The following is a 57,409-nucleotide window of genomic DNA, read 5'->3' on the forward strand; positions in this document are numbered from 1 at the left end:
GGTCGCCTTCGAGGATCTGCCGTGAGTCGTCGTCCCTCCCCGCCACCCGAGCTGCCCGGTTTCACGTATGTGGAGCCGTTGGGCACGGGTGGCTTCGCCGATGTCTTCCTCTATGAGCAGGAGATGCCGCGTCGTCGCGTCGCGGTGAAGGTGCTGCTCGCAGACCGCATCTCCAGTGGAGCTGCGCAGGAGTTCACCGACGAGGCGAACGTGATGGCGATGCTGTCGACGCACCCCGCCATCGTCACGATCTATCAGGCGGGAGTGGCCGGCGACGGCCGACCGTACCTGGTGATGGAGTACTGCCCGCGGCCGAACCTCCAGCTGCGCGCTCGCAAGGAGCCGTTCTCGGTGGCCGAGGCGTTGCGGGTCGGCGTGCAGGTCGCCGGAGCCGTGGAGACCGCGCATCGCGCTGGAGTCCTGCACCGCGACATCAAGCCGGCCAACATCCTCGTCACGGAATACAACCGGCCGGCGCTCACCGACTTCGGCATCGCCTCGACGACCGGTGCGACGGGCGAGGCATCCGGCATGTCGATCCCGTGGTCGCCGCCGGAGTCGTTCGCCGAGCCTCCGCAGAGCGGCCCTCGCACCGACGTGTGGGCGCTGGGAGCGACGCTGTACACGCTGCTGGCCGGACGCTCTCCGTTCGAGCGGCCGGGGGAGCGCAACTCGAGTGCCGACCTGATCGAGCGCATCGAGCGGGCGGCGCTGCAGTCCCTCAACCGTCCGGATTCTCCCGAGAGCCTGCAGCGCGTGCTCGATCGCGCCATGGCCAAGAACCCGAACGACCGGTTCCCGAGCGCCGTCGCGTTCGCCCGTGCCCTGCAGAAGGTGCAGATCGAGCTGTCGCACTCGGTGACGCCGATCGACATCGTCGACGAGCACCCCTCGCAGGACGAGATCGAGGATGACGGCGACGGCCTGACCCGCGTGCGGGAGATCGTGAGCATCGATCCCGATGCCTCCTCGTTCACGCGTCCGTCCGCGGCCACGCAGCCGCGCGGCCCGCAATGGGCGCCCACCGACATCCCTCGCTTCGACGCACCGGCGTCCCCGGCGGCGGAGCCCGAGGTCGAGGCGACGCAGATCCGTCCGCCACGCACGGCGCCTCCGGCTCCCGATGTCGATGAGCGCACGATCCTGCGCGCCCCGATGGTGGTCGCTCCTGACGTGGCGGCGTCCCCCCAGGCCGCGCCCCCCGTGCCGGGAGCAGCGACCACTCCGCCGCCCGCGAGCGCGAGTGCGAGTGCGCCCCCGGCGGCGCCGCGTAGCCGCAAGGGGCTGTGGATCACGCTGATCGCCGCCGGAGTCGTGCTGATCGTCGGCGGGATCTTCGGGCTCAACGCTCTTGTGGCCGGCATCGCGCCGGAGCCGAACCCGCAGGCCTCGGAAGAGACGGTCGATCCGCAGGATCCGGTCTCCGAAGCGGTGCCCAAGGTCGCCGACGTCGTGGCCACCCGCACCGGAGATCAGGTCACGTTCACCTGGACCAACCCGAATCCGCTCGAAGGTGACAGCTACCTCTGGACCAACCTGGATCCCGCGGGTGACGGCGCCGTGAACCAGGTGGCGGACGAGATGGCAACGGTCACCGGAGCCGGACAGGTGTGCATCGAGGTGATGCTGCGTCGTGAGAATGGCACGGCCTCCGACGTGGTGAAGGCCTGCGGATGAGCGCTGGGGCGGGTGTCACTGTCGAATTCGCGGGCGAGTACTTCCCCGTGAGCGTCGGAGGGCGATTCATCGTGGGGCGCGAGGGCGACCTCGAACTCGACGACAATCTGTTCCTGCATCGGCACTTCCTCGAGATCACCGACGCGGACGGCCTGTGGTGGCTGTCCAACATCGGCACCCGGTTGACGGCGACAGTGACCGATTCGGCCGGAGGGGTGCAGGCCTGGCTGGCGCCGGGCGCTCGATTGCCCCTGGTGTTCGAGAAGACGACGGTGGTCTTCAGTGCGGGACCCACCACCTACGAGCTGACGCTGCACGCGGCAGAGCCGACATTCCGCGCCACCCAACGCGAGCACGACGACGGCGGGGCGTCCACGATCGGCGACATGCCGCTCACGCTCAGCCAGCGCCTGCTGATCCTGGCCCTCGCCGAGCCTCAACTGCGCCGCGACGGGACCGGGATGAGTGAGATCCCGACCTCTGCGAAGGCGGCCGAACGTCTGGGCTGGACGGTCACGCGCTTCAACCGCAAGCTCGACAACGTCTGCGACAAGTTCGATCGCATCGGCGTTCCGGGCATGCGCGGCGGCCAGCGCAGCTTCGCCACGAACCGGCGGGCACGGCTCGTCGAACATGTGATCGCCTCACGCCTGGTGTCTCGGGCGGATCTTCCGCTACTGGACGCCTCCCACGACGACGCAGAAGGAGAGCAGGAGTGATCTGGGAGATCGACGATCACGCTCCTGAGATCGAGGGACTCGACAAGAACGGACGGCCCGATCCGGCCTACGCCGAATCCCTCGGCCTGATCCCCGCAGGACGCGGTGCGCGCATCGGGGCGGCGCTGATGGAATGGGCCGTGGCCGTGGTCATCGCGGTGCCCGCGATCATCGCGCTCACTCCGATCCTGGCGGAGGCCGTCGCGGGAGGCTTCGAGCCGGAGGCGTTCTTCGCGCGTCCCGACCTGGTGTGGATCATCGTCGCCGTCGCCGTGTCGCAGGGCCTCATGATCGCCTACGTCATCGTGCAGCTCGTCCTGCACGGACGCAAGGGCGTCACACTCGGAAAGGCGGTGTGCGGCATCCGCTCGGTCAACGTCCGCACGCTCGAGCGTCCGGGCTTCTGGCGCGGGGCGGTGGTGCGCTACCTCCTCGCGGGCGCGTCGTTCCTGATCCCGCTGATCGGGCCCGTTCTGGTGATCGCGCTCTCGCCGCTGTTCGACATCGAACGCCGCGGTCGCGGGTGGCTCGATCTCGCGGCCGCCACCTGGTTCGTCGATGCGCGCCACGGTCTCAACCCCTACGACCAGAAGCGGATGCGCATCGCGCGCAAGCGCGTCAAGACCCCGGAGCATGAGGAGAAGGCGCCGCTGCCCTCACTCGCGACCCCGGTCGACCGCGACGCTCCCGCCGCGTACGTGCCCAGCGCGCGACTCTCCGGCGGCGTCATCGGCGCCCACCGCGGCGGTACGGCGACTCCGCCTGCCCCGCAGCCGGAGTCCGCAGCGGGCGCGGTCGTCTCGGCTGTTCCGCCCTCTCTCGCGACCGGGGCTCCCGCTCCGGCATTCGCTCCGCCTGTGGCCCCAGCCCCGGCCGCCCCTGCTCCCGCAGCTCCGGCCGTGCTGCGGCCTGCTGCGGCACCCGCTCCGGCCCCGACATCCACTCCAGCTCCCGCACCGGCACCCGCTCCGGCCCCGGCATCCACTCCCGCACCGGCTCCCGCCTCGACGCCGGCGCAGAGCGCAGCTCCCGCCGCGTCGGCCGGCACACGTGCAGTGCTGATCCTCGACAGCGGGGAGCGCGTCGAGGTACGCGGCACGACGTTGTTCGGACGCTCGCCCGGTGCCGCCGCTGGCGAGGGCGAGGCGCAGCTGGTGCGCGTGGCCGACGACACCCGATCCGTGTCGAAGACGCACCTGGCCGTGATGCCGGCCAGACGCGGTGTCTTCGCGGTGGACCGTGCGTCGACCAACGGCAGCGCGATCATCAGGAACGGGTCGGAGACCGCCCTGGTCGCCGGGCACCCGGCCGAGCTGCAGATCGGCGACACCGTGCGCTTCGGCGACCGGACCCTGACGGTGGAATGGGTATGACCGCACACGACGAGACGCGCCTCCGGCGCGGTGAGGATGGACGATGAGAGTCAAGCTGACCCTGCGTCGCCCCGCAGCTCCCCTGACCGATGTGGTGGTGATGGCGGACTCGACGGCGACGATCGCCGATGTCGCACGCCAGATCGCGACGACCGATCCACTGCGCAGCATCGCGGCAGCCCCCGCCGACGTGCTCACGCTGTCGGTGGCGCCGCCGACGAGCGACCAGACGACCATGCTCAACCCCGACCTGCTCGTGGGCGATGCGCCGATCGGCTCCGGCTTCCTCGCCGAGGTCGTCAACGTCGGCCCCCACCGCGCTTCCGTCGGCACCATCGGCGCCCGCCCCGCCGCACTGCTCAGCGTCGTGTCCGGCCCCGCATCCGGGCAGGAGTTCCCCCTGCCCATCGGTCACTTCCTGATCGGGCGCGATGCGGCGAACGACGTCACCGTGGCTGATCCGCTGGTGTCGAAGCGGCACGCCCGCATCGAGGTCGCATCGACCTTCGTCGAGCTGGTCGACCTCAACTCCGCCAACGGCATCCTGGTCGACGGCGGGCTCGTGCAGCGTCTGCGCGTGATCCCCGGCCAGCGATTCACGCTGGGTGACTGCGAATTCGTCGTGCACCTGGTCAGCGATTTCGACGGTTCGGCCGACGGCGACCCCGTGCTCGAACGCGGCGGGGCGCTCATGTTCAACCGCAGCCCGCGGGTCGAAGAACGGTTCACGGGTGAGGAGCTCGACGAGCCGCGCTACCCCCGCGACCAGCCGTCGCGCCTGTTCCCCTGGCCCATGCTGGTCGCCCCGATCCTGCTCGCCGTGACGATGTTCAGCATCACGCAGCGTCCGGCCTCGCTCCTGATCGCCGCCGCTTCGCCCATGATGATGTTCGGCAACTTCATCTCGCAGAAGACGAACATCGGCCAGCGTCTGCGCAAGGAGGTCGAGTCCTTCGAGGAGCAGTTCGAGCGGCTCGAGGAGAAGCTCTACCACTCGCACCCCAAGGAACGTGAGGTGCGGCAGAACGAGGTGCCCGCGGTCGCTGTGGTCTTCGATGAGGCCATGCGCCTGGGCCCGCTGCTGTGGACGCGCCGGCCCGAGCACTGGAACTTCCTCGCGATGCGGCTGGGCGTGTGCGAGAGCGAGGCGCGCACGCGCATCAAGCGCACCGAGACGCCCGAAGCGCTCGTCGAATACGTCGAGCGCGTCGACCGCCTGGAAGAGCGCTACCGGATGATCGCCGATGTACCGATCCTGGAGTCGCTCCAGAGCGTCGGCTCGATCGGCGTCGCCGGCCCCACCTCGCTCGCGAGCGACGCACTGCGGGGGATCGCGGTGCAGCTGTTCGGCACGCACTCCCCGAACGAGCTCGTCACGGTCGCGCTCACCGAGCCGGGCTGGGCCAACGAGTTGGACTGGCTCAAGTGGCTGCCGCACACCTCCAGCGAGCGGAACCCGTTCAAGGACATGCCGCTGGCGGATTCCGCGTCCACCGGCACGGCGCTGCTGAGCGGTCTCGAGGAGATCGTGCTGCGACGTTCGCGCGAGTCGAAGTCCGCGCGTCCGCCGTACGGTGCCGACTGGGATCCGATGCGCTACGGCACCGACGTCAAGCGCGCGGCCGAGGACGCCACCTTCCCCGGTCAGACCGCGATCGTGGTCATCGTCACCAACGACGCCCCCGTCGACCGCGCACGGCTGACCCAGATCCTGGAGCGCGGCGCCGACGTCGGCGTGTACGCGCTCTTCGTGGCCCCCGTTGTCGAGGCTCTGCCCGCTGCCTGCCGCACGTTCGTCGATGTCGGCAAGGGCCTCGACGACGCCGTCGTCGGCACGGTCCGCAGCGGTGTCGATTACCGCGGCGTCCAGGTCGAGGGCGTCTCGCACGCCTACATGATGATGTTCGCGAAGCGCTTGGCGCCGGTCGTCGACTCGAGCACCGTGATCGAGGATGCCTCCGACATCCCGAACTCGGTCAGCTTCCTCTCCCTCGTCGGCACCGAGATCGCGGACGACGCGAACGCGGTGATCGACCGCTGGCGTCAGAACAACACGATCATCGACCGCTCCGGAGCACCCCAGTCGCGGCTCAAGAAGGCCGGCAACCTGCGAGCGATCATCGGGCAGTCGCAGACGGATGCCATGACCCTCGACCTGCGTCTGCAGGGCCCGCACGCCCTGGTCGGAGGAACGACCGGTGCGGGCAAGAGCGAGTTCCTGCAGGCCTGGGTGCTCGGCATGGCCGCGGCGCACAGCCCCGACCGCGTCACGTTCCTGTTCGTCGACTACAAGGGCGGATCCGCGTTCGCGGACTGTGTCGACCTGCCGCACACCGTGGGACTGGTCACCGACCTCAGCCCCCACCTCGTGCGGCGTGCGCTCACGAGCCTGCGCGCCGAGCTGCATCACCGCGAGCACCTCTTCAACCGCAAGAAGGCGAAGGACCTGCTCGAGCTCGAGAAGCGCCGCGACCCCGAGACACCGCCCGCGCTCGTGCTCGTGATCGACGAGTTCGCCGCGCTCGCCGGAGAGGTGCCGGAGTTCGTGGACGGCGTGGTCGACATCGCCCAGCGCGGTCGCTCCCTCGGCATCCATCTGATCATGGCGACACAGCGTCCGGCCGGTGTCATCAAGGACAACCTCCGCGCGAACACCAACCTGCGCGTGGCGCTGCGCATGGCCGACGAATCGGACTCCAAAGACGTCGTGGACGATCCGGTGGCGGCGACCTTCTCGCCCTCGCTGCCCGGTCGCGGCATCGCGAAGACCGGACCAGGGCGGCTCGTGCCGTTCCAGTCCGCCTACGCGGGTGGCTGGACGACCGAAGAGGCGCAGGTCGCCGAGGTCAAGGTCGCCGAACTCCGCTTCGGCTCGATCCAGACGTGGGAGGCCGAGCAGGCGCCGGAGTCCGACTCGCATGACGAGGACCTCGGCCCCAACGACCAGAAGCGCATCGTCGCGACCCTGGTGACCGCGGCACGTCAGGCGCGCATCCCCGCTCCTCGTCGTCCCTGGCTCGACGACCTCGAGGGCGCCGTCGACATCCGCGATCTGCCCGTCCTCGGTGACGGACAGGTGCTGCTCGGCAAGATGGACGTCCCGGAGCGACAGCTCCAGGAACCCGCGTACTTCCATCCGGACAAGGACGGCTCGCTGCTGGTCTACGGCACCAGTGGATCGGGCAAGTCGACCGTGCTGCGAACGATCGCGATCGCCGGGGGCTTCGATCCGGCGCACTCGAACGTCGAGGTGTACGGACTCGATTTCGGATCCGGATCGCTCAAGAGCCTCGAGGTGCTTCCGCACGTCGGTTCGGTCATCTCCGGCGACGACTCCGAGCGCGTGCAGCGCGTTCTCCGCTCGCTCGCCAAGGTGCTCGACGACCGCGGCAAGCGCTTCAGTGCGGCGAACGCCTCCAGTCTCACCGAGTACCGTGAGATCACCGGACGGGACGAGGCGCGCATCCTGTTCCTGATCGACGGGTTCCCGCAGTTCCGGGCGGAGTGGGAGTCGACCACGGCGCGCATGCCGTTCTACCAGACCTTCATGCGCATCCTCGGCGAGGGGCGTCCGCTCGGCGTACACGTGATCGCGAGCGCCGACCGCTCGGGCTCAGTGCCCACTGCGGTCAGCGCGAACGTCTCGCGGCGTGTGGTGCTGCGCCTCTCCGACGAGTCCGGTTATGCGATGCTCAACGCTCCCAAGGACGTGCTGGACGAGCGCTCGGCTCCGGGCCGCGCGATCGTCGATGGGCGGGAGACCCAGATCGCGACGCTCGGCGGCACTCCGAACGTCGCGGAGCAGACCAAGCTCCTCGAGAAGCTCGCCGAGTCGCTGCGCGAAGCCGGGGCTCGTGAGGTGCCGGAGATCGGCGCACTCCCCACTCGCCTGTCGGTGCGCGACCTGCCCGATCGACTGGGCGAGTTCCCGGTGCTCGGCGTCGCGGAGGACACTCTGGCCGCCCGCGACTTCGATCCGGTCGGCACGTTCGTCGTGGCGGGGCCGCCCTCGTCGGGCAAGACCAACGCCCTCAAGGCCATCATCACCTCGATGCGTCGGCTCGACCCGCAGATCAAGCTCTTCCACTTCGGCGGGCGGCGGGCGCAGCTCAAGGACTACGTCGAGTGGACCCGCAGTGCGGTGACCCCGGAGGACGCCAAGGAACTGGCCAAGGAGATCACCGAGATCGCCACCGACGAGACGTTGGGCGTGCGTCTGCTCGTCGTCGTCGAGGATGTCCCGCAGTTCGCGGACAGCCCGGCGGAGCGCGAGATGAAGGCTCTGTTCCAGGCGATCAACCGCAGCGACCACCTTCTCATCGGCGACGCCGACGTGACTCAGGTGACCAGCGGGTTCGGTTTCATCGCGGACTTCAAGGCCGGCCGCAAGGGCATCATCCTCAAACCGGATGCCTTCGACGGCGATGCCGTGTTCAAAGTGCCGTTCCCGAAGGTCAAGCGCACGGACTTCCCGGAGGGGCGAGGGATCTTCGTGCAGGCGGGCCGTCAGGTCACGGTCCAGCTGCCGTTGGTGGAGGCGGAGAGGAAGGCATGACCCGATGGGGAGTTGTGCCCATCGTGGAACCCGCCGGTTCTCCTTAGGGTGGGGAGGGTCGTGATGAGAGCCGACGCGCACGCAGTGGTCAGAAGTCGATCGGTGGAATCGAGGAGGTATCGTCGTGGGAACTGACATCAACATCCCCATGTCGCAGCTGGAGCAGTTGAACACGTCGTTGGGCAACATCATCAAGGAGTTCGAGAGCGCCGGTACACGCAGCGACGCCCTGGAATCCGCGATCGGCGCCCCGCACGGCGAGACGGCCCTGCGCAGCGAGATCAGCCGCTTCGAAAGCGACTGGAACGACAAGCGCGACACCCTGAAGTCGAAGCTCGAGAGCGCGAAGGAGCGGGTCGTCGACTTCGCCACGGCGTGGACGGACTTCGACCTCGAGGCGGCGAAGAACCTCGACACCACCGAGAACCCGCCGCAGGTCGAACCGAACGGGGCACGCTGACATGGACAGGACACCCACCGCAGGCAAGCAGTACGAGATCATCCCGATCGAGGGGGAGGCCCCCGCGATCGAGCTCCGTGGGATCGAGATCGAGAGTCTCGGCGACCAGATGCTGGCCGCCGCAGATCTGCTCGCCACGATCGACCTGGGCGCCGAGTGCCGGGGGAAGAGCCTCGATGCCTTGAAGGGCGACGTCACCGACGTCAAGGATGATCTGCGCAAGGCGGGCGAGCGATACCAGCCGAGCGGCACGCACATCATCGAGTACGCACGGACACTCGAAGGCGTGAAGTCGACTCTGAGCACGCTGATCCCCGACCTCGAGGATCTCTGGAACGCCTATCAGACCACCGCCGGCAGCTACGAGGACGACTCGAAGCTCCCGGAGCCCGCAGAGGGCGAATCCACGGATGACCGCACGTCGCTCGCCGACGTCGACGGCGACCACGATGCCTGGAAGGCCAAGGCCGTCGAATACGAGGGCGTGTACGACACGTGGTGGGAGGCCTACGAGCGGGCCAGGGCGGGCATTCAGACCGCGAACGACGAGGGCGTCAAGGACTCGTGGTGGGATGACCAGCTGCCCTGGCTGGAGACTCTCGGCACGATCCTCTCCTACGCGGGCATCGTGCTCGCGGTGGCGGCGTGCATCATCGGCGGTCCTTTCATCCTCGCGGCGGCGATCATCGGCCTGGCCGCACTCGCCGTCACGGTGTGGAAGGTCAGCTGCGGCCGCGGCAACGGATGGGACATCGCGATGGCGGCCGTCGGCGTGTTCCCGTTCGGCAAGGCGTTCGCGCTCGTCAAGGGCTTCAAGGCTGCTCCGGGACTGGCGTCGCTCGGTCGGGGGCTGCTCGGCATGGGTGGCGATATGGTCGGTGCCGGATGGCGTGGCGGGTCGAGATTGACGGGTGTGCTCGCCGAAGGCAACCTCGGTCAGGTCTTCCATGCCGGTGGTGCCGTCAACCGCAACGGCACCGCAGTCATGCGGAACTTCTTCAACGGACTCGAGTCGCCGTCGATGCTCAGCCGGCTGCTCCGCGGCAGCGAAGGTTCGTGGGCCGGTGCGATCGGCGACGGCGCCTCCGGTCTCTCGAACGCGGCCTTCAACAACCTTCGGTCGTTCCTCGGCAACACGCCGAACGGCAGCGTCATGGATGACATGCTGTCCGGCGGCAATGCCGCGCTCGACTTCCTCGACAACCTGGGTAAGGCCGGAGCGGGCTTCGCCTATGACAGGACGACGAGCGGGTGGGGATTCTGATGCGGAGCATCGAGGTCGACATCGACGATCGCTGGTTGCTGCCGGTTCCCTCCGACGTGGATCCGGGAGTCTGGGCGCGCGAGAAGGTCGCGACGCTGCAGTCCGAGCCGGAGCGCGACCCCGAGGAGACCGTCGAGGCACTCATCTCCCTCACCGCGAGCGCGGATCCGACAGCGTTCGCCACGCTGCTGTTCTGCCCTGACGGCCTGCCAGGACGCGCACTCGTGGCGATCTACGCCACGGAGAGCGATCTCGCCTCCCTCGACGACCTGCCGGAGCTCGCACCCGCCGCGCTTCCGCGGCAGGTCCTGCCGTTGCGCGAGCACGATCCCGCAGTGGGTCGGGTCATCTCCACGATCACCCAGGTGCCGGACGTCGGCATCCTGGGAACGCTGCACTACGAACTGCTGCGCGACGGCGCACTGCTGGAGGTCGTCGTGACCAGTCCGAGTCTGCCCCACCTCGGTGTGGGGATGCCGGTGTTCGAAGAGCTCATCGAGCGGATCGTCGTCGCACCGATCGGATCGGGTCAGCATGTCGCTGCGTGAGGAACTGCTCGGTCTCTCCTCGGGAACGCCGCGCTTCCGGATCCTGCTCCCTGCGGAGTGGGCGAGTTGGCCGGTGACCCCGGAGCTGGGAGCACAGCTCGAGCAGCGCACCCGGCCGGCCTTCGCCCGAGCAGGTCGGCCTGACCTCGACGGCATGTTCACCTCGCAGCTCAACAGTGCGATGAAGGGGCTGGCCGAAGCGGGTGCGAAGTACGTGTTCCTCCCTTCGGAAAGGACTCCAGGAAAGGATCCACTCGCGCTGTCGATGATCGCGACGTTCATCGATTCGCCCGACGGCCCTCTCGACGCATGGGTCACGTCGCGGATCCGCGACGGTGCCGAGCTGCTCGACACGGAGGGGCGGATCGTCTACTGGCGGGACCGCAGGGCCGGACTCGACGATGAGACGCATCGCGCGCAGAGCATCTACGTGATCTCGGTGCCGGGCACGAACCGCCGGAAGGCGCTCATGCTCACGGGCAGCACGATCGTCGGTGCCGAGACGGCGGACGACGACGAGTACGCTGTCGCCGTGCGAATGATCTTCGATGCGATGGCATCAACCGTGACCTGGGTGGCCGACGACGTGGATACCGACGAGTGAAGCCTGTGATCCGTCTCTCCGGAGACGACGCCGCGGTTCGGGTGGTCGGAACGGAAGCCGTGAAGGCGCTTCGTGCGGATCCGCAGACCGCGTCCGCGCTGTTCAGTCGGCTCTGGAAGCTGCATCTGCGTCGCGCGCGGTTCGTGACCAGTGCGGGTGCGCCTCCGGTGTCAGCGGCGGGGGCATCACCGGAGCGCGAGTTCGGCACGGCCTATCGCGTGATCTGGGGAGTGCTGCTCGGTATCGGACTCGTCGCCGCTCTGGTGCAGGCCGTGATGCTCGGACCTGCTGATCGAAGGAACTCGTTCACAGACCCGAGCACCGCGCTCTCGGTTGCTCTCGTCGCCGGCGTGATCGCGCTCCCTGTACTGCTGATCGTGCTGATGCTACGCGTGCCCGATCCGAAGAGCGCGCGGACGGGCGAGACCCTCGCGGTGCTGGTCGGAGTGATCTGCGCGGGCATCCTGATCTTCCGCCTGGCGGTCGGCGGCGGTGACGGGCGTGGCTTCGCCCCGCAGGACCTCGCGGTCTGGCTGCCGATGACCGCGGTGAGCGTGCTGTTGATCATCGGCATCGCCGTGCGCAGCGACCTGGTGCGCCGGCGCTCCGCGGTTCCTGCATCTGTCGGGCCGTCGCGACCGCAGACGGACTCCGTTCGGGAGATGCGTCGGGAGGCGGAATGGGCGGCATCGTCCACCCGACAGGACGCGTCGACGAAGGCCGACTGGCTGGCGCGGCTCGATCAGCTGGCGGAGCGCGGTGTCGATGCCGGCAGTGTCGCCCAGGCGCGGACGATGACACCGGCCGCATGGCTCACGTGGCTCGCCTATGACGGCGAGATCGACATCGCCGGCGTCATCCCGCGCCCCTGACGCTCGTCGGGCGCTGCAGTGGGGATGGGGAGTTGTCCCCATCGACGGCCCTGATGGTTTGTCCTTAGGGTGGAGTTATCAGGGCCGGAGTGGTCCGATCCAAACGATTTCCGGAGGTGTGGACGATGGCCGATTTCGGTGCGTCTTATGCAGAGATGGAGCAGGTGGCGTCGTCGCTGTCGCAGGCTCGTGATGACATTCAGGGGCAGTTGGACACACTGAAGGGTCAGGTCGACACTCTTCTGGGTGATGACTTCAAGACGCAGCACGCGTCGGGCAAGTTCGGTGAGGGGTACACGGAGCTGACGACGGGTCTGAAGACCGCGGTCGACGGTATCAACGACATGTCCGAGTCGCTGCTGGGCATGATGCGTGCGATCCAGGACCTGGACCAGCAGCTCGCCGGCAGCTGACACACGCGGCATTCTGACTCGAAAGGGGTCGGCGGGATCCGTCGGCCCCTTTTCTCTCATCATCCCCGCTGGAGAAGATACTCGCGATGGACATCATGCTCGATCTGGACCGACTTCGCCTGACGAAGACCGGCCTGACATCCTCGGTTGACGCCTTCGAATCGGCGGCTCAGACCAACGATGCGCTGGAGAGCGCAGTCGGCAAGCCGGACGGACGTTCCGAACTGCGGCAGAAGGTCTCCGACTTCGAGGACGACTGGAAGTCGAACCGCGGCAAGCTGCAGAAGAATCTCGACGAGATCCTCACCCAGCTCACCGGGATCATCGATGGCTGGGAGCAGTGGGACACCGAGACCGCGAACGGCTTCGAGAACCCGACGAGTACGGCAGACGTCTCCGTTGGAAAGGCCACGCGACGATGAGGTCTCCGTTCACCCAGCACGAACTGCGACCGCTCGAAGGAAACCCGTCCGTGATCTGGGCTGACGGCGACGGGTTCGTGAAGCTCGCCGTCACGATGTCCGAGACGGCGGTGCTGCTCACCGAGATCGGCGACTCCGGCGTCCACAAGAGCAAAGGTACGGACAAGCTCGGTGACATGGCGCGGGAGTCGTCGAGCGACCTGTCCGATGCGGCGGTGCGCTACGAGGGCACGGGCAAGGCGCTGCGTACCTATGCGGAGGCGTTGCAGACCGCGCAGAACTGGCTCGACCTTCACCTCCACGAGGTCGAGCGCGCGGAGAGGGACTATCAGACCGCGCTCGAGGAGAAGGAGACGGCTGACCGGAATCAGGCCTCGGTCGATCATCAGTGGCCGTGGGAAGACGAGCCTACGCAGGCGGACAAGGAAGCGGCATCCGGTGCCGTCGATGCGGCGAACACCTCGCTCACCGGAGCGAAGACCGATCGCGACGCCCAATGGCACAGCTTCGATCACGTCTTCGACGCATGGTCCGATGCGTATGACGATGCCGTGGAGGGCGTGCAGAAGGCCATGGACACGGCCGACAACGGCGATGGATTCTGGGGATTCGTCGACGACCTCCTCACGGTCATCGCCGTCGTTCTGATCGTTCTCACGATCGTCGCGCTGATCATCGGGGCCCCGTTCACGGGTCTCTTGGCGGGGGTGCTCCTCGGACTCACCCTCCTCAGCCTCGGTCTCACGGCGCTCAAGTATGTCGATGGTCGTGCGACGCTGGGGGATGTCGGGCTCGCCGCTCTCGGTCTGCTGCCGTTCGGGATCGGGCGGGTGCTCTCGAAGGGCGTCCCCGCGCTCGGCGCCGTCCTCAGCGGCGGAAGGGGCGTCGTCACCTCGGTGATCCGCGCGGGTCTTCCGCGCGTGCGGCTCTTTCATCCGTCCACCTGGGCGACACCGTTCCAGTGGCTCACAGCACCGATCCGTTCGATGTCCAACCTGCCCAGGCCGGGTCTGTTCGTCAACCCGCTGAGGACGATCGTCAACGGCGGTCCCGAGGTGCAGCAGATGCAGCGATTCCTCACGACGATGCACAACTCGCCGTGGGGGACGAATCCGGCCGTGCAGCAGTTCATCGCGCAGACCGCGACGAGCCTCCCCGGGACCTTCCGACAGTTCCTCAACGCGGTCACCTGGACCGGTTCCGCGGGGCTGACCGGCTACGGTGCCGCCACGGCGCCGTGGTGACCGGCATAGGCTGTCATTCATGTCATCCCGTCGTTCCCGGTTGCAGAAGCGCTTCACGACGATCTATCTGCTGCTGAGGATGCTGCAGGCCGCCGTGCTGATCGTGTTCCTGCTCGGGTCCTTGGCGCTCTCCGGGGGTCAGGTCGCCGCGAGCGGTGCGCCGATGTGGGGTGCTGTCGTGGACTTCCCGTTGTTCCGGTTGCCCGGTTGGCTCTTGCTGGCCGTGTCCGTGGTCGGTGTTCTTCTCGTGATCCCGGTCGTGGCTCTGGCGAGACTGGCGGACGCCGGACGCGTGGTCGGGGCCTTCTCGGCGACGGCGGCGGCGACGGCGGCATCGTTCTTCTTCGCATGGTCTCAGCCGCAGACCACACCAGATGACTCCACGTTGCGCTGGGCGGCCGCCATCACCGACGGCGCGGTCCTTCTGATCCTCCTTGTGATCGCTGGAACCGTCGCCGCGCTCGCGGATCGCGAGCGGTCTCGGACCGGCGTCCCGGTGTGGACCCCTGGTCAGGACAGCTGATGACCGACGACGAGCCCGGCGGATTCAGCATCCTCTTCCCTCCGGGATGGACACGGTACTTCATCGATGATGAGGGGCGAAAAGCCCTGGCCACGCGGATGTCGTCGCAGATCCGTGCTCTCGGTCGCCCCGATATCGACGTCGAGGCACGGATGCTGATCAGCCGGCAATGGAAGCAGATGCGGGCGCGGAACGTCGGAGCGGTCTACCTTCCCGATGCGGCGGGGATCGACTCGACACCCCTGCCGATGTCGTTCGCGTTGATTCAACATGTCGCTCGTCCTGGGGCCGATTTCGAGTCGGCGTTCCGTGACATGGCGAGTGGGAGCGTCGAAGCGTTCGACACGACGATCGGTCGGATCTTGCGGGCCGAGAGCGAGCGCCGCGGCACAGACGAGCTCGCGGAGGTGATCGGGCGGCAGATCGACTACGGCATCGCGCTTCCGAACCCGCGAGACCGTCGCGGCATGATCATCTCGACCTCCATCACCACCCTCGAAGACACAGGGCCCGATCTGGTGAAAGGCCTGATCGAGCTCAGCGACACGATCGTCGAGACGTTCCGGTGGCGTGCGTGAGCGGCTACCGGGTGCGGCCTGACCAGACAGCCTGGCTGACGCTTCCGCTCGCGTTCCCGTGGAACGATTTCGTCGATGACGTGTCCTGGGCCGCCGAGGTGGCCGACGACCGCGCCAGTGCGGACGCTCCCGCGGCCGTCCGCACGGCGATCGCGGAGAGTGCGCTCGCTCTCGTGCGCGCCGAGCCGCCACTCCCCGGAGTGCGGGAGCGATTCTGGTGGCTGCCTTCGATCGGTGGAGCGGTCGTCGTCGCTCATCTGACGGCTGTCGAACTCGACGAGTCGTTGTACGAGCAGCCCCTCGAATCCTTCGTCTTCCTCGGTGCGGGAGGGATGGTCCAGAACATCACCGAGGTCGAGGGAACCTCGTTCGACACGGCTGTCGACAGCGTGCTGCTCGTCGCAGTCGACGATTCGACCATCGCGCTGAGGCGGCTGCTCGGACGGAGTGCGCGGATGCTGCTCATGCTCGATGTGTTCGTCGATGACGGCGGCGCGCTCCATGAGGCGCAGCACGACATCTCAGCGCTCTTCGCTGCGATCGAAGTGGTGGACTGACCGCGGCCGGGATGGGGACTTGTCCCCATCGACGAGCGCGGTCTTTTGTCCGTAGGGTGGAGTTATCCGGGCCGGAGTGGTCTGGTTCAAACGATTTCCGGGGGTGTGGACGATGGCCGATTTCGGTGCGTCTTATGCAGAGATGGAGCAGGTGGCGTCGTCGCTGTCGCAGGCTCGTGATGACATTCAGGGTCAGCTGGACACGCTGAAGGGTCAGGTCGACACCCTTCTGGGTGATGACTTCAAGACGCAGCACGCGTCGGGCAAGTTCGGTGAGGGATACACGGAGCTGACCACGGGTCTGAAGACCGCGGTCGACGGTATCAACGACATGTCCGAGTCGCTGCTGGGCATGATGCGCGCGATCCAGGACCTGGACCAGCAGCTCGCCGGCAGCTGAGTCACGGCACTGCAGGCAAGGGGCTGACAGGAGACTGTCGGCCCCTTTCCATCCACAAGTCCAGCATTCGTCGGGGGGCGAGCAATGAGCGATGTCGAGATCTTCTACGCTGAGCTGAATGACGCGTCCAGCGCGCTCACCACAGCGACCTACGAGGTCCTGATGGAGGCGGCGAACCTCATCGGCGAGGACACCGGGGTCGAGAATCCCGCGCAGCGTGCTGCGCTCCGTCTCGAGATGCACCGACGCCTCACCGCGCTGCACGATGCGGCGTACGACCGCAATGAAGCGGGCGATGCTCTGGCGGCCGCGATCTCCGCCATCGCGAACAAGTACACCGAGCTCGACACCGAGCTCACCGGCGGGGACCACTCATGACACTCACCTCGCCGAACCGCGGCTATCCGCTCGAACGCCTCGAGGGCAACAGCGGATCGATGGCGTACTGGAGCAGCCTGTTCACCCGGGTCGCGGATCGTCTCGGTGATCTGCGCACCGCCGTGCAGTCCGCCCACGACCTGCCCGGCCTCGGCAGGGCCGTCACCGCCGTGCGCACCGACGCGAGCGATCTCTCCGCGCTGCTTCCTGCGGACATCGCCGAGGCGCAGCTGCTCGCCGGAGTCATGCAGCGATACGCCGATGCCTTCGATGCCCACGCGAAGCCGGCGAACGATCTGATCGATGACATCGAGACCGCGCATGCGGAGTGGTCACGCCTGAACCTCGCCGCCGATCACGCCGGTCGTGCGGCGATGTCGGCCGCCTACGGCGATGACCAGGACAAGATCGACGACACGAACGACGCGGTGACCGAGGCGATCGGCGACCGGGATGCCGCCAAAGACGCGCTGGACGAGCTCTGGACACAGTACGAGGGCTATTACGGCGACTGGGACACCGCGTATGCTGCCGCGCTCTCGGAACTCGCCGGCGGCAGCGGGGCCGTGCTGACGAATGAGGCGCGCGATCTCCTCGACGCGCTGCTCGCGGCCACGAGTCCGGAAGACATCTACCGGCTCTGGCTGGAGAACCCCGAGCTGCAGGACGAGATCATCAAGAGTCATCCTGAGATCATCGGCAACCTCGACGGCATCCCCTGGGATGTGCGGGCGACGGTCAACAAGGCACGGCTGGATGAACTGCTCGAGACGGAGCCCGAGGGGCCGCATCGCGACGAACTCGAAGCGATCGTGCGAGCGCTGAACGCGGGTGGGACCCCGCCGCCGAATCTCATCAGCTTCGATCCGGACGGCTCGGAGCAGGTGACCGCCGCGATCGCGTACGGCGATCTGTCGACGGCATCCGAGATCAACACGCTCATCCCCGGCATGAAGGGGAACGTCGGCGATCTCCTCTCCTGGGGGGAGTCGGCGAGGGCGCTCAACGACTCGGTCGGTCCGGGGTCTGCCACCGTCGTGTGGTTCGGATACGACACGCCGGAGCTGCTGGAAGAGCCTGCGATGGACCGCGCGCAGGATGGTGCGGCATCGCTGCGTTCCTATCTGCTCGCGGTGCGCGCGCTTTCGCCCGACGCCGACGTCAACGTGATAGCGCATTCGTATGGCTCCACGACGGCCGCCCTCGCGATCGGTTCGCAGCCCGACGGGCTCGGTGTCACCTCGTTCATCGCGGTCGGCTCGGCCGGCTTCCCGAACGATCCGACCGTGGTCGAGAACCTCACCAACGGCAAGCCGCCGCAGATCTACGCGACGATCTCGGAAGACGACGCCGTCGCCAGGGTCGGTCGCGCCACTGCTCCCGGGCATCCTGTCAGCCCCGAGCGCCTACCGGGGACTACGGTGTTCGACAGCGATGGTGGTGTGAGCGCATCCGGGGAGAGTCTTCCCTCTGCGACCGGGCATGACGCTCTCGGTCCCGGCGCGTACCTCGAGCCGGGGTCCGAATCGTTCTACAACGTCTCGGAGATCATCCAGACCGGGCAGCCCGGTACTGAGCGCGGGGGCGAAGGAAGCACGCAGGGATTCTGGGATGCGAACAACTGGTGGATCAGCGATGAGTATGCGCTCATCGACTTCTAAGCGGATGGGACTGCGGATGCGCGCGAGATGGCAGCGCGGAGTGATGGCGGCAGTGGCCGTCGGATTGGTGATGACGATGACGAGCTGTGCCCCGGCGCCCGAGGGCGATGCGCTGTATCGCGACGGCGAGAAGAACTACGTCGCCTATGCCACGGTGATGCACTCCGTGATCATGGCGGTCCACGAGGGCGATTGGGCTGTGGATCAGGGGTCTTTCGGGGCGTCGCCGATTCCTTGCCGCATCAACGGCGAGCTGACGGGGTACACGTTCTCCTGGGCGCGGGTGCTCGAGCCTGCGGACGAGATCGATGTGGACGCGGTGGTCGCTGCCGCGACCAAAGCTTTCGAGGATGCAGGGGTGGAGGCCAGCACTGCCCGGTTCGGCGAGGGCGATCGGCAGGAGGTGAACGTCATCGGCACGGGCGGCGATGTCGGTCGCGGTGTCGTGACCATCCGTCCTGGTCGGAACCAGATTCGGGCTTCCGCGACGCCTGGTTGCATCCCCGGCGATGCGGCTGACCTCTCCGACATGGTCTTCGGCGGAGAGCTCGCCTATGACGGCGCGTCGTTGCGGTTCCCTGCGTTCGAGGGGCCGGACTGGCAGCCGCGGTTCTACTTCCCTGAGGAGGGGAGCCCCGTCTACTACAACGAAGACGGCACGCCGATCGAGCCGCAGCCGACGACGACCGAGTTCCCCGTGGCGCCCTACGGCGGCTGACGGGCCTGCCGGGTCTAGTGCGTCGCGGTGGCGTCGGCCAGGTGCCGCGCGTCGTGGCTGAGCACCTTCACGATGATGCCGTGGCGGCGCAGCTCGGCGGCCGTGCGAGCACCCTCATCGGCGTCGAGGCCGAGTGCCTTGATGTTCGCCACGACCACGACGTCACCGGTGCGCAGTGTCGAGATGAGGCGGGAGAGGCGGTCGTTCCAGCTCTCCAGGATGTCGGGTGCCGGGTGACGGAAGCCCTCGATCGGCACCCCGAACCGGGTGAGGTCGTCGCGCTGCTCGACGACCGACGGCATCCCCTCGCGGGCGACGACGAGGCCGACCAGGCGTGAGCCGTCGGGCCGCGCGATCCAGAAGTTCCGGTTCTGCTGCAGCTCGGTGAAGCACTTGGGGCACTGCGCCGCGTCGTGCGGCAGGTGCAGCGGGCTCGTCAGGGCGTCATCGACGGATGCCGCCACCTTCGTGGGATCGATCGTCTCGCTCATCGCGCACCTCCGCACCCATTCTGCCCTGTTCCGGTGCGGATGGGCGACCCGTCTCAGAGCAGTCCGAGCGCCTTCACCGCGTCGCGCTCCTCGACCAGTTCGGCGACGGAGGCATTGATGCGGGCACGGGCCCATTCGCTGACCTCGAGGCCCTCGACGATCTGCCACTCGCCGTCGACGGAGCGGACAGGGAACGACGAGACCAGGCCCTCGGGTACGCCGTACTCGCCGTGCGAGACGACCCCGGCCGACGTCCAGTCCTCGGTGCCGTGCACCCAGTCCCGCACGTGCTCGATGGTCGCGTTCGCGGCGGAGGCGACGGACGACGAACCGCGCACCTGGATGATCTCGGCGCCGCGCTTCGCGACGCGGGGGATGAACGTCTCGTCCAGCCAGGTCGGGACGTCGTCGACGATGGCCTCGAGTGCATCGGTGACGGACTGTCCGCCGACGGTGGCGTGCGAGACGTCGGGGAACTGGGTGGCCGAGTGGTTGCCCCAGATGGGCAGACGACGGATCGTCGAGACGGGAACGCCGAGCGTCTGCGACAGCTGGGCGCGTGCACGGTTCTCGTCGAGGCGGGTGAGGGCGGTGAACCGTTCGGCGGGCACTCCGTCAGCGGATGCCGCGGCGATCAGCGCGTTCGTGTTCGCCGGGTTGCCGACCACGGTGACGCGCACGCCAGGGGCTGCGTTCGCGGCGATCGCCGCCCCCTGAGGGCCGAAGATGCCGGCGTTGGCGGCGAGCAGGTCGCCACGCTCCATGCCGGGACCACGGGGACGCGCGCCGACGAGCAGCGCGAGGTCGCAGCCGTCGAAACCGACGGCGACGTCATCGGTCACCTCCACGTGCTCAAGCAGCTCGAACGCGCCGTCCTGCAGTTCGAGCGCTGCGCCTTCCGCCGCACCGAGTCCCTGCGGGATCTCGAGCAGCCGCAGCCGCACCTTCTCGTCGGGGCCGAGCAGGTCGCCCGCCGCGATCCGGAACAGGAGTGCGTAGCCGATCTGTCCGCCGGCGCCGGTGAGGGTGATCGTGGTCGTCATGCCCCGAGCCTACGTCCGTTCCGGGTCGGCTGTCGGAGTACCCTCTGTCTCATGACTTTCAACCCCGACGCCGACCTCTCCGGCAACACGACGCGTCGCCGTGGACGCACCGCTGCCATCGCCGGTGGTGCGAGCGTGGGCGTGCTCGGCCTCATCGCGCTCATCGCCGGTCCGCTGCTCGGCATCGACCTCACGGGGTTGCTCGGGGGCGTCTCCGAGCCGAGCGGCGACTCGGGTTCAGGCGGCTCCGTGATCGAGAACTGCGACACGGGCCAGGATGCGAACGAGCGCGTCGACTGCCGGATGGTCGGTGCTCAGGTCGCACTCGACGCGTTCTGGGCCGACAACGTCGACGGCTACCGCAAGCCCACCATGACCGTGGTGGACGGAGCGACCTCGACGCAGTGCGGCACGGCCTCGAATGCCGTGGGTCCGTTCTACTGCCCGCCAGAAGAGGGCGTTTACGTCGACCCGACGTTCTTCCAGCTCATGCAAGAGCAGTTCGGAGCATCCGCAGGCGATCTCGCTCAGCTCTACATCGTGGGCCATGAGTGGGGCCACCACATCCAGAACATCACGGGCGACATGCAGAAGTACCCGAACAACGGGACGGGCCCCGGCAGCAACGGCGTGCGCATGGAGCTGCAGGCCGACTGCTACGCCGGCGCGTGGATCGGACGCATGACGGAGCAGACCGATGCCGACGGTGACCCTTATCTGCTCGCGCCCACCGAGGCGGAGCTGACAGACGCCCTCAACGCGGCCTCCACGGTCGGCGACGACAACATCCAGGAGCAGTCCGGGGCGGTGAACCCCGAGAGCTGGACGCACGGCTCCAGCGACCAGCGTCAGTACTGGTTCGCGAACGGCTACGAGAACGGGTTGAACGTCTGCGCCGAGGCGTTCACACGCAGCGAGGGTGACCTGTAATACCAGCTGGCTGGGCCCTCTCCGGTAGCGTGGCATACGTAGTCTTCTTTCCGGGCTGGGGGCAAAATGACGAAGAACCTGGATGCGCTGTATCCGCCGATCGAGCCGTACGAGTCGGGTGAGCTCCTCGTCGGTGACGGTCACCGCCTGTACTGGGAGGTCAGCGGAAACCCCGAGGGGCGGCCGGTGGTCTTCCTGCACGGGGGCCCGGGCAGCGGCACATCGCCGTGGCAGCGTCGCTTCTTCGACCCGGAGAAATATCGCATCGTGCTCTTCGACCAGCGCGGATGCGGAAAGAGCACCCCGCACGCGGGCGAGCCCGGCGCGGATCTGCGTCACATCACCACGGCACATCTGATCGCCGACATCGAGCTGCTGCGCAAGAACCTCGGCGTCGAGCAGTGGCAGGTCTTCGGCGGCTCCTGGGGAAGCGCCCTCGCGCTCGCCTACGCGCAGGCGCATCCGGATGCCGTCTCAGCGCTCGTGCTGCGGGGCATCTTCACCCTGCGGCGCATGGAGCTGGAGTGGTTCTACGAGGGCGGAGCGGCCGCGCTGTTCCCCGACCTGTGGGAGAGTTTCATCGCGCCCATCCCGGTGCTGGAGCGCTCGCACATGATCGACGCGTATCACCGGCAGCTCTTCGACCCCGACCCCGCGGTGCATGTACCGGCGGCGATCGCGTGGTCGACGTGGGAGGCCTCGACCGTGACGCTGCGGCCCGACGCCGAGCAGATCGCCGCGATGTCCGACCCGCGCACCGCCACCGCGTTCGCCCGGATCGAGAACCACTTCTTCGTGAACCGCGGGTGGTGGTCCGAGGGGCAGCTGCTCGATGGCATCGATGCGATCCGGCACATCCCCGCCGTCATCGTGCAGGGCAGGCACGACGTCTGCACCCCGATGATGACAGCGTGGGATCTGCACCGCGCGTGGCCGGAGGCCGAGTTCGTGGTGGTCGACGACGCCGGTCATTCTGCGGCAGAGCCCGGCATCCAGCAGGCGCTGCGCGACGCGACCGACCTCTTCTCGTTCTGACCCCGGTCTGGTGGGGCCGAAGCTCAGGCCCGCAGTGCCTTCGTCAGCGTCTTCACGAGCCCGAGCACGCCGCCGTGCGCACGGAAGCGGGTGAGGCCCTCGCTGACGGCTGCCCCAGTGCGGGATGACACGAACCACGGCGGCTTCGGCAGGATCGTCAGGCGGCCGCCGCCGTTCAGGATCGGCAACGACCGCGGCAGCGGACGGAACGGTCCGCGGATGACGGAGCGCTCGACATGGTCGAGCAGGAGTGCGTTGTGCACCACTCCGATCCCGCTGCCAACATCCTCGATCGTGTTGCCGGGGAAAGCTCCCCAGGTCATGGTCGGGGTGATGAACCCGAATGCCGTCCAGCCGTTGATCGCGATGGATCCGTAGCGGAGGTTCGCGATCGCCCGTTCGAAGCCGCTGCCGAGCGCGCGCTCGGTGGAGGGGGCGATGAGCAGGTTCGCGCCGAGCGTGCCCTGGAGCTGATCGTTCGCGTACGAGACGGCGGCGTCGAGGAACTCCTGTCCCGTGCCTGCCACCGTGACGACGCCGAGCACCGGCGCGAAGTACTCCGTGTTCTGCAGTGCCGTGGGGTCGTCGTCACCGTCGATCTCCACGAGCACTCGGTCGCCCAGCACGAGAGCGTCGGGGTAGTCGTCCGCGGCGCGGTGCATGCGCGTGGGGGAGCCGGGGTACCAGATCGGTCGCTCCGGCGCGTTCGCGTAGGCGCGGCGGAGCGCGGCACGGAAGGCGTCGGCCTGCGCCCAGTCGGACGAGAGGATCACGACCTGTCCGGCGATGCAGTTGTGTCCGCTGTTCTGCAGGCGCATCGTGGCGACGTGCTCGGCATGATAGGTGAGGTCGGCGTCGCTCCAGTCGCCCGGCACGACGATGATCGGCGAGACGCCACCGAGTTCTGCCGTGATCGGCTTCTTGAGCTGCGGACGGTTCTCGCGCCGTCGGCGCTTCGCCGCCGCTCCGGTGCCCCACACGATCGCGTCGAGGGTGGCAGCGGAGCCGGTGATGTGCACGTGGGCCAGCTCCGTGTGCCCGGTGAGATAGGCGCCGACCTCGGGTCCGCCGCGCACGATGCGCACCAGCCCCGGCTCGATCAGCGGCGCGAAGGCGCGCTTGTACACCGGCACCAGTGCATCCTGCGTCGGGTTGACCTTGAGCAGCGCGGTGCGATTGTGAGCGAGGAGTTCGTAGAGCACATCGAGCACGGGGATCGAGGTGATGTTGCCCGCCCCGAGCACCAGGCCGACGCCTCCCGAGACGGTCGGCGTGCGCTGGGCGAGCCCCGCGGCGGCACGGGCGGCGTTCGGGGTGACCCCCGGCTCCAGCCACACTTCGCCGGTGTAGCCCGACAGCAGCAACTTGTCGATGCCGGTGAGGGGGAAGGCGTGCACGCGCGTGCGTCCACCCGGCGCCCGATCGATCGTGATCCCCTCGAGCGGGTTGGTACCGGCGGCCAGGCGCGAGAGCGTCTCGATGTAGGCGTCGAGCGCCCCGAGCACGCTGTACGGACCGCTGAGCCACTCCTCGCCGCGGAGAGGGTGACGTCCGTCGAGGCCCTTCGAAGCGGCGGCGGTGCTCGCCCAGTCCTCGGCCGTCGCCGCGACGCTCGTGCGCACGGCGCGCAGCAGGGTCACGCGCTGCGAGAGCGTGAGCGCTGTCCAGGTCCGCGACCCGGTCTGCAGGTCGGCGATCGCGGAGTCGAGTCGCGCGCGCTCGTCGGCGCTGAGCTCGCTCGTCGGCGCGCTCTTCGCTGCCGGAGTGGCCGTTGTGGTCGCAGAAGTCATCGCAGTCTCCTTCGGACGGGATCCCAGCTTAGGCCGCGGGCCTGGGCGAATCCGCGGGGCGGACGCCGCCGAGAACGCGCGACGTGCAGGAAGAAGTGCGAGTTGTGGGAGCGTCCGCCCCGGTCTCCTCCTGCACGTCGCGAATCCTCCTGCATGTCGCGAGCCTCCCGGCCGCGGGTGGCGCTCTTTCGGCACCCACACGCGACGGCGACGGCGACGGCGCCCGGAGTCCCCGCGGGTGAGTGATTCACGCGCCCTCGATGTCGGCACGGCGCAGCCGGTAGCGCCGCAGCGGAAGCAGGCTCGCGAGCATCAGCAGGGCGGGGAGGATGCTGAAGCTCAGCACGATGCCCGTGATGGCCTCGGCGGGTTGCCAGACGGCGGCGCCGGCGACCGTGGAGACGTACCCGGTGGCGGCGAGGGTCAGTGAGACCGCGGTGGCGCCGAGCGCGAAGCCGACGGTCTCTCCTGCGGTCCAGATGCCGGTGAAGGTACCGGCCTGCCCGTGACCGTTCGTGCGCTCGTCGTGCGAGATGACGTCGGGGAGCATCGCCATCGGCAGTGATTGGAGGCCGGCGTAGGCGACGCCGGCGACCGCGACCGAGCCGTAGATCCAGTCGCCCGGCGCCCAGACCGCGACCGTGATGGTTGCTGCCGCCAGCGTGAACAGCACGCTCGCCATCGTGAATGCGCGTTCCTTGCCGACCCGGCGTGCGATCACGGTCCAGCCGGGGGTGGCCAGGAGCGCAGGCCCGACGAGCGCGATGAAGACGAAGGTCACGGCGTCTTCGGAGCGGAGCACCCAGGTCGCCACGTACTGCGCGCCGGCGAGCATCGTGCCGGTGGCGAGCGCCTGCAGCAGGAAGGTGCCCAGCAGTGCGCGGAACGGCTGGCTGCGTCGCAGCGCACGGAAGCCGGAGAGATACTGCTCACGGATGCCGTTCGGCGCCGCGGCCGCCTGCCCGACGGGGGAGGTGCGGGCTGCGGCGACGTCGGCCGTGCGCGCGGCGATGAACATGCCGATGCCGATCACGAGTCCGGCGACGATGCCCATCAGCAGGTATCCGATGACCTGGTCCGAGCCGGCTTTGCGCAGCGCCGGTCCACCGGCGCCGAACAGCAGGATCGACGCGGTCAGCACGACCACGCGCCAGCCGAGCAGGCGGGTGCGCTCGTCGTAGCTGCCGGTGAGTTCGGCGGGGAGCGCGACGTAGGGCACCTGGAAGAGGCTGAACGCCGTGGCGGTGGCGAGGAAGGCCAGGAGCACGAAGATCGCGCCGGTCACGGGTCCCCACGACGGCGGCACCGCGAAGGTGAGCGCGAAGAACACGGGCAGCGCGAGCGCGCCGGTGACCATGAAACCGCGCCGAGAGCCCGTGCGCGCGAGCTGCCGGTCAGAGGCCGCGCCGATCAGCGGGTCGATCACGACGTCCCAGATCTTCGCTGCCGTCACGATGAGGCCGGCGGCGAGTGCGGCGACGCCGAGGTTGTCGGTGAGGAAGTACGTCAGCACCAGCCCGGGGAGGGTGGCGTATCCGCCGGTGCCCAGCGAACCGATCGCGTACAGCACGATCGTGCGGGGGGACAGGCGGACGGATGCGTGTTCCGGAGGAGCCTCGGTGCTCATCGCGCCAGTGTATCGGCGCGCGGGCGCGGTGCGACGGAGCGCGTCAGATCAGCGACAGCTCACGGAGCTTGGACTCGACATCGGAGTTCGCGGGCTCGACGTGGTGCGTGGAGTCGGGGTACACGACCACGGGGATGTTGGTGCGGCCCGAGATCTCCTTGGCCACATCCGCCGCAGACGGGTCGGCGACCAGATCGACGTACGTGTACTCGACGCCGAGCTCATCGAGCTGCTTCTTGGTGCGGATGCAGTCGCGGCACCAGTCGGCGCCGAACAGGGTGATCGTGGATTCGTTCAGAGAAGTCATGCATCAAGCGTATGCCCGCGGGAAGCGGATGGCTTCGCCGCTCCGGCATTGTCGCTAAGGGTAGCCTTACCTATACTGGTGGCATGAATGGTGCGTGCGAACATCTGAGCGATCCGGACTGGGACAACCTCGAGGGTCCGGTCCTGATCGCCGGCGATGCCGCGGACGCGGCCGTCATCGCCGGCATCGCGGCGCGTCTGCCGTGGGATGCGCAGGGCGCGATCGTTCTCGAGGCGGCCGCGCGCATCCAGTTCCGCCACATCGACGTTCCCGAGGGCGTCTCGGTACGGTGGCTGCTGCGCGGCGACGGCATCCGTGCACATGCCAAAGGGGAGCGTCTCGCGAACGCCGTGCATGCCTGGTGCGTCGAGTGGACCTGCACCGAGCCGCCCGCACATTGGACGGTATGGCTCGGGCCACACACGCCACCCCACGTGGCGCGCATGGCCCGAAGTCTGTTGGGCGTCGCGAACTGACCGTTCGCCCGCGCGGATCAGCGCGAGGCGGTGGCCGTCTGCATGTTCGCGCCCGCGGTGATCGCGTCGAGTGCGCGGCGCAGCGACGAGCTGGACGTGTGCGCGGTGTAGGGGAAGTACACGACTTCTACGCCCACCTCGGCGAACTCACGCTCGAGGCGCAGCCCCTTCTCGGTGCCACGCCAGTCGTCGCCCTTGAAGAAGTGCGTGAAGCGCACGTCTTCCCACGCGTCCAGCTTCGACGGGCTCGTCTCGACGTAGACGTCGTCGACGAACGAGATGTGGCTGACGATCTCTGCGCGCTCCGCCGTCGGGATGACGGGCTCGATACCCTTCACCTGGCGCAGCATCTCGTCACTCACGACGCCGGCGATCAGAATGTCGCACTGCTGCTTGGCGTGACGAAGAAGGTTGAGGTGCCCGACGTGAAAAAGGTCGAAAGCTCCCGCGGCATAGCCGATACGCGTCCCCATGATCTCCCCAGATCAATAAATCCCCAGGGCGGATCCCCATCCGCCAGCGACTCCCACAGCCGCATCGGATCAGTCTAGCGGACGCGCTGTCGGGGATGCGACCCCCGATCTCGCGACGGTCGATGCCCCGTCAGCGCGGGTGTCCACCGGCATCCGCGGGTTTCTCACCCCACAGGAACCCGTGCGACGATGGGTGCCGCAGGCCAGACAGCAGGGGGAGGACGGCACGTGGGGACAGCGGTGACGGTCATCGTGCCGACCTTCAACGAGCGAGACAACGTCGCTGAACTCGTGGAGCGCACGGCGCAGGCTCTCCGCGGTCGTGATGCCGAGATCCTGTTCATCGATGACAGCACCGATGACACGGCAGTCGAGGTCGCCCGTGTGGCCGCCGATGCGCCGGTGCCGGTGCGGGTCATCCACCGCACGGAGAACACCGGTGGGCTGGGCGGTGCCGTTGTGGTCGGACTCGCCGCCGCTGACTCCGACATCTGCATCGTGATGGACGGCGATCTGCAGCATCCGCCCGAGCTGCTGCCGGCGCTGCTGGACCGGTTCTCCGAGGGCGACGCCGACGTCGTCGCGGCCTCCCGCTACGTGGGCGGCGGTGACACGAGCGGGCTGGGCACCGCGGTGCGCTTCGGTGTGTCTCGTGCGGCGACCTGGCTGACGAGGGCGATGTTCCCCATCCGACTGGCGCGCAGCACCGACCCGATGACCGGATTCTTCCTGGTCGACCGCCGACGGCTCGACGTCCCAGCCCTGCGGCCGCAGGGATTCAAGATCCTGCTCGAGATCCTCGCGCGGACCGACCTGCGCATCGCCGAGATCCCGATGGAGTTCGCGGAACGTCGACACGGCACCTCCAAGGCGAGTCTGCGCCAGGGCGTCACGTTCGTCGCCCACCTCGCGCGCCTCCGCTTCGGCAAGATGTCGCTGTTCGCGCTCATCGGCGTGATCGGAGCCGTGGCCAACATCGGCATCATGTGGCTCCTGGTCACGCTCGGCGTGCCCTACATCTGGGCCGCGATCATCGGGGCCGAGGTCACGATCATCGGCAACTTCCTCCTGCAGGAACGGTTCGTCTTCGCCGACATGCGCACGGATGCCCGCGGACTCGGTCTGCGCTTCGCGACCTCGTTCACGTTCAACAACGTCGAAGCGGCGGTGCGCATCCCGGTGATGGCGCTGATGGTGGAGAGCTGGCACATCTCCAGCGTGCTGGCCACGGGGCTCACGCTCATCGTGGCGTTCTTCGCTCGATTCCTCTTCCATTCGCTCGTCGTCTACGCGCCGCGTCGTCGCGCGACAGAGGGGCGAGAGCCGAAAGCCGACACCGCGACGCTCCGCGTCATGCGTGCCATCGATGCCGAGGCCATGAAGCCCGGCGAGCTCTAGCGTGTGCGGTCCTCGAACCCTCGAAACGCGACACCTTCCTTCGTGCCCTGCAACGGAGATACGGTGTCGCCATGACGAAGGAAAAGTTCGCAGTCGGCGATGAGGTCTTCACCACTCGCTCCCGCGGTGTGATCATCGATATCTCTGCGACACCATCAGGGCAGTTCATCTTCGGGGTCGAGAACACCGACGGTGAAGTGACGTATTTCACCCCGAAGGGCATCCGACACGTCTAACCCCTGTCACATGACGCACCGGCCCGGCCGGTCGTGTCACGCGCCCTGGGCGTCCGCCGCCAGGTACGCCTCGAGTGAGGCCGCCGCATCTCGCGGCGTCCAGCCCGCGTCGGTGATGCGACCGAGGTCGAGCACGCTGTTGAGCGGTCGCGGGGCGACCGGCCCCGTCTGACCGGCGAAGTACTCGACTGTCGTCACGTCGCTCACCGCGGCGGGGTCGTGGCCCGTGAGACCGTAGACGGCCCGCGCCACGTCGGCCCAGGATTGCGGCTCACCGGCACCGGTGACGTTGTACACGCCGTACGTCGGGCGCTGCGCGAGCAGGTGCACGATCGCGGATGCGAGGTCGGTCGTGAAGGTGAGCCGTCCGATCTGATCGCCGACCACGCGGGGCGCGATGCCGCGATCGGCGAGAGAGGCCATGGTGCGCACGAAGTTCTTGCCCTCGCCGATCACCCACGAGGTGCGCACGATGTAGTGCCGGGGCACCGTGGCGACCACGGCGTCGCCGGCGGCCTTGGTCTGCCCGTAGACGCCGAGCGGCTGCACGGCGGCGGACTCGGTGTAGGCCTCGGCCTGCGTGCCGTCGAACACGTAGTCGCTGGAGACGTGCACGAGCGTCAGGCCGTTCTCGGTCGCGATGCGGGCGAGCGCGGCGACGCCGGTCACGTTCGCGGCCCAGGCATCGCGTCGTCCGGCGGGTGTCTCGGCCAGGTCGACCGCGGTGTACGCGCCGGCGTTGATGATCGTGCCGTAGTCGCGCCAGCGACGCGCGTTCTCGAGGTCGGCGGCCCCCAGGTCGAAGGTCTCGCGCGTCGCGTACTCGATGTGCGCCGCATCGCCGAGCTCCGCGCGCAGCGCCAGGCCCAGCTGTCCGGACGCGCCGATCACCAGCGTCTTGCGCTGGCCGATCGGGGTCACCCCCGACAGGCGGGGATGCGCGAGGTCTTTCGCTGAGATCTCGACATCGGCGAGCGGGATCGGCCACGCGATCGCCGCGGTCTCATCAGCGAGGTTCAGGAACGAGTACTCCGCGTCCGGCGACCAGTGGTCGTTGACGAGGTAGGCATAGGCCGTGTCGGGCTCGAGCGTCTGATACGAGTTGCCCACCCCGCGCGGCACGAGGATCGCTCGCGACGGGTCGATCTCGGCGGTGAAGACGGTGCCGAATGTGGCTCCCTCGCGCAGGTCGACCCAGGCGCCGAAGATCTTGCCGGTGGCGACCGAGACCCACTTGTCCCACGGTTCCGCGTGGATGCCCCGGGTCGTGCCGACGGCGTCGTTGAACGAGATGTTGTTCTGCACCGGTCCGAAGTCGGGGAGGCCGGCGGCGACCATCTTCTCTCGCTGCCAGTTCTCCTTGAACCACCCGCGCGAGTCCCCGTGCACAGGCAGGTCCACCAGCAGCAGACCGGGAATCGAGGTCTCGGTGACGGTGAGGGCCTTGCCGAACTCGGTCATCACTGCCCCTTGGAGGCGTAGAAGGACTCGGTGGCGTCCTTCGACGGGGCCCACCAGTCCTCGTTGTCGCGGTACCAGTCGATCGTCGATGCGAGTCCTGATTCGAAGTCGGAGTAGCGCGGCTGCCAGCCCAGCTCGGTGCGGAGCCTCGTCGAATCGATCGCGTACCGCAGATCATGCCCTGCACGGTCGGTCACGTGGTCGTAGGCGTCCGCCGGCTGACCCATCTGCGTGAGGATGAGCTCGATCACCGAGCGGTTGTCCTTCTCGCCGTCGGCGCCGATCAGGTACGTCTCCCCGATCACACCCTTGTCGAGGATCGTCAGCACCGCCGACGAATGATCATCGGCGTGGATCCAGTCGCGCACGTTGTGGCCGGCGCCGTAGAGCTTCGGACGGATGCCGCGCAGCACGTTCGTGATCTGTCGCGGGATGAACTTCTCGACGTGCTGGTACGGGCCGTAGTTGTTCGAGCAGTTCGAGATGGTCGCCTGCACGCCGAACGAGCGTACCCACGCCCGCACGAGCAGATCGCTGCCCGCCTTGGTGGAGGAGTACGGCGACGAGGGGTTGTACGGGGTCTGCTCGGTGAACCGCTGCGGGTCGTCGAGCTCGAGGTCACCGTAGACCTCATCCGTGGAGATGTGATGGAAGCGGCGCTCGTGCCGGCGGGCGGCCTCGAGCAGCGTGTAGGTGCCGATGATGTTCGTGTCGAGGAACGGACGCGGGTCGTGCAGAGAGTTGTCGTTGTGCGACTCCGCGGCGTAGTGCACCACGGCGTCGGTCTCGGCGAACAGCGAATCGACGAGCGCGGCATCCATGATGTCGCCCTCGACGAGCTCGACCCGATCCTCGGGCAGCCCGGCCAGCGAAGCCCGGTTCCCGGCGTAGGTGAGCTTGTCGAGAACCGTCACGTGCGCATCGGTGTGCGCGACGACGTGGTGCACGAAGTTGGAGCCGATGAAGCCGGCACCACCGGTCACGAGCAGGCGGGTCATCGGTGTCCTCGTTCCAGCAGGTCGAGCAGATAGGAGCCGTAGCCGGACTTCACGAGTGCCTCGGCGCGAGCGCGCAGCTGCTCGTCGTCGAGGAAACCCTGGCGCCAGGCGACCTCTTCCGGAACGCCGATCTTCATGCCGGTACGTCGTTCCATGGTGCGCACGTAGTCGGCGGCATCCGTCATCTGATCGAACGTGCCGGTGTCGAGCCACGCGGTTCCGCGCGGGAGCACCTCGACCTGGAGCTTCCTGCGCTCCAGGTACTCGCGGTTCACATCGGTGATCTCGTATTCGCCGCGGGCGCTCGGGGCGAGGTTTCGCGCGATCTCGACGACGTCGTTGTCGTAGAAGTAGAGTCCGGGGACGGCGTAGTTGCTCTGCGGATCCTTCGGCTTCTCCTCGAGGGAGACCGCCTGCCCGTTCTCATCGAACGAGACGACACCGTACGCCTGCGGCTCGGCCACCCAGTACGCGAACACCGCACCGCCGTCGATGTCGGCGAAGCGCTTGAGCTGCGTGCCGAGGCCCGGACCGTAGAGCAGGTTGTCGCCGAGGACGAGGGCGACACTGTCGTCACCGATGAAATCGGCGCCGATCGTGAAGGCCTGCGCGAGGCCGTCCGGCGACTCCTGCTGGGCGAAGGTGAGCGAGATGCCGAACTGCGAGCCGTCGCCGAGCAGCCGTTCGAAGTGCGCCGCGTCATGCGGGGTCGTGATGACCAGGATGTCGCGGATGCCGGCGAGCATGAGCGTCGACAGGGGGTAGTAGACCATCGGCTTGTCGTACACCGGGATGAGCTGCTTGGAGACTCCCAGGGTGATCGGATGCAGTCGCGTTCCGGATCCGCCCGCGAGAATGATGCCCTTCATGATCCCCCTTGTGAAAACGTCGATGTCCATGGTGGCGTCGCGTGATCGACGGTTCCCCAACCGTCCACGACCCCCACAGTCGTTCCGCTCGACTCTAGCGGGTCGGACGGGGGGAGTCCGCACCGAGGGGGAGCGATTCCGTCCCTCGAAGGCGCCGCTGCGCAAGATCAGCCAGCGGGATCGCCGTCAGAGCGAACAACAGCGCGAGGGTGCGTGAGGAGGTCAGAAGCGGGCTGAAGAACGTGTCCCAGGCGCCGAGCAAGGTGAGCAGGACCGCAAGCCCGGACGCCGCCTTGATCGATACGCTGCGAGCGACTGCGTAGACCGCGCACCCGACCAGCATCAGGGCGAAGGCCGCGCCGAGCGGTCCGAAGCGCAGCCACATGTCGCCGAGGACGGAGTGGACCTCGTACTGCCCTCCGAACATGTACCCCTCGACATACCCGTTGTTGGGGTCGTAGTTCAGTCCGCTCATGCCGGTCTTCGCGATCCACACATCTTGCGAGGTCGGGAGCACACCGCTGCCGAACCCCTGCGGGCGGTGCGAGATGAGCGCCGTCGCCGCTCCCAGCTCTGGTCGCCCACCGGCGATCAATGAACCCGATGTGTCGATCTGCGCTTGTGTGCGCTGCTGCGCCGCGTCTCCGAGCGCACCGTCGAGGATGAGCGCCTGCAAGAGGCTGAACGCGGCGACGCTCAGCAGCCCCAGCAGGATCAGCGTCTGCGCCGGGCGTGGGCGGCGACGTCCCGGGGGCATGAACGACTGCCACAGCACGATCACGCCGGAGAGCAGAAGGAAAGAGGTCATCGATCGGGAGTCGGACACCAGGCAGACTGCGGCGAGAGCCCCGAGCGCGAGGAGGTCGAGCCAGCGTCGTCCGCTCGTGGACGTGAGCCCCAGGACGATGATGATCACCGGCACTGCGAGCGAGTACTTCCAGAGGTTCGCGGAGTTGCCGCCCGTGAGAGCAACGTTCGCCAGAGCCCCCACGCCGAACGCGACCGCCGTGCCGGCGATGCCGAGCTGGGTGCGGACCCACAGCAGCACCCCTATTCCTCCGGCCAGTGAGAGAAGCGTGAAGGTTTGCTCCATCATCAGCGAGGACGAGGTCGGTCGTACCGTCTCGAAGGTCGTCAGCACCACGCCCCATACCGCTGCCGCCCCGGCGAGGCCCAGCAGCAGGCGGGCGAACCGGTACTCCTTCAGCGCCGGCCACCAGACCGGCATCAGCACGACGGCGGTCAGCAGCGACAGGCTGATCCCAGGACCGAACTGGTAACGGATCGCCGATGCGGCCGCAGCGGCGGCGGCGATGATCGACGTCGTCGTGTATTTCTCCGCGCGGAGCATGCTCTCGGTGCCGGTCAGCGAAGGTCTCCGCGGAACACGGCGACCTTCGCGCCGAAGAGATAGTCCACGGTGAGGGTGACGTCCTCGCGGTCGGCTTCGGCGATCGAGAACAGATAGGTGCCGTCGGCGGACTCGCCGGGAGCGAGCGATCCTTCGAACGGAGCGCCGCCCGGCTGGGTCAGGATGCCCGCGGGTGCCCGGTCCTTGCCGGAGTAGGCATTCACGGCGATGTACTCCAGGTCGAGCGGCTCGGTGCCGGTGTTCACGACCCGCACCGTGGCGCGGATCGCAGGGCCAGAGGTCTCTCCTGCGGTGGTCGCCTCTCCCTGTACTGCCTGCACGCTCGACAACGAGATCTCGATGCCTCCGTCGGCGACGATCGTCTCATCGGGTGCGACCGGTGACAGCTCGGCGAACGGGGCGTCGCTCTCCACTGGTGCCGGGGTCGGCGTCTGAGTGGGACGCGGGGCATCGGGGTTGAGGATGTCGCGCGGGGGCACGGTGGGCGTGGAGGAGGGCGACGGCGATGCCGATGTCGTTCCTGACAGCAGCGGCGGGATGACGAAGGCCGCTGCGATGGCCAGGGCGATCACCGCGAACAGGATCGAGAGCGTGATCCAGGCGCGCCGACGGTTCGGCGTCGACTCCTCGGTTGATGCCACCGTTTGACCCCCATGCTGATTCCCCGTGGCGCCTCCCGCGAGAACGGACGGCGTGATCAGAGTTTAGACCGATGCGCTCCGCTGCGAGAGAGTTGTGGCCATCAAGCGGCGCCCGTCGCGGACTCCCCGCCAGGCGGCGCGGAACGGCGCGATCGGATGCAGGAACTGGCGGCGCCCTCCCCGCAGAAGCACCTGCCAGGCGTTGCGGAGCGCGGTGCGCGACCAGGCGTCAGCATCTGCGCTGTCCAGCAGCAGTGCGGCGAAAAGGAGCCGGTTACGGATGTTGTAGTAGTAGTACAGCTCGGACTTGGCCTCCGGCCGCTGCGACGTCGATCGGTGGGTCGCGCCCTCGTCATGCACGGCGATCGCCTCGTCGACGACCAGAAGTCGCGCTCCGGCTCTGCTCGCCCGCACCGAGATGTCGACGTCCTCCCAGTAGAGGAAGTAGTCGTCGTAGAAGCCGCCCAGGCGCTCCCAGAGTGCGCGGGGCACCCACAGGCAAGCGCCGCTGAGCCAGGGCATCCGTCGGGCGTCCGGCTGCTCCCGCCGCCGCCGAGGCCCTCCCATCGAACCGTCGTCGAGATAGACGTCCATGCCGGCGAACCAGGTGCGCCCGTCGGCGTCTTCGACGCGCGGAGATGCGAGGGTCATGCCGTCCGCCGTGGCCGCTGCCAGCGCAGCCGTCGACCGCGAGTCGATATGGGCGTCGGGATTGAGCAACAGGATGTCGGTGGCGCCGAGCTCGTCGAACGCGACGGCGGCACCCGCATTCACGCCTCCTCCGAAGCCGGCGTTGTCGGGCATCGCCACCAGATGCCAGCCGTGCTCCGCGCAGAGGACGGCGACCCTCTCCCGTTCGGTGGGGCTGGACATGTTGTCGACGACGATGATCCTGGCGTCCGGCACCGCCGCGGCCGACGCTGCCAGATTGACCTCAAGGAGGTGCGATGACGCGTAGTTGACGACGATGATCCCCAGCACTCGTGACGTGCTCATCGGTGGTGCTCCCCTGGCGTAGCGGATCCGATCTCCGTGGAATGGACCCTGTCGATATAGTGAAGGCTACATTTCGGCGCCGCCTGGGGGAGTTGTCGTGTCAGAGATCCGAGCCGCCATGTCGCGGCTGAAGCAGGCGCAGAAGTCATCGAAGGGTGCGGCGGCGTACTCGCGATACGTCAATCGCCCGCTCGGCCGACCGCTCGCGGCGACCGCCTACGTGATGGGGATGACCCCGACGCAGGTCACGATGGTCAGCGCGCTCTGCACGCTCAGTGGTGTCGCGTTGATCGCGCTGCTCACGCCGACCGTGTGGTCGTCGGTGCTCGTGACGGTGCTCCTCGTCCTGGGGTATGCGCTCGACTCGGCCGACGGGCAACTCGCCAGACTCACCGGCACCGGCTCGCTCGCCGGAGAGTGGCTCGACCATTTCTTCGACTCGCTCAAGCTCGCCACGATCCATCTCGCGGTCCTCGTCTGCTGGTTCCGGTTCTACGAGATCGACGAGGTCTGGCTGCTCGTGCCGCTCGCTTTCGCGGCGATCGCGAACACTTTCTTCTTCGGCATCATGGCCGCCGACTTCCTGCGTCGCATCCACCGCCTGCAGGCGCCTGTCGCGACCGCGGAGGCGCCGCGTGAGGCCTGGCGATCGGGCTCGCTGTACTCCCTCGCCGTGATCCCGACGGACTACGGATTCCTCAGTCTCTCGTTCGTCCTGCTCTGGTGGCAGCCTGGATTCATGGTGGTCTACACGGGTCTCGCGGCCATCAACGCGCTCATGCTGCTCCTCGCGGCGATGCGCTGGTATCGCTCCATCCGTGGATTGGATTCCCATGCCTGAGCCCACCCGTCCGCTGCGCGTGATGCAGTCTTTCGGGACGCCACGGGTGACGACGAACCCGTACATCACGATGCTCGACCAGGCGCTCTCCGCATCTGACGAGGTGCAGCACCTGCGTTTCTCCTGGCGAGGGGCGCTGCTCGGCCGTTACGACGTCTTCCACTGGCACTGGCCCGAGGTGAAGCTGCACGGGGGCAGCTGGGTGTCGTCGGTCGGAAAGTACGCGCTGGCATCCCTGCTGACGCTGCGTCACGCGCTCGCACGCAACATCGCGGTCGTACGCACCGTGCACAATCTCGAGCTCCCCGACGACAACGCGGCGAGGCTGTGGCTGCTGCGCAGGATCGATCGCCAGGCCGACCACCGTATCGTGCTCAATGAGACGACGCCGCTCCCGGCCGGAACCGCGCAGTCACTCATCCTGCATGGCCACTACCGCGACTGGTATCGGCCGGATCCGGATGCCGTGGCCGTGCCGGGAAGGCTCGGCACGTTCGGCGGAGTGCGTCGATACAAAGGGGTCTCCGGCTTCGTCGATGCCTACGCAGAGGCCGTCACGATCGATGACACCATCAGCATGGTGATCGGTGGCAAGGCATCGAGTCAGGAGCTCGCAGACGATCTGCGGGCCCGTGTCGCGGAGCTTCCGGGAGTGACCCTGCAGCTGGAGTTCCTCAGCGACGAGGAGCTCGTGGAGCTGGTCACCTCGTCGGAGCTCGTCGTGCTCGCGTACCGCTTCATGCACAATTCGGGGAGCGTGCTGGCCGCGCTCTCGCTCGATCGGCCGGTGCTGGTGCCCCGAAACGACCCGAACGAAGCGCTCGCGCGCGAGGTCGGCGCAGAATGGGTGCAGATGTACGACGGCGAGCTCGATGGACTCGGGCTGCTGAGCGCGCTGCAGCAGGTACGAGACATCGCAGCGGAGCGCCCCGACCTGTCCAGACGGGAATGGGCGGAAGCAGGCGCAGCTCACGCCGCCGCGTATCGTGCGGCGCTGCGCGGACGACGTGCCGGTGGACGGCCGCGAGGACGGACGGGAGCCGCATCATGATGCGTGAAGCGGCGTTCCGGATCAAGACAGCCCTGGGGGGCCGCAGCAGCACCGATGCCTATCGCGAGTTCTTGGCGATGGACGCACTCGACCCCGCCGCGATCGCCGAGGTCTCGGCCCGACGCTCGGCAGAGCACGCGCAGTTCGCGTTCGGTCACAGTCCGTTCTACCGCGAGCTCTACTCGTCGCACGGCTTCTCGGCCGATGATCTGCGCGATCCCGCCGCGTTCTCGGCGCTGCCGATCGTGGACAAGGCCATGCTGCGCGAGAACTTCGACAGCATCCGCACCGATGAGGCGGACGACCGCACGAGCGTGGTGTCGAAGACCGGTGGGAGCACCGGACTGCCGTTGCACCTGCTGCGCGACCTGCGCTTCCCTGCGCGGGCCTTGGAGTGGCGTCTGTTCGAGTGGTGGGGCGTGCGACCGTGGGACGACCGCGGCATCGTCACCCGGCACGTGCTCACCGGCGCCGCACGGATCCGTCATGACCTCGGCTGGCTGCCGTCGCGGCGGGTGCAGTTGGACGCCTTCCAGATCACCGACGAGGCTGTGGCCGAGTTCGCGCGATCCTGGAACCGGGTGCGTCCACGGTTCCTGATCGGCTACGGCGGCGGCGTCCTCGACACGGTGCGTCGCCTGCAGCGGCTCGGGCTCACGCTGACGCCGCCGCGTGCGGTCGCGGTGACCGCAGCGCCGCTGACAGCAGGGACGCGCGCCGAGATCGAGGCGGCGTTCGGCGCCCCCTGCTTCGACCACTACCGATCGGCTGAGATCCCCTGGATGGCAGGGGAGTGCGCCCACCAGAGCGGCCTGCACGTGTTCGCGGATGCGCGCAGGATCGAGATCGTCGATGAGGCCGACGCGGTCGTCGCAGAGGGTGTCGAAGGGGAGGTCGTGGTGAGCGACCTCACCAATCGCGTGTTCCCCGTGATCCGGTACCGACTCGGCGATATCAGCCGCTTTCTGCCGGGCGCCTGCCCGTGCGGGCGCGGCCTTCCTCGACTGGGCGCGATCTCCGGGCGTTCCTCGGATGCCGTTCGGCTGCCGGACGGCACCACGATCGCAGGGGCGCTGGGGCACATCTTCGACGACTTCCCGCTGTCCATCCGCCAGTTCGAGATCGTGCAGGACTCGGACTACTCGGTGACGCTCCGGTGCATTCCGAGCGAGCGGTCTGACGCGCAGGCGGGCATCGATGCCGCCGTCGAGAAACTGCGTTTCGCAACCAGAGGCATCGTGCCGGTCACGGTCGAGAGGGTCGACAGCATTCCACAGGTCGGCGGCAAGATGCGGTTCATCCGCAGTGCTGTCCCTGCGTCGCCCGGAACGGAGACCTCGGGAGAGGGCCCCGCGTAATATCTCGGTTCGGCAACAATCTTCAGGATCATCTGTATAGACTGACCCCTGGCCACCGCCCTCCGGGTAGGTGGTGCGTACCGAATCTGCACACCATCTCGCCCGGAGGGGGCTAGCTGGAGGGGCGCGGTGTACGCGGGCTGAAACCCCAAGGAGAAAAACTGTTGCTTTCGCGACGTCGATCCACCCGTTCCCATCCCTCCCATACCGTCGCCGCGGGCACCACCGCGGCTCTCGTCGCCGCGACGCTGCTGGTCGGCCTCGTCGGCGCTCCCGCCTATGCGGCGGAGACACCATCGCCCGATCCATCCTCGACCGTTGAACCCACGCCCTCGTCGGAACCCGCGCAGACCTCGGCGCCGTCGTCCGATGACGCGGCCGGGCAGCCGGATCCTGCGCCGGCGGAGGAGCCTGCCGCTCCGTCCGCCGCGATCGCACCCCTCGCGGCAGCAGCGCCGACAGTGCTCCTCGCCGACGACTTCAGTCGTACCGCGTCCGCTGGTTGGGGCAAATCCGACAACGGCCTCGCCTACTCATCGTGGTCTTCGCGCACCACGGTCGCCAGCATCGACGGCGAAGCCGCGTCGATCACCCTCAATCCGGGTGAATCCGCGTACCTGACCCCGCGTGACGTCCAGGCAGCGGACATCCGCATCTCATCCGACATCCGGCTGGAGGCGTCCGGCGGGCGCAGCTACTACGCGTACACCACGCGTGTGCAGCGAGACGGATCCGCCTACCGCCTGCGCGTCTTCACCGACGTCAAGGGCCAGGTGCAGCTGTCCATCGTGCGGAGCGCGAAGGGCGTTGATACCGAGCTGAAGTCGGTCGCCGTTCCGATCACGCTGCTCGGCGAGGAATGGTACACGTTCGACGCCACGGTCACCGGGGCCGACGCGGTCGCCTTCGAGGCGCGGATCACTCCGAAGGGCGAGGCGCCTGGAGCGCCCCAGCTCGCCGTGACGGATCGCTCGGCCGCACGACTGTCCGCCGCCGGCGGCCTGGCGGTCTGGGGATACGCGTCCAGCAGTGCCAAGGGCGAGACCGTCCTCGAGCTCGATTCCCTCTCCGCGATCGTCGCGACGACACCGTTGAGTGGCGAGGCCACACCGGTTCCCGAGCCGCAGCCCGAACCTGAGCCGCAGCCGGAACCTGAGCCGCAGCCCGAGCCGCAGCCCGAGCCGGAGCCGCAGCCCGAGCCGCAGCCCGAGCCGGAGCCGCAGCCGGAACCTGCGCCGAACGACTCGTCTCGCGGCGCTGCGACCGTGGGTACCGCGTCGTACGCCGTCCCTCAGGGCGCCGTGTATGTGAACCGGGCCTCGAGCGCGACGACGCAGGACGGCAAGGCGGCGACGCCGTTCCGCACGGTGCAGGCCGCTGTGAACGCCTCGCCTGCTGGCTCCACGATCGTCATCCGTGCCGGCGAGTACCACGAGTCCGTCGAGGTGCCCTTCAACAAGACGCTCACGATCCAGGCGTACCCGGGCGAAGCCGTCTGGTTCGACGGGTCGACACGGGTGTCTTCGTGGAGCAAGTCGGGTTCGACCTGGGTGAGCGGCGGGTGGACCGCCGAGTTCTCCGACGACATGCTCAACGGCAACGCCAGCTGGTTCGTCGACCCGAACTACCCGATGGCGAACCACCCCGACATGCTGTTCATCGACGGCGTCGCGCAGAAACAGGTCGCCTCGGCCGGTCAGGTCGTCGCGGGCACGTTCGCTGTGGACTACGCCGCTGACCGCGTGATCCTGGGCACGAACCCCGAAGGCCGCCAGGTGCGGGTCAGCGACCTCGGCCAGGCGCTCAACGTTCGCTCGGCGAACTCCGTGCTCCAGGGCTTCGGCGTGCGTCGGTATGCGACGTCCTACGACGTGCTCGGTACCGTGCGCATGCACAATGTCGGCACGACGCTCCGCGACCTCGTGATCGAGGACAACGCGACGATCGGACTCTTCGTCGGCAACGACAAGGCGACGGTGGACAACCTCACGATCCGTCGCAACGGACTGCTCGGGTTCTCGCTCACGACGGCGTACAACTCGACCGTTACCGACTCGCTCTTCACCGACAACAACGTGGAGCACTTCAACGGTTCCCCGGTCGCCGGCGGAATCAAGGTGACGCGTTCGCGCGGTGTCGTGATGAGCAACGTCGACACGAGCCGGAACATCGGCAGCGGCACCTGGTTCGACGAATCCTGCTTCGACGTGAAGATCGTCGACGTCACGTCGAACGACAACACCGAGATCGGTATCCACGCGGAGTTGTCGTCTCAAGTGACGATCGCCGGCAGCCAGACGTTCAACAACAAGGAGGGCATCCGCATCTTCGACACCGAGAACGTGCTCGTCACCAACAACGATCTCGGCAACAACTCCCGTCATGACATCAACCTCATGCAGGATGAGCGGCGCCAGGCCACGCATCGAGTGGGACGGGATCCCCGTGTGAGCGGCGTCGACTCGACGGTCACCTGGATCACGCGCAACATCACGATCCGCAACAACGTGTTCGGAGCGGGTGGCCCGCGCGCCATCTTCGCCCACGACACGGCGACCGGGCGCGCAGTGGACACCTGGAACCTGGTCATCGACGGGAACCTGTTCAGCAGCAGCGCTGCCGGCGGTCCGTCCATGGTGACGTGGGGCGGTTCCGGCAACGTGTACGAGTCCTTCCAGACTCCGCAGGCGCTGGCGGCGGCGAAGAACACGTCGTGGCGCAACGCCATGACGTCGAAGCCTGAGGCATTCGCCGCGATGGCGGACGACATCGCGGCGAACGCCTCGATCGCCCGACCGCTCACCTCGACCGTCGCGACGCTGCTCGGAGTCGCGAACGGTGTGGTGCAGCTCGGCAGCGGTCGCTGACGTTCGCACTCCGGCCCCGCCACTGCCGCTCGCGGCATGGGCGGGGCCGGAGTGCGTAGGGGCGATGCCGCCATCCACCCGGCACAATGGAGTCGTGACAGATGACACGCGTGCGCCATACCTGCTCGTCCATGCGGGGTGGGAGCTGTTCGGCTCCGACCGGATGCTCTTGGAGAGCGCGATCGGGCTGAAGGAAGCGGGCGAGCGCGTGGTCGTGGCTCTGCCGGAGAACGGCCCCCTGGTCTCGGCTCTCCACCGTGCCGGCGCCGAGGTGCTGCTGCCACCGACGTTCGCGTTGCGGAAGTCTGCGCTGCGCCCTCGGAACTGGCTGCGAACCGCACGTGACGCCATCCGGGGCACTGTCGCTGCCGTCACCATCGTCCGCCGGCTCCGTCCTCGAGCCATCTACGTCAGCACGATCGTGCTGCCCGTGTGGCCGCTGATCGGCAGGCTCCTGAGGGTGCCGACGGTGACCCACGTCCATGAAGCCGAGGGCGGCGCACCACGCCTGGTCAACATCCTCCTGTACGCGCCGCACCTCGCCTCACATCGACTGATCGTGAACAGCGCGTTCACGCTGCGCACGGTCGGGGAGAGCATTCCCGCGCTCGCCGGCCGCGCCACTGTGATCCCGAACGGCGTCGCCTCGCCCGACGAGACGCCGGCGCCACGTGCGCAGCTCGACGGGCTCCGGGTGGTCTACGTCGGGCGCATGTCGCACCGCAAGGGCCCCGACGTCGCTGTCGAGGCCGTCGGGCTGCTCAACGCCCGCGGGATCGATGCGGATCTTCATCTGATCGGTGCCGTCTTCGCAGGGAACGAGGCCTTCGAGGAGAAGCTGACCCAGCGCATCGACGAGCTGTCGCTGACCGATCGGGTGACGCATCATGGTTTTCGATCCGACATCTGGCCGGTGCTGTCCGCCGCGGACGTGGTCGTCGTGCCCTCACGCCAGGATGAGTCCTTCGGCAACACCGCGGTCGAGGGGATCCTTGCGGCGCGCCCTGTGGTCGCGAGCGACATCGCCGGCCTGCGCGAGGCAGTCGGTGAATACGACTCGGCCGTCTTCGTCGCCCCGGGCGATCCGGAGGAGCTGGCCGCGGCCCTCGCACGCATCATCTCGGACTGGCCGTCGTTCGTCGCGAGCGCGCAGACGGATCGATCCGACGCGCTCGCTCGCTTCGCCCCGGCGGCGTATCGGGGCGCAGTCGCTGCGCTGATGCAGGGGCTCGCGCGGGACTGACAGCGGAGCGGCTCTCAGATCGCCTTCGTCTTCTTGGTCTTCTTCGCCGTCTTGTCCTTCGGCGTCTTGTCCTTCGTCGCGGGCCGCGGCGACGGTGTGGTCGGAGCCGTCAGGAACTCGATGGCCCGACGGTGGAGCTGCTCGACGTCGGCGACGGTCGACGCCAGCATGGCGTGGTGTCGGCGTGCGGATCCGTGGTGCGCATCCGGGATGTCGTACGGATTGCGCCGGCGCTTTCCCCACAGTGTCCGCCGTGCCACCGGAGGGGCGATGAAACCGCGTCGCGCATGCAGCACTTCCGCATAGAGCTCGAGGCCGCGCGCTTCGACGGCCGACGAGGCGAACTCCGCCATCAGCTCGAACTCCTGCGGCTGCACCGGCTCCTTGCCGAGGTAGACCGCCTCGCGAAGCGTGAAGGTGCGCGATCGCACTTCGGGGGCCAACGCTGCGACCGCGGAACGCTCGGCTCGACTCGCGGTGAGGATCAGATCGGCGCCTCGCAGGTCATCGGCAGTGATGCTCCGAGGGCGGTGCATGCTGGTGAGCGCCGTCACGTCGGAGCCGCCCGCCGCCGCAATGAGCGACGCGGATACCGGGCACATCTCGAGCGCGCCGGCACCCACTTTGGTGCCCGCGCTGGAGATCTCCCAGCCGTCCGAGCCGCTCAAGGCGCGCATCACTCCTTCCATCAGAGGGGAGCGGCAGACATTGGCTTCGCAGACGAAGATCAGTCTGTGCGTCACGTGCGTCCCCCATCATGGAACCGTCGACTCCGGCCCGATCTACCAAGATAGGCGATAATGAGCCGATGGCGAATCGCGAGACGACGCGTCGCACATTGTGTCGAGGGGATACGGGGACACATGACTTTGCATGACTACATCCAGTCGCTGAAGAGCCACTGGATCGTGATCGTCCTCCTTGCCATGGTCGGAGGAGGCTCTGCGTACGCGTACTCGCAGTTCGTCGATCCCGAGTACAGGGCCGCCGCGCAGGTCATGGTCATCGCGACCCGGGGTGACAACACGAGCGAGCTCCTGCAGGGGTCGAACTACGTGCAGAGCCTGGTGCAGACCTACACGATCCTGGTGACGTCGCCCACCGTCCTGGACCCGGTCATCGACGACCTGGGGCTCGACGAGACGCCCAACCGCCTCGCGCGACGGGTCGATGTGAACGTTCCCTTGAACACCGTCGTGATCGAGATCGGCGTCACCGACGCCGATGGCGAGAGCGCGCACAACACGGCCAATGCGATAGCCAAGGAACTCGCCAACGCGGTGCGCAACGTCTCGCCGGTGAGCGCCGAGGGCGAGCCCGCCGTGCGCATCGAGACGATCTCTCCCGCTCGTGTTCCGACAGTGCCGGTGTCGCCGAACACACGCAACAACGTCATCGTCGGAGCGGCAGCGGGTCTCTTCGCCGGCGTCGTCTTCGCCGTGCTCCGCAGGCGCCTCGCCACCCGTCTCACCAGCGCTCGGTCGCTCAGCGAAGTCACCGAGGTCGCACTCCTGGGCGAGATCCCGGAGGCATCGGACAATCAGACGATCGCCCGAGTGATCCGATCGCAGCCGGATGGCCGAGTCGCTGAGGCGATGCGGCAGGTGGCCGCGAGCCTCAAGTTCGTCGACGTCGACAAGAGTCGGCGCGTCATCCTCGTCACCTCGTGCTCCGCTCAGGAAGGCAAGTCCTCGGTCAGTCTCGGGCTCGCGCTCACGCTCGCCGAAGGCGGCCGGTCCGTACTCTTCATCGAAGCCGATCTCCGTCGGCCGAGCACCGCCAGGTATACCCAGCTCGAAGGCGCTGTCGGCCTGACCACGGTGCTCATCGGCGATGTCGAACTCGCCGAAGCAGTTCAGGAGTGGGGGCGCCCGGGTCTCGACATCCTGACGGCCGGTGCGCAGCCGCCCAACCCCGGTCAGTTGCTCTCGAGCGGCGGGCTTCAGCGCGTCGTCGAAGCTGCGCGTGAGTCCTACGACTACGTCATCATCGACACCGCTCCGGTGCTCTCGGTGAGCGACGCCCTGTGGTTGTCGACGATGGCGGACGGCACGCTGTTCGTCGTACGGGCGAACCGCACCAAGGGTGCCGACCTCAGCCGTGCGCTCAGCTCGTTGGAGTCCACCAGAACCCCGGTGCTCGGCATCGTGTTCAACGGGGTCAAGGGCGCCGCGAAGAGCCCGTATTACAGCGACGAGCGCGCCAAGGGCCTTCGCCCGCGGTTCCGCCTGCGCGGCTCGCGCGGATAGGTGTCATGAACTCCCTCCTCGCCCTCGGTGCGCGTGCGCTGACGATGGTGATCTCGCTGGTATGCGGCGTGATCACGACGCGGATGATCCTCGGAGAGACGGACATCCAGCACTATGCGCTCTACTCGTTGCTGATCACGATCCCGTCCCTGCTGACGTTCACGGACCTGGGCAGCGGTGCGGTCCTCGTGAACGCCGTCGCGACCAGCGACGACATCCGAACAGATCGCAAGCTGCGTCTGCAGATCACTTCGGTGGGTCGGGTCCTGCTGATGTTCGCCACAGGGCTCATGGTCATCAACACGGTGCTGCTCGTGACGGGCGGGTGGCGCGCACTCTTCGGCGATGCGGGGGCGATCCCCGGGGCCGCGCTCGCCGCGTTCCTGTGCATCACCCTGTTCAGCTTGTCGATCACGCTGGGCGTCTGGTTCCGTATTCTCCTCGGCCAGCGACGCAACCATCTCGTGATCCTCGTGCAGGGCATGATCTCTCCGGTGACACTGGGTGGCGTCTGGCTCATGCTCACGTTCGGTGGACGGAGCTTCGATTCGTATCTGGCCATCGCCTCCTACGGTGCATCGCTCTTCTCCGCGATCGTCGGCTTCCTCCTGGTCGCGCGTTCCACCGCGCCGCTGATCCCGGACTCGATGAAGATGGTGCTGCGCTGGCGCAGCGTGCGCGGGGTCCGCGTGATGGATGTCGGGTGGCCCATGCTCGCCCAGATGGTGACGTACCCGATCGCGGTCGGCTCGCAGCGCTACGTGCTCGCGCAGTTCGGCACCCCGGTCGATGTCGCCGAGTACGGGGTGGCCGGTCAGGTGTTCTTCGCGCTGAACGGCCTCGTGATGGCGGCCGGCGTCGCGCTGTGGCCGCAGTTCGCGCGTCTGCGGCACAAAGGTGAGCTGCGACGCGGTCCGTACCTGCTGTCGATGATCTTCGCCGGTGCCATCGCCGCAGCCACCTTCATGGTGTGGTTCGTGGCGCCGTGGCTGTTCGAGTTCATCACACAGGGTGAGCTCGAGGTGCGCACCCTCACGATCCTCGCCTTCGGCTGCATGATCATGCTCACGGCGGCCGTGTACCCGTTGGGCATGTTCATCATGGACAAGCCGGGCATCCGCTTCCAGGTCATCCCGACGCTCGCGATGGCAGCGGTCAGCATCATCCTGTCCGTCGTGCTGACACCGCTGATCGGCATCGTCGGGCCGCTGATCGGCGTGTCGTTCGCTTTGATCGTGTGCCAGATCATCCCTTACTCGATCTACATCCACCGGCATCGAGAGCGTCTGCTCGGCGCCCAGGGCGAGCCGAAGACCGACGAGCCGGCGGAGGTCGGCTAGCTGTGATGTCCAGGCAGGTTGTTGAGCCTGCTGATGGGTGCGGCTCCGATGGCGGAGTGGCGCCTGTGATGATTGTAGAAGTGCATCCAGGCGGGTAATGCTGCTCGCCGTTCGGTCTCTGATTCGTAGAAGCGTGCGTATGCCCAGCCGTCGGCGAGGGTGCGGTGGAACCGCTCGATCTTCCCGTTCGTTTGCGGACGGTAGGGGCGGGTTCGTTTGTGGCGGATGCTGAGCTCTGCGCAGGCGTCGGCCCAGGCGTGTGAGCGGTAGGCGGAGCCGTTGTCAGAGAGCACGCGCTCGACGGTGACGCCGCGCTCGTCGAACCAAGCGATAGCGCGGCGTAGGACGTCGATCGCGGTGGCTGCCTTCTCGTCAGAGCAGATCTCTGCGTAGGCGACGCGGGAGTGATCATCGATCACGGTGTTCAGAAACGCGGTGCCGATGAGTGGGCGGTATTCACGGCCTCGCTGGCCGGTCTTCTGCGCCTGCGTGCGCGCGTTGATCTTGCTCTGCTTGCGGGTGAGAAACTTGTGCCCGCCGCCATCGGGGATGTTGCCGAACTTGGTCACGTCGACGTGGATCATCGACCCGGGGTAATCGTGTTCGTAGCGGCGGATCGGCTCCCCGGTGACCCGGTCGATGCGGCTGAGCCTGTTGATGCGACACCGCACCAACACGGCATGAACAGTCGAAGCCGGGAGACCGAGCTCGCCGGCGATCTGCGCGGGTCCGAGCCGGCGCCGCCACCGCAACTGCACGATTCGTTTGACCGTTTCCGGCGCCGTCTTCGTGGGCATTGCGCGTGGACGGCTGGACCGATCACTCATCCCGGCGACGCCTTCAGCACGATACCGGGCAGCCCATTTGCGGGCCGTGACGGGCGAGACCATGAACATCTTCGCCGCGACCACCGCCGTCCACCGGTCATCGACAATCAGCCGAGCCAACCGAAGGCGAGCACGAGGAGTGAGAGCAGCGTTAGCGTGGGACACGAAGGCCTCCTGTTGTGAGAAGCGGTTCCTAGACAGCTCCACTCCACAACGGGAGGCCTTCACTCATCAACAGATCAACCGCGATTCACGCAACAACGTCCCTGGACATCACAGCTAGCCGGGCCAGTCGGTTTCCGCGCGTCGAGCACGGCGCGCGGTGGAGTGGATCGATCCGCCGGCGGCGATGCGGATCGCCAGATCCTCATAGGCCGTGGTCACGTCGTCCCAGGAGAACGCCTCGGCCGCACGCTGACGCACGGATGCCGCGGCGTCCGCCACGGCGCCACCGTCGGATTCCGTCACGTCGAGTGCCCTGGCGACGTCGGCTGGGCCTGTGAAGAACCATCCCTGCCCGTCGAGGACTTCGCGGTTGAAGACGACGTCGAAGGCGATGACGGCGGTGCCCGCTCCCATCGCGCGCAGCAGCGAGGGGTTCGTCCCGCCCACCGAATGCCCGTGCAGGTACGTGTAGGCGTGGTGGTAGAGCGCGTCGAGCAGGCCCTGGTCGTAGACACCGCCGAGCAGGCGGATGCGCGGGTCGGCCGCGGCGATCCGGTCGATCTCCGCGGTGTACTCGGCGGCATAGGGGGCGGAGCCGACGACCACGAGGGGCTTCGTCGCCCCGGAAGCCGCATACCCCTCGACGATCTCGCGCACATGATTCTCGGGTTCGAAGCGTGCGACGACCAGGTGATAGCCGCCCGGCTCGAGGCCCAAAGCGGTGATGCCGTCCGTCGGCGCCTCGTCGAGCAGCGGAGCGCCGTAGCGGATGAGCTCGCTGTCGACGCCGTACTGATGGTCGTAGTAGTCGGCGATGCCCGGCGCGTCGGCGATGATCGCATCCGCTGTGCGCACCCCGAAGGTCTCTGCCCAACGGTAGTAGGCCTTCCCGCGTGATCCCCACTTCGAGCGGCGCCACTCCAGGCCGTCCATGTGCAGTGCCACCGGAATACGGCGAGCGCGCAGCAGCGGCAGGAAGGGCGAGTTCGCCGCGTTGAACACGAAGGCGGCATCCGGGCGCCCCTTCGTGACGGAGTGCAAGGTCGACAGCGCCGTGTGGCTCAACGTCTCGAGCGCCTTCTGCCGCACCGCGGGAAGCGTGACACGGCGCATGCCCAGGTAGCTGTCACCCACCGTTCCCGCGTCGCGCCCGTAGACGAGAACACGGTGACCGCGCTCGACGAGACGACGGCCGACTTCTTCCACGGCGGTCTCGAACCCGCCGTAGGACGCGGGGATCCCCCGCGTTCCGATGAGGGCGATTCGCAGCGGTGGCGTCGAGGTTGTCGAATCGGAGCGCATCGCATCAGTATGCCCGAGCGACGCGTCGGGGACACGGAGGGCTCCCGCTATCCTGGGGCGGTGTCCACACGCCACGCTGCCGATCGTCCCCTGACATGGGGGTTCCCTGCTGAGCAGTCCGTGAGCGGATGGGAGGAGCGGCACGATCGCGGTGAGGTCCCCAGCATCTGGCCATACGGACTCGACGGACTGCGCGCGTTCGCGCCGGTGTCCGTCGTCGATCTCCCGGTGCCCGGGCGTCTGGCCCGGCTGCGCGCCCGTGCCGGCGTCGGACCTCGGAAGCACACGGGGACCGCGTTCACATGGGACGAGAACGCGGCCTTCCGACTGCAGGTCGCCAGGCCGCATGAGCGATTCATCTCGGGGGTGATCTGGCTGACGGACATGGTCGAGCGCGGCACGGTCCCCGCCCGACTGATCGACGTTCTGCGCGAGGCGGAAGCCCTGTGGGTGCTCAGCGAGGCGCAGGTCGATCCGTTGCGGACGCTGCTCGGCGCCGACGGTCCCCGCGTCGTGGCGGTTCCCTTCGGAGTCGATGCCGAGTTCTTCTCCCCCCGCCCGTATCCGTCTCGGCCTCGCATCGTGAGCATCGGCAACGACCGTGATCGCGACCCGCAGACGCTGTTCCGGGCGTTCTCGCGTGTGCTCGCCGCGCGACCCGATACAGAGATCGTCGTGCAGACCTCGGCGGAGGGCGCGCCGGATGGTGTGCAGGTCGCGCAGCGGATGTCGCACGGGGAGCTGCACGAGCTCTATGCGACCGCAAGTGTCGTGGCGACCGCGACCAGGCCCAACCTGCATGTGTCGGGGATGACGGTCACTCTGGAGGCGCTCGCCACCGGAAGGCCCGTCGTGAACACCGGGACGCCGGGGATGTCGCAATACGTCGATGAGGGTCTCACCGGTCATCTGGTGCCCGTCGGGGATGCCGACGCCATGGCCGACCGGCTGATCGCTCTGCTGGACGACCCCGCAGGTGCCGCCACGATGGGGGAGCAGGGGCGTCGTACCGTCGAAACGAGCTTCACCACGCAGGAGATGTGCGCGCACCTTGCCACCCTCCTGCTCCCTGCCGTGGAGTGACACGCATCACAGGCGAGATCACCCTCAGATAGGAGTGGCGCGCTTCGACCGAGTGCGCTATTGTTGGCGCGGATGCGTCTATGGGGGACGCGGGGGAATCCAATTCTGCTTGCCGTTTCTTCGGCAGTGCCTATGGGGAGGCGCTATGCGAGTCCAACGACTCGATTCAATCGACCGTGACTTCGATTCACGATCAGGTATGTTCCGTCGTATCGCTCTGGGAGTTGTCGCCGTTCTGGTGATCACGCTTCTGGGTTCTGTGCTCACCGCACCGACAGCGAACGCTGACACCGCACCGACAGATCCGGCCTTGCCTGCGACGGTGAGCGCTGATCCGCTCCCGACGACGCAGATCAACGGGATCGTCTGGGCGCAGGCGGTTGCGGGCAACAAGGTGTACGCCGGCGGACAGTTCACCAGCGCGCGCCCCGCCGGGGCCGCCGCCGGTACGAACGAGACGCCGCGTTCGAACCTGCTCGCGTACGACCTGGCGACCGGTGTGCTCGACGCATCGTTCAACCCGCAGGTCAACGGCCGCATCCTCGCGGCTGCTGTCTCGCCGGATGGATCGCGCCTCTACATCGGCGGTGGATTCACGGCCGTCGACGGACAGAACCGTTACCGTCTCGCGGCGTTCAACACCGCCACGGGCCAGCTCATCGCGAACTGGACACCCGGCACCAACACCGTCGTCCAGGGCATCGTCGCCACGGACACGACGGTGTATGTGACGGGTGAGTTCTCGAACATCAACAACACCACCCGCACCGGTGTCGCCGCGCTGAGCGCCTCGACCGGAGCGGTCCAGGCCTTCAATCCGGTTCTCGCCGGCGGATACGGCGTCCGTGCCGTGGTCGTCTCGCCTGACAAGTCGAAGGTCGTCATCGCAGGCTCCTTCACCTCGACCAACGGTTCGACGAACCCCGGGCGCGGCATGGCCGCTCTCGACGCGACCACGGGCACCAGCCTGCCCTGGGCTGTGAACAGCGTGATCCGCAATGCGGGCACGGGGTCCTCGATCTACTCGCTGGCCTCCGACGGCGACAGCGTGTACGGCAGCGGCTACGACTTCGGTGGTTCCAAGACCGAGGACGACTTCGAAGGCGCGTTCCGGGCCAACTGGAGTGACGGATCGATGGTCTGGATGGAGGACTGCCACGGTGACACCTATTCGGTGTATCCGACCGGCGGCGTCCTCTACACCGCAGCGCACTCGCACTACTGCGGCAACATCGGCGAGTTCCCGCAGCTCGACCCGTGGAACTTCAACTTCTCGCTCGCGTTCGACAAGAACCCGTCGAACCGTACGATCACCCCCGACATCTACGGATACCGCAGCTTCACCGGGAACCCTGCAGCGCGTCTGCTGCACTGGTACCCGACCTGGCAGCCGGGAACCGTGTCCGGTATGAGCCAGGCCGCATGGTCGGTGACCGGCGGTGGCGACTACCTTGTCTATGGCGGCGAGTTCACTGCCGTGAGCGGCACTGCTCAGCAGGGTCTGGTGCGCTTCGCGAAGCCGGGCACAGCGCCGAACAAGATCGGTCCCACGATCCAGGGTGGCGCCTACCAGATCAGCGCGCAGTCCTTCCGCGCCGGTCAGGTGCGTGTGGCGTGGCCCGCGAACTATGACGCGGACAACGCGAACCTCACGTACGAGGTGTACCGCCGCGACATCGCGCAGCCCGTCTACACGACGACCGCTGACTCGACGTTCTGGGTGCGCCCGCGCATGATGTACTCCGACACCGCGGTCACAGCCGGACAGGTGTACGAGTACCGCGTCAAGGTGTCGGATGCGAATGGCAACTCGACGACCTCCGACTGGACGAGCGTCACGGCAGCCGCGACCGGGACCGCCAACACCTACAACTCCGCGATCCTCGATTCCGCGCCGAAGTACTACTGGCCGCTCAACGAGGCGACAGGCACTTCGGGAATCGACTGGGTGACGGGCAACGACCTGAACCTGGCCGGCGGCACGACGCGCGGTCTGCCCGGTCAAGTGCAGGGTGAGACCTCGGCATCCACCGGGTTCAACGGCTCGAACGGAACCGCCGCGTCGACCTCCTCCGAGGTCGCACCGAACGTGTTCTCCGTCGAAGCGTGGTTCCAGACCACCAGCACCAGCGGCGGCAAGATCGTGGGCTTCGGCAACAAGTCGACCGGTGTCTCCGGCAGCTATGACCGCCACATCTACCTGAGCAACTCCGGTCAGATCACCTTCGGCGTGTACCCGGGCACAGCACGGACGCTCACCAGCGGCAGTGGCTACAACGACGGCAAGTGGCATCAGGTGGTGGGCACGATGAGCTCCGCCGGAATGGTGCTGTACGTCGACGGCGTCCGCGTGGGGACGCGCACCGACACCACGACCGGTCAGGACTACACCGGCTACTGGCGAGTCGGTGGTGACAGCCAGGGCGGCTGGCCCTCTGCGGGTTCGTCGAACTTCCTGAACGGACGCATCGCGGACGTCGCCGTTTACTCCACCGCGCTCTCGCGCAACGATGTCGACGCGCACTGGGTTGCCTCCGGGCGTACTTCGGCGCTGCCGGCGGCTCCCGCAGACGCATACGGCAAGGCTGTGTACGACCTCGATCCGGCGTTCTACTGGCGCCTGAACGAGAGCACCGGTACGACGGTTGCGGCGGACGCCGGACGCGACGGGAGCACCGGTGGGTACAAGACCAACGGCACCGCCTCGATCCAGCGCGGGCAGACGGGAGCGATCGCTGGCACGACGAACAAGGCGATCCGATTCACCTCGTCCAAGCTCGGCTCGACGTGGAACAACCGTCAGAGCGTGATCAGCGATCGTCAGTACGTCTCTCCGAGCACGTACTCCATCGAGACCTGGTTCAAGACGACGTCCACAGGCGGCGGAAAGCTGATCGGCTTCGGCAACAGCAACTCCAACAACACCAACGCGAGCTCGAACTACGACCGGCACATCTATATGGACTCGGTGGGTCGACTCAAGTTCGGTGTCTACAGCGGGGGAACGCAGATCCTGACGGCCCCGAGCACGTACCGTGACGGTCAGTGGCACCACGTGGTGGCGCAGCAGTCGGCGAGTGGCATGCAGCTGTTCGTGGACGGCGTAGAGGTCGCCTCCAACGGCGTCTCGACGGCCGACCAGTACAGCGGCTACTGGCGCCTCGGCGGCGACACGACCTGGGAAGGCGACCCGTTCTGGGTCGGCACCCTGGACGAGCCCGCGGTGTACTCGGCTCCGCTGACGGCGAGCCAGATCCTGCAGCACTACCAGCTCGGTACGACGGGTACGCCCAACGAGCTCCCGGTGGCGCAGTTCACTTCGGCAACGACCGACCTCTCCGTGGCTTTCGATGCCGCGGCCTCGAGCGACCAGGAAGGGCCGATCGCGGCCTACACCTGGAACTTCGGGGATGGGCAGACCGGTACCGGAGTGGCCCCGACCCACGTCTACGACGCGGCAGGCACCTACACGGTGACTCTGACGGTTCGCGACGGCGGATCTCTGACCTCCTCGGTCAGCCACGAGGTCATCGCCCGCAACCCGAATGTGCTGCCGACGGCGGCGTTCACCGAGACCACGGACTTCCTTGATCTCGCTGTTGACGCCTCCACCAGTGCAGACACGGACGGCTCGATCGCCGCGTACGCCTGGAACTTCGGTGACGGCGGCGCCGCCACCGGTGTCACGGCGGCGCACACCTACACCGCCTCCGGCACCTACGAGGTGTCGCTGACAGTGACGGATGACCGTGGCGGCTCTGCGACGACCACCAAGTCGATCGTCGTGGAAGCGGCCAACGTCGCACCCGTTGCGATCGCGAATGTGGTCCGCGGCGCTGATGGCATGTCCATCACCGCAGACGGAACCGGGTCCAGCGACAGCGACGGCACCGTTGCTGCCTACGCGTGGAGCTTCGGCGACGGAGCGACGGCCACGGGCGCTACCGCGACGCACACCTACACGTCAGCCGGCACGTACACCGTGACGCTCACGGTGACGGATGACGATGGGGCGACCCACCAGGTCACCGCATCTGTCACAGTGGCGCCGGCCGCCACCGAGGAAGTGATCGCAAGGGATGCGTTCGAGCGCACCGCCGCCTCGTCGTGGGGGACCGCGGACGTCGGTGGCAGCTGGACGACCACCGGCGGGGCTGCAGCCTTCTCGGTGGGTGACGGGGTGGGCAAGTTCTCCCTGGCGCCGGCCGCCACTCGCGAGGCGCGCCTGGCCGGAGTCTCCGGCACGCAGACGGTCACCTCGCTGACGATCGCCTCGAGCAACGTGACTAACGGCGGAGCCTTCAACCTGACGGTCAACGGCCGCCAGGTCGGCAGCGATACCTACTCGGGACGCATCAAGATCGAAGCCAACGGCGCGATCAGGCTCTACCTGCTCCGCAACGAGACCGCGATCGGAAACAGCGTCGTGCTCTCCGGCAACTACACCGCCGGCGAGAAGCTGTCGGCCGCGTTGTCGGTCCGTGGCACCTCGCCGACCACCCTCTCGCTGAAGGTGTGGCGCACGGGCACCACTGAGCCGGTGAACCCGCAGCTGCAGGCAACCGACACCACGGCTGCGCTGCAGGTCGCGGGTTCGGTGGGTCTGAAGATGGCGGTCAGCTCGGTCTCGACGGTCTCGACCGTCATCTCGATCGACGACTACAAGGTCGTCACCGGGGCTGTCGTGGTTCCGGTGAATCAGGCCCCGACCGCATCGTTCACCTCGTCGGCCAACGGCCTCACCGCCAACGTCGACGGCAGCGGTTCGACGGATTCCGACGGAACCATCGCGTCCTACGCCTGGACCTTCGGAGATGGCGGCACCGCGACAGGAGCAACGGCTTCGCACGCCTACGCGGCAGCGGGCACGTACAACGTGACGCTCACGGTGACGGATGACAAGGGCACGACCACCTCGGTCACGAATCCTGTGACGGTGACGGCTCCGGTCGTCGATCCGCCGGATCCCACGGGTCCCGTGCCGCTGGCGACTGACGAGTTCGATCGGGCCGTGACGGGAGGTTGGGGAACGTCCGACCTGGGTGGAGCCTGGGCGACAACCGGGGGCAATCCCGCATTCTCGACCGCAGGAGGACAGGGTCTCATCACCCTGGCTCCCTCCCAGACCCGTGAAGCCCGTCTGGCAGTGTCTGCGACCAGCACGGTCCTCGATACGACCTTCGCGGCGGATGTCGCCTCGGTCGGCGGCACCACCAGCATCACGCTGCACGGGCGCACGGTCGGCACGTCGGTCTACTCGGCCAGGATCCGCCTCGAGCCCGCAGGTGTTGTCCGGTTGTACATCCTTCGGGATGAGACGGCCATCGGCAACAGCTTCGTGCTGCCGACCAGCTACGCGGCTGGCCAGGTGCTGCATGCCCGGCTGTCGGTAACCGGCACCAGCCCGACGACGATCGCCGCAAAGGTGTGGGTCGAGGGGCAGACCGAGCCCGCCACGTGGCAGCTGCAGGGCACGGATGCCACGGCAGCCCTTCAGGCCGCCGGTGGGGTCGGAATCAAGACGTCGGTCAGCTCGGCGTCCACGAACGCGGCGACGAAGATCTCCTTCGACCGGTTCGCGGTGGTCGTCCCGCAGTAGCCAACTCACACAAGCGGATGGGGTACGTGGCTTCGGCCTCGTACCCCATCCGCTTTCGTGTGTGGGGGGTCAAGCGCCCGTACACGAGCCGCGCGTCTGTGCCGGCCAGAGAGCACCCCCAGCGCCTACCGCAGAAAGCCCTCTGTAAGCCTTTGCGGAGTGGAGAACGGTCCGAAGCTTCCGCGGCAAGGTGTGATGACGGCGGTGAGGTCTCAGCCTCGTGCGCCGGATGCCGCACCGAGCGCGACATCCGAGGTGCGCGCGTACTCGGGGGTGATCCGTCCGACTGCTCCGAGTATCCGACCTTGAGCGAACCACGTCCGGCGACGGAGTACGGCGTGGGCAGGAACGTCGCCGCGCAGACGCGCGACGACACCGCGGGCGGAGAAGACGACGAGGCGCACCGTGCCACCGACCAGATGCATCGCGCGCAGCGCCAGCGTGCGGGCGGCAGAGGGGCTGCGGCTGAGCAACTTGGTGCGCATCTGGCCCTGCGAGATGGTGCGTCGCCGGACAAATTCCTTCGTGGTGCGCTCGACAGGCACCTCGTCGCGGACGACAGAGTCCGCAGAAGCCATGATCTCGCCGCCGGCGGCGAGAAGCGCACGCCCGAACAGCATGTCCTCGCCACCCGCGAGGCCGAGGGAAGCATCGAACCGGACTCCGAGTTCCCGCACCTGGGCCGAGTCGATGAGGACGTTCCCGGTGGCCATCGCTTCCAGACGCTGACCGTTCACACGGCGGCGCCGGCGCATGAAGCCTCCGGCGATGATCCACGGATCGGTCCCCTCGGGCCAGACATAGTCGACGTAACCCATGACGACCGCAGGGTGAGAGGTTGTCCAGACGCGCACGAGGGCGTCCAGCCATCCTGGTTGCGGTACGACATCGTCATCCACCATGGCGACCAGCTCACCGTCGCGAGCGCCATCGAGCGCGGCTTGTCTCGCCGCGGCAATTCCCGGCGTGGGCTCGTGGATGTACTCGACGCCGAGCTCGTTCGCCGCCGAAGCGGCAGATCGTTCGGGGTCGTTGTCCACCAGTGCGATACGGACGTCCGTTGCCTCAGGGCCCAGGTTCGTTCGGATCGCGGCTATCAGCGGAGCGAGGAGTTCAGTGCGGCGAAAAGTCGTGACGGCGACGAGGACTGACGGGTTCTCATCGAGTTGTGACGGAGCACTCATCCGTTCAGTATGCCCCGCTGGGCTGCACCATGACCTTGGCGGTGCGCCACATGATCTGCAGGTCGTTCATCACGGACCAGTTCTCGACGTAGCGAAGGTCGAGACGCACGCTCTCGTCCCAGGTGAGGTCGCTGCGGCCGGAGACCTGCCACAGACCCGTGATCCCTGGCTTGATGTACAGGCGGCGGAAGACGGTTCCGTCGTACGCCGTGACCTCGCTGGGGAGTGGCGGACGCGGCCCGACGACGCTCATGTCGCCGATCAGCACGTTCCAGAACTGCGGCAGCTCGTCGAGCGACAGCTTGCGCAGGATCCGGCCCACGCGGGTGACACGAGGGTCATCCTTCATCTTGAACAGCAGACCGGCGCCTTCGTTCTGCTCCTTGAGCGCCGCGAGCTGCTGCTCTGCGTCGGTCTTCATGGAACGGAACTTCACCATCTTGAAGCGGCGGCCGTCGCGGCCGACGCGCTCCTGGAAGAAGAAGACAGGGCCCGGGGAGTCGATCTTGACTAGCAGCGCGAGCGCCGGGGTGATCAGACCGATCGGGATCAGGGCGAGCGTCGCGACGGCGATGTCGAGAGCGCGCTTGAGCAGGTGCTGGCCCCCCTCGTAGCGAGGGATCTGGACCTGGATGAGGGGAAGCCCTTCGACCGGTGCGAACGAGATGCGGGGACCGGCGACGTCGGTGAGTCGGCTCGACAGCACCAGCTCGGCAGCCGTGCCCTCGAGCTGCCAGCTGAGCCTCTTGACGAACTCCGGATCGCCCTCGGGGCGGCTCGCGACGATGATGGTGTCGGCGCCGAGCTCGGCCGCGACCGTCGACACGGTGTTGACGTTGCCCAGCACCGGGAACAGTGCATCGCGGATCTCGATGTCGCGGGCGTTCCCGTCGAGCAGAGTCGCACCGACGACCTGGTAGCCCGAGGCGCCGATCGGGTGGAGCGTGCGCACGACGTACTCGACGTCGTCCTTGTTTCCGACGACGAGCGTGCGCGATGCGAAGCGTCCGTGGCTCCGCTGGATCTGGAGCCAGTGGCGCCAGATCCAGCGGGTCACGAGGAGAGTCAGCACACCGACCGGCAGCCCCAGCAGCAGCGTCAGTTGCATCGACTCCCAGCTCAGGAGCACCGCGACGATGGCGATGATCCCGAATGCGAGACCGCTGGCGTGCACGACGCCCCGGTACTCGG

General features: G+C 67.7%; 51 protein-coding genes (2 of these 51 running past the window's edge). 34 read left to right on the top strand and 17 right to left on the bottom strand.

Annotated features, from left to right (window positions below):
* The 20 genes from MRBLWO12_RS18270 to MRBLWO12_RS18365 all read left to right on the top strand — a co-directional run.
* Nucleotides 1-25, top strand: partial view of an FHA domain-containing protein gene (locus MRBLWO12_RS18270; RefSeq protein WP_363558068.1) — the final stretch only. 1,433 nt of this gene lie to the left of the window's left edge; 25 of the gene's 1,458 nt are visible here — the last part of the coding sequence; the start codon falls outside the window, past its left edge; it ends in the stop codon at nt 23-25.
* Nucleotides 22-1,677 (top strand): serine/threonine-protein kinase, encoded by a 1,656-nt coding sequence (locus MRBLWO12_RS18275; RefSeq protein WP_363558070.1) that lies wholly within the window; start codon nt 22-24, stop codon nt 1,675-1,677. The genes MRBLWO12_RS18270 and MRBLWO12_RS18275 overlap by 4 nt, the downstream gene beginning before the upstream one ends.
* Nucleotides 1,674-2,396: a hypothetical protein gene (locus tag MRBLWO12_RS18280; RefSeq protein ID WP_363558072.1), complete on the top strand. Its 723-nt coding sequence runs from the start codon at nt 1,674-1,676 to the stop codon at nt 2,394-2,396. The genes MRBLWO12_RS18275 and MRBLWO12_RS18280 overlap by 4 nt, the downstream gene beginning before the upstream one ends.
* On the top strand, nt 2,393-3,769 hold the full coding sequence (locus MRBLWO12_RS18285; RefSeq protein WP_363558074.1) for an RDD family protein: 1,377 nt from the start codon (nt 2,393-2,395) through the stop codon (nt 3,767-3,769). The genes MRBLWO12_RS18280 and MRBLWO12_RS18285 overlap by 4 nt, the downstream gene beginning before the upstream one ends.
* Before the next feature lie 43 nt (nt 3,770-3,812).
* Complete coding sequence (locus tag MRBLWO12_RS18290) at nt 3,813-8,324, top strand: FtsK/SpoIIIE domain-containing protein (RefSeq protein ID WP_363558076.1); 4,512 nt, start codon at nt 3,813-3,815, stop codon at nt 8,322-8,324.
* A 124-nt stretch (nt 8,325-8,448) separates the two neighbouring features.
* The gene (locus MRBLWO12_RS18295; protein WP_055869603.1) at nt 8,449-8,784 is read left to right on the top strand and encodes a hypothetical protein; all 336 of its coding nucleotides are present in this window, start codon (nt 8,449-8,451) and stop codon (nt 8,782-8,784) included.
* 1 nt (nt 8,785) lies between these two features.
* Complete coding sequence (locus MRBLWO12_RS18300; RefSeq protein ID WP_363558078.1) at nt 8,786-10,048, top strand: hypothetical protein; 1,263 nt, start codon at nt 8,786-8,788, stop codon at nt 10,046-10,048.
* Nucleotides 10,048-10,596: a hypothetical protein gene (locus MRBLWO12_RS18305; RefSeq protein WP_055876738.1), complete on the top strand. Its 549-nt coding sequence runs from the start codon at nt 10,048-10,050 to the stop codon at nt 10,594-10,596. Before MRBLWO12_RS18300 ends, MRBLWO12_RS18305 begins: the two co-directional genes overlap by 1 nt.
* Nucleotides 10,583-11,200, top strand: a complete 618-nt coding sequence (locus MRBLWO12_RS18310) for a hypothetical protein (RefSeq protein WP_055869612.1) — start codon at nt 10,583-10,585, stop codon at nt 11,198-11,200. The genes MRBLWO12_RS18305 and MRBLWO12_RS18310 overlap by 14 nt, the downstream gene beginning before the upstream one ends.
* A 5-nt stretch (nt 11,201-11,205) precedes the next feature.
* Nucleotides 11,206-12,072, top strand: coding sequence for a hypothetical protein (locus tag MRBLWO12_RS18315; protein WP_363558081.1), 867 nt, complete (start codon nt 11,206-11,208; stop codon nt 12,070-12,072).
* Between the two features lie 125 nt (nt 12,073-12,197).
* Nucleotides 12,198-12,485, top strand: a complete 288-nt coding sequence (locus MRBLWO12_RS18320; protein WP_052678951.1) for a WXG100 family type VII secretion target — start codon at nt 12,198-12,200, stop codon at nt 12,483-12,485.
* Between the two features lie 86 nt (nt 12,486-12,571).
* Nucleotides 12,572-12,907 (top strand): hypothetical protein, encoded by a 336-nt coding sequence (locus MRBLWO12_RS18325; protein ID WP_363558083.1) that lies wholly within the window; start codon nt 12,572-12,574, stop codon nt 12,905-12,907.
* The gene (locus tag MRBLWO12_RS18330) at nt 12,904-14,151 is read left to right on the top strand and encodes a hypothetical protein (RefSeq protein WP_363558085.1); all 1,248 of its coding nucleotides are present in this window, start codon (nt 12,904-12,906) and stop codon (nt 14,149-14,151) included. Before MRBLWO12_RS18325 ends, MRBLWO12_RS18330 begins: the two co-directional genes overlap by 4 nt.
* A 19-nt stretch (nt 14,152-14,170) precedes the next feature.
* Entirely contained in the window at nt 14,171-14,674 is a 504-nt protein-coding gene (locus tag MRBLWO12_RS18335) for a hypothetical protein (RefSeq protein ID WP_363558087.1), read from the top strand.
* Nucleotides 14,674-15,252, top strand: coding sequence for a hypothetical protein (locus MRBLWO12_RS18340; protein ID WP_363558089.1), 579 nt, complete (start codon nt 14,674-14,676; stop codon nt 15,250-15,252). Before MRBLWO12_RS18335 ends, MRBLWO12_RS18340 begins: the two co-directional genes overlap by 1 nt.
* On the top strand, nt 15,249-15,809 hold the full coding sequence (locus MRBLWO12_RS18345; protein ID WP_363558091.1) for a hypothetical protein: 561 nt from the start codon (nt 15,249-15,251) through the stop codon (nt 15,807-15,809). Before MRBLWO12_RS18340 ends, MRBLWO12_RS18345 begins: the two co-directional genes overlap by 4 nt.
* A 112-nt stretch (nt 15,810-15,921) precedes the next feature.
* A complete protein-coding gene (locus MRBLWO12_RS18350; RefSeq protein WP_052678951.1) occupies nt 15,922-16,209 on the top strand; it encodes a WXG100 family type VII secretion target in 288 nt (95 codons plus the stop codon).
* 84 nt (nt 16,210-16,293) lie between these two features.
* Entirely contained in the window at nt 16,294-16,587 is a 294-nt protein-coding gene (locus tag MRBLWO12_RS18355; protein WP_363558093.1) for a hypothetical protein, read from the top strand.
* Entirely contained in the window at nt 16,584-18,248 is a 1,665-nt protein-coding gene (locus tag MRBLWO12_RS18360) for an alpha/beta hydrolase (RefSeq protein ID WP_363558095.1), read from the top strand. Before MRBLWO12_RS18355 ends, MRBLWO12_RS18360 begins: the two co-directional genes overlap by 4 nt.
* A 70-nt stretch (nt 18,249-18,318) precedes the next feature.
* A complete protein-coding gene (locus tag MRBLWO12_RS18365; protein WP_363558097.1) occupies nt 18,319-18,966 on the top strand; it encodes a hypothetical protein in 648 nt (215 codons plus the stop codon).
* Between the two features lie 14 nt (nt 18,967-18,980).
* Here MRBLWO12_RS18365 and MRBLWO12_RS18370 read toward each other — a convergent pair whose 3' ends face one another.
* Both MRBLWO12_RS18370 and MRBLWO12_RS18375 read right to left on the bottom strand, forming a co-directional pair.
* Nucleotides 18,981-19,457, bottom strand: a complete 477-nt coding sequence (locus MRBLWO12_RS18370; RefSeq protein WP_363558099.1) for a dehydrogenase — start codon at nt 19,455-19,457, stop codon at nt 18,981-18,983.
* A gap of 53 nt (nt 19,458-19,510) precedes the next feature.
* Nucleotides 19,511-20,500 (bottom strand): malate dehydrogenase, encoded by a 990-nt coding sequence (locus tag MRBLWO12_RS18375; protein ID WP_363558101.1) that lies wholly within the window; start codon nt 20,498-20,500, stop codon nt 19,511-19,513.
* Nucleotides 20,501-20,551: 51 nt separating this feature from the next.
* On the opposite strand from MRBLWO12_RS18375, the gene ypfJ reads away from it, so the two are divergent.
* A complete protein-coding gene (gene ypfJ, locus MRBLWO12_RS18380; protein ID WP_363558103.1) occupies nt 20,552-21,430 on the top strand; it encodes a KPN_02809 family neutral zinc metallopeptidase in 879 nt (292 codons plus the stop codon).
* Nucleotides 21,431-21,496: 66 nt separating this feature from the next.
* Nucleotides 21,497-22,465 carry a prolyl aminopeptidase gene (gene pip, locus MRBLWO12_RS18385; protein WP_363558105.1) on the top strand — a complete coding sequence of 323 codons (969 nt, stop codon included), beginning with the start codon at nt 21,497-21,499 and terminating at the stop codon, nt 22,463-22,465.
* A gap of 23 nt (nt 22,466-22,488) precedes the next feature.
* On the opposite strand, the gene MRBLWO12_RS18390 is transcribed toward pip, so the two are convergent.
* The 3 genes from MRBLWO12_RS18390 to MRBLWO12_RS18400 form a co-directional block, all read right to left on the bottom strand.
* The gene (locus MRBLWO12_RS18390) at nt 22,489-24,255 is read right to left on the bottom strand and encodes an aldehyde dehydrogenase family protein (RefSeq protein WP_363558107.1); all 1,767 of its coding nucleotides are present in this window, start codon (nt 24,253-24,255) and stop codon (nt 22,489-22,491) included.
* Nucleotides 24,256-24,502: 247 nt separating this feature from the next.
* Nucleotides 24,503-25,882, bottom strand: a complete 1,380-nt coding sequence (locus tag MRBLWO12_RS18395; protein WP_363558109.1) for an MFS transporter — start codon at nt 25,880-25,882, stop codon at nt 24,503-24,505.
* 43 nt (nt 25,883-25,925) lie between these two features.
* On the bottom strand, nt 25,926-26,189 hold the full coding sequence (locus tag MRBLWO12_RS18400) for a glutaredoxin family protein (protein WP_363558111.1): 264 nt from the start codon (nt 26,187-26,189) through the stop codon (nt 25,926-25,928).
* Nucleotides 26,190-26,272: 83 nt separating this feature from the next.
* Here MRBLWO12_RS18400 and MRBLWO12_RS18405 point away from each other — a divergent pair, with 83 nt between their 5' ends.
* Nucleotides 26,273-26,665 carry an SIP domain-containing protein gene (locus MRBLWO12_RS18405; RefSeq protein WP_363558113.1) on the top strand — a complete coding sequence of 131 codons (393 nt, stop codon included), beginning with the start codon at nt 26,273-26,275 and terminating at the stop codon, nt 26,663-26,665.
* Nucleotides 26,666-26,682: 17 nt separating this feature from the next.
* Here the strand turns inward: MRBLWO12_RS18405 and MRBLWO12_RS18410 are convergent, their stop codons facing one another.
* Nucleotides 26,683-27,138, bottom strand: coding sequence for an adenylyltransferase/cytidyltransferase family protein (locus tag MRBLWO12_RS18410; protein ID WP_363558115.1), 456 nt, complete (start codon nt 27,136-27,138; stop codon nt 26,683-26,685).
* Between the two features lie 189 nt (nt 27,139-27,327).
* On the opposite strand from MRBLWO12_RS18410, the gene MRBLWO12_RS18415 reads away from it, so the two are divergent.
* Nucleotides 27,328-28,536 carry a glycosyltransferase gene (locus MRBLWO12_RS18415; RefSeq protein WP_363558117.1) on the top strand — a complete coding sequence of 403 codons (1,209 nt, stop codon included), beginning with the start codon at nt 27,328-27,330 and terminating at the stop codon, nt 28,534-28,536.
* 71 nt (nt 28,537-28,607) lie between these two features.
* On the top strand, nt 28,608-28,772 hold the full coding sequence (locus tag MRBLWO12_RS18420; RefSeq protein WP_363558119.1) for a hypothetical protein: 165 nt from the start codon (nt 28,608-28,610) through the stop codon (nt 28,770-28,772).
* 36 nt (nt 28,773-28,808) lie between these two features.
* Here the strand turns inward: MRBLWO12_RS18420 and MRBLWO12_RS18425 are convergent, their stop codons facing one another.
* The 6 genes from MRBLWO12_RS18425 to MRBLWO12_RS18450 all read right to left on the bottom strand — a co-directional run bounded on the left by MRBLWO12_RS18425 (nt 28,809) and on the right by MRBLWO12_RS18450 (nt 35,109).
* Complete coding sequence (locus MRBLWO12_RS18425; protein ID WP_363558121.1) at nt 28,809-30,233, bottom strand: bifunctional dTDP-4-dehydrorhamnose 3,5-epimerase family protein/NAD(P)-dependent oxidoreductase; 1,425 nt, start codon at nt 30,231-30,233, stop codon at nt 28,809-28,811.
* Nucleotides 30,233-31,231 carry a dTDP-glucose 4,6-dehydratase gene (rfbB, locus tag MRBLWO12_RS18430; RefSeq protein WP_363558123.1) on the bottom strand — a complete coding sequence of 333 codons (999 nt, stop codon included), beginning with the start codon at nt 31,229-31,231 and terminating at the stop codon, nt 30,233-30,235. The genes MRBLWO12_RS18425 and rfbB overlap by 1 nt, the downstream gene beginning before the upstream one ends.
* Nucleotides 31,228-32,100, bottom strand: coding sequence for a glucose-1-phosphate thymidylyltransferase RfbA (rfbA, locus tag MRBLWO12_RS18435; RefSeq protein ID WP_363558125.1), 873 nt, complete (start codon nt 32,098-32,100; stop codon nt 31,228-31,230). The genes rfbB and rfbA overlap by 4 nt, the downstream gene beginning before the upstream one ends.
* Before the next feature lie 94 nt (nt 32,101-32,194).
* Entirely contained in the window at nt 32,195-33,451 is a 1,257-nt protein-coding gene (locus MRBLWO12_RS18440; RefSeq protein ID WP_363558127.1) for a hypothetical protein, read from the bottom strand.
* Nucleotides 33,452-33,465: 14 nt separating this feature from the next.
* Nucleotides 33,466-34,113, bottom strand: coding sequence for a hypothetical protein (locus MRBLWO12_RS18445; RefSeq protein WP_363558129.1), 648 nt, complete (start codon nt 34,111-34,113; stop codon nt 33,466-33,468).
* A gap of 63 nt (nt 34,114-34,176) precedes the next feature.
* Entirely contained in the window at nt 34,177-35,109 is a 933-nt protein-coding gene (locus MRBLWO12_RS18450) for a glycosyltransferase family 2 protein (RefSeq protein ID WP_363558131.1), read from the bottom strand.
* Nucleotides 35,110-35,206: 97 nt separating this feature from the next.
* Here MRBLWO12_RS18450 and MRBLWO12_RS18455 point away from each other — a divergent pair, with 97 nt between their 5' ends.
* The 5 genes from MRBLWO12_RS18455 (at nt 35,207) to MRBLWO12_RS18475 (ending at nt 42,469) form a co-directional block, all read left to right on the top strand.
* Complete coding sequence (locus MRBLWO12_RS18455) at nt 35,207-35,950, top strand: CDP-alcohol phosphatidyltransferase family protein (RefSeq protein WP_363558133.1); 744 nt, start codon at nt 35,207-35,209, stop codon at nt 35,948-35,950.
* Nucleotides 35,943-37,001, top strand: coding sequence for a glycosyl transferase (locus MRBLWO12_RS18460; protein ID WP_363558135.1), 1,059 nt, complete (start codon nt 35,943-35,945; stop codon nt 36,999-37,001). The genes MRBLWO12_RS18455 and MRBLWO12_RS18460 overlap by 8 nt, the downstream gene beginning before the upstream one ends.
* Nucleotides 36,998-38,359, top strand: a complete 1,362-nt coding sequence (locus MRBLWO12_RS18465) for a phenylacetate--CoA ligase family protein (RefSeq protein ID WP_363558137.1) — start codon at nt 36,998-37,000, stop codon at nt 38,357-38,359. Before MRBLWO12_RS18460 ends, MRBLWO12_RS18465 begins: the two co-directional genes overlap by 4 nt.
* A 164-nt stretch (nt 38,360-38,523) precedes the next feature.
* Nucleotides 38,524-41,226 carry a right-handed parallel beta-helix repeat-containing protein gene (locus MRBLWO12_RS18470; protein WP_363558139.1) on the top strand — a complete coding sequence of 901 codons (2,703 nt, stop codon included), beginning with the start codon at nt 38,524-38,526 and terminating at the stop codon, nt 41,224-41,226.
* A gap of 94 nt (nt 41,227-41,320) precedes the next feature.
* Entirely contained in the window at nt 41,321-42,469 is a 1,149-nt protein-coding gene (locus MRBLWO12_RS18475) for a glycosyltransferase (protein ID WP_363558141.1), read from the top strand.
* 14 nt (nt 42,470-42,483) lie between these two features.
* Here the strand turns inward: MRBLWO12_RS18475 and MRBLWO12_RS18480 are convergent, their stop codons facing one another.
* The gene (locus tag MRBLWO12_RS18480) at nt 42,484-43,212 is read right to left on the bottom strand and encodes a hypothetical protein (protein WP_363558143.1); all 729 of its coding nucleotides are present in this window, start codon (nt 43,210-43,212) and stop codon (nt 42,484-42,486) included.
* A gap of 120 nt (nt 43,213-43,332) precedes the next feature.
* Here MRBLWO12_RS18480 and MRBLWO12_RS18485 point away from each other — a divergent pair, with 120 nt between their 5' ends.
* Together MRBLWO12_RS18485 and MRBLWO12_RS18490 are read left to right on the top strand one after the other, a co-directional pair.
* Entirely contained in the window at nt 43,333-44,718 is a 1,386-nt protein-coding gene (locus MRBLWO12_RS18485) for a polysaccharide biosynthesis tyrosine autokinase (RefSeq protein WP_363558145.1), read from the top strand.
* Between the two features lie 5 nt (nt 44,719-44,723).
* On the top strand, nt 44,724-46,058 hold the full coding sequence (locus MRBLWO12_RS18490) for a lipopolysaccharide biosynthesis protein (RefSeq protein WP_363558147.1): 1,335 nt from the start codon (nt 44,724-44,726) through the stop codon (nt 46,056-46,058).
* On the opposite strand, the gene MRBLWO12_RS18495 is transcribed toward MRBLWO12_RS18490, so the two are convergent.
* Both MRBLWO12_RS18495 and MRBLWO12_RS18500 read right to left on the bottom strand, forming a co-directional pair.
* The gene (locus MRBLWO12_RS18495) at nt 46,055-47,050 is read right to left on the bottom strand and encodes an IS481 family transposase (protein WP_363558658.1); all 996 of its coding nucleotides are present in this window, start codon (nt 47,048-47,050) and stop codon (nt 46,055-46,057) included. The two genes, MRBLWO12_RS18490 and MRBLWO12_RS18495, sit on opposite strands and share 4 nt — an antisense overlap.
* Nucleotides 47,051-47,164: 114 nt before the next feature.
* Nucleotides 47,165-48,352 (bottom strand): DUF1972 domain-containing protein, encoded by a 1,188-nt coding sequence (locus MRBLWO12_RS18500; protein ID WP_363558149.1) that lies wholly within the window; start codon nt 48,350-48,352, stop codon nt 47,165-47,167.
* Nucleotides 48,353-48,412: 60 nt separating this feature from the next.
* Between MRBLWO12_RS18500 and MRBLWO12_RS18505 the strand changes: the two genes are divergently transcribed.
* A complete protein-coding gene (locus MRBLWO12_RS18505) occupies nt 48,413-49,435 on the top strand; it encodes a glycosyltransferase family 4 protein (protein WP_363558151.1) in 1,023 nt (340 codons plus the stop codon).
* Nucleotides 49,436-49,757: 322 nt separating this feature from the next.
* Nucleotides 49,758-55,034 (top strand): PKD domain-containing protein, encoded by a 5,277-nt coding sequence (locus MRBLWO12_RS18510; RefSeq protein WP_363558153.1) that lies wholly within the window; start codon nt 49,758-49,760, stop codon nt 55,032-55,034.
* A 212-nt stretch (nt 55,035-55,246) separates the two neighbouring features.
* On the opposite strand, the gene MRBLWO12_RS18515 is transcribed toward MRBLWO12_RS18510, so the two are convergent.
* Together MRBLWO12_RS18515 and MRBLWO12_RS18520 are read right to left on the bottom strand one after the other, a co-directional pair.
* The gene (locus MRBLWO12_RS18515; RefSeq protein ID WP_363558155.1) at nt 55,247-56,218 is read right to left on the bottom strand and encodes a glycosyltransferase family 2 protein; all 972 of its coding nucleotides are present in this window, start codon (nt 56,216-56,218) and stop codon (nt 55,247-55,249) included.
* Between the two features lie 4 nt (nt 56,219-56,222).
* Nucleotides 56,223-57,409 carry the 3' portion of a sugar transferase gene (locus MRBLWO12_RS18520; RefSeq protein ID WP_363558157.1) on the bottom strand. Its footprint extends 346 nt past the window's final position, so the window shows 1,187 of its 1,533 coding nt (coding positions 347-1,533); its start codon lies off the right edge, out of view; it ends in the stop codon at nt 56,223-56,225.

The sequence above is a fragment of the Microbacterium sp. LWO12-1.2 genome, assembly GCF_040675875.1.
In the GTDB taxonomy this organism is placed as follows: Bacteria; Actinomycetota; Actinomycetes; order Actinomycetales; family Microbacteriaceae; genus Microbacterium.

What these genes read in the sequence shown, in the direction of transcription:
- MRBLWO12_RS18290 (WP_363558076.1), top strand. Translation starts at nt 3,813, where the DNA reads ATGAGAGTCAAGCTGACCCTGCGTCGCCCCGCAGCTCCCCTGACCGAT.
- MRBLWO12_RS18395 (WP_363558109.1), bottom strand. Translation starts at nt 25,882, where the DNA reads ATGAGCACCGAGGCTCCTCCGGAACACGCATCCGTCCGCCTGTCCCCC.
- MRBLWO12_RS18450 (WP_363558131.1), bottom strand. Translation starts at nt 35,109, where the DNA reads ATGAGCACGTCACGAGTGCTGGGGATCATCGTCGTCAACTACGCGTCA.
- MRBLWO12_RS18310 (WP_055869612.1), top strand. Translation starts at nt 10,583, where the DNA reads ATGTCGCTGCGTGAGGAACTGCTCGGTCTCTCCTCGGGAACGCCGCGC.
- MRBLWO12_RS18400 (WP_363558111.1), bottom strand. Translation starts at nt 26,189, where the DNA reads ATGACTTCTCTGAACGAATCCACGATCACCCTGTTCGGCGCCGACTGG.
- MRBLWO12_RS18280 (WP_363558072.1), top strand. Translation starts at nt 1,674, where the DNA reads ATGAGCGCTGGGGCGGGTGTCACTGTCGAATTCGCGGGCGAGTACTTC.
- MRBLWO12_RS18440 (WP_363558127.1), bottom strand. Translation starts at nt 33,451, where the DNA reads ATGCTCCGCGCGGAGAAATACACGACGACGTCGATCATCGCCGCCGCC.
- MRBLWO12_RS18415 (WP_363558117.1), top strand. Translation starts at nt 27,328, where the DNA reads ATGGGTGCCGCAGGCCAGACAGCAGGGGGAGGACGGCACGTGGGGACA.
- MRBLWO12_RS18515 (WP_363558155.1), bottom strand. Translation starts at nt 56,218, where the DNA reads ATGAGTGCTCCGTCACAACTCGATGAGAACCCGTCAGTCCTCGTCGCC.
- MRBLWO12_RS18375 (WP_363558101.1), bottom strand. Translation starts at nt 20,500, where the DNA reads ATGACGACCACGATCACCCTCACCGGCGCCGGCGGACAGATCGGCTAC.
- MRBLWO12_RS18300 (WP_363558078.1), top strand. Translation starts at nt 8,786, where the DNA reads ATGGACAGGACACCCACCGCAGGCAAGCAGTACGAGATCATCCCGATC.
- MRBLWO12_RS18425 (WP_363558121.1), bottom strand. Translation starts at nt 30,233, where the DNA reads ATGACCGAGTTCGGCAAGGCCCTCACCGTCACCGAGACCTCGATTCCC.
- MRBLWO12_RS18370 (WP_363558099.1), bottom strand. Translation starts at nt 19,457, where the DNA reads ATGAGCGAGACGATCGATCCCACGAAGGTGGCGGCATCCGTCGATGAC.
- MRBLWO12_RS18410 (WP_363558115.1), bottom strand. Translation starts at nt 27,138, where the DNA reads ATGGGGACGCGTATCGGCTATGCCGCGGGAGCTTTCGACCTTTTTCAC.
- MRBLWO12_RS18325 (WP_363558083.1), top strand. Translation starts at nt 12,572, where the DNA reads ATGGACATCATGCTCGATCTGGACCGACTTCGCCTGACGAAGACCGGC.
- MRBLWO12_RS18460 (WP_363558135.1), top strand. Translation starts at nt 35,943, where the DNA reads ATGCCTGAGCCCACCCGTCCGCTGCGCGTGATGCAGTCTTTCGGGACG.
- ypfJ (WP_363558103.1), top strand. Translation starts at nt 20,552, where the DNA reads ATGACTTTCAACCCCGACGCCGACCTCTCCGGCAACACGACGCGTCGC.
- MRBLWO12_RS18420 (WP_363558119.1), top strand. Translation starts at nt 28,608, where the DNA reads ATGACGAAGGAAAAGTTCGCAGTCGGCGATGAGGTCTTCACCACTCGC.
- rfbA (WP_363558125.1), bottom strand. Translation starts at nt 32,100, where the DNA reads ATGAAGGGCATCATTCTCGCGGGCGGATCCGGAACGCGACTGCATCCG.
- MRBLWO12_RS18355 (WP_363558093.1), top strand. Translation starts at nt 16,294, where the DNA reads ATGAGCGATGTCGAGATCTTCTACGCTGAGCTGAATGACGCGTCCAGC.
- MRBLWO12_RS18500 (WP_363558149.1), bottom strand. Translation starts at nt 48,352, where the DNA reads ATGCGCTCCGATTCGACAACCTCGACGCCACCGCTGCGAATCGCCCTC.
- MRBLWO12_RS18320 (WP_052678951.1), top strand. Translation starts at nt 12,198, where the DNA reads ATGGCCGATTTCGGTGCGTCTTATGCAGAGATGGAGCAGGTGGCGTCG.
- MRBLWO12_RS18340 (WP_363558089.1), top strand. Translation starts at nt 14,674, where the DNA reads ATGACCGACGACGAGCCCGGCGGATTCAGCATCCTCTTCCCTCCGGGA.
- MRBLWO12_RS18330 (WP_363558085.1), top strand. Translation starts at nt 12,904, where the DNA reads ATGAGGTCTCCGTTCACCCAGCACGAACTGCGACCGCTCGAAGGAAAC.
- MRBLWO12_RS18365 (WP_363558097.1), top strand. Translation starts at nt 18,319, where the DNA reads ATGACGATGACGAGCTGTGCCCCGGCGCCCGAGGGCGATGCGCTGTAT.
- MRBLWO12_RS18465 (WP_363558137.1), top strand. Translation starts at nt 36,998, where the DNA reads ATGATGCGTGAAGCGGCGTTCCGGATCAAGACAGCCCTGGGGGGCCGC.
- MRBLWO12_RS18335 (WP_363558087.1), top strand. Translation starts at nt 14,171, where the DNA reads ATGTCATCCCGTCGTTCCCGGTTGCAGAAGCGCTTCACGACGATCTAT.
- MRBLWO12_RS18485 (WP_363558145.1), top strand. Translation starts at nt 43,333, where the DNA reads ATGACTTTGCATGACTACATCCAGTCGCTGAAGAGCCACTGGATCGTG.
- pip (WP_363558105.1), top strand. Translation starts at nt 21,497, where the DNA reads ATGACGAAGAACCTGGATGCGCTGTATCCGCCGATCGAGCCGTACGAG.
- MRBLWO12_RS18405 (WP_363558113.1), top strand. Translation starts at nt 26,273, where the DNA reads ATGAATGGTGCGTGCGAACATCTGAGCGATCCGGACTGGGACAACCTC.
- MRBLWO12_RS18360 (WP_363558095.1), top strand. Translation starts at nt 16,584, where the DNA reads ATGACACTCACCTCGCCGAACCGCGGCTATCCGCTCGAACGCCTCGAG.
- MRBLWO12_RS18490 (WP_363558147.1), top strand. Translation starts at nt 44,724, where the DNA reads ATGAACTCCCTCCTCGCCCTCGGTGCGCGTGCGCTGACGATGGTGATC.
- MRBLWO12_RS18305 (WP_055876738.1), top strand. Translation starts at nt 10,048, where the DNA reads ATGCGGAGCATCGAGGTCGACATCGACGATCGCTGGTTGCTGCCGGTT.
- MRBLWO12_RS18350 (WP_052678951.1), top strand. Translation starts at nt 15,922, where the DNA reads ATGGCCGATTTCGGTGCGTCTTATGCAGAGATGGAGCAGGTGGCGTCG.
- rfbB (WP_363558123.1), bottom strand. Translation starts at nt 31,231, where the DNA reads ATGACCCGCCTGCTCGTGACCGGTGGTGCCGGCTTCATCGGCTCCAAC.
- MRBLWO12_RS18390 (WP_363558107.1), bottom strand. Translation starts at nt 24,255, where the DNA reads ATGACTTCTGCGACCACAACGGCCACTCCGGCAGCGAAGAGCGCGCCG.